The organism is Streptomyces sp. NPDC058308, assembly GCF_042880275.1.
Taxonomy (GTDB): domain Bacteria; phylum Actinomycetota; class Actinomycetes; order Streptomycetales; family Streptomycetaceae; genus Streptomyces.
This window is the reverse complement of record NZ_JBHVZA010000047.1, coordinates 1-43643: the sequence shown is the minus strand read 5'-3', so window position 1 is coordinate 43643 and position 43643 is coordinate 1. Positions and strand designations below refer to the sequence as shown.

General features: G+C 71.0%; 39 protein-coding genes, 1 pseudogene and 1 riboswitch. Of the genes and pseudogenes, 13 read left to right on the top strand and 27 right to left on the bottom strand.

The genetic code is table 11. The annotated features are described in order from the left end of the window. Positions 1 to 98: 98 nt before the first annotated feature. Genes ACFVYL_RS36045 through ACFVYL_RS36035 form a run of 3 tightly spaced genes read right to left on the bottom strand, consistent with a single transcriptional unit; the run spans position 99 to position 1865 of the window. Entirely contained in the window at positions 99 to 1268 is a 1170-nt protein-coding gene (locus ACFVYL_RS36045; protein ID WP_389723930.1) for a cysteine desulfurase family protein, read from the bottom strand. Positions 1269 to 1316: 48 nt separating this feature from the next. Beyond that, on the bottom strand, positions 1317 to 1652 hold the full coding sequence (locus ACFVYL_RS36040; RefSeq protein ID WP_389723927.1) for a hypothetical protein: 336 nt from the start codon (positions 1650 to 1652) through the stop codon (positions 1317 to 1319). Positions 1653 to 1712: 60 nt separating this feature from the next. Continuing rightward, positions 1713 to 1865, bottom strand: a complete 153-nt coding sequence (locus tag ACFVYL_RS36035; protein WP_355816389.1) for a hypothetical protein — start codon at positions 1863 to 1865, stop codon at positions 1713 to 1715. A 108-nt stretch (positions 1866 to 1973) separates the two neighbouring features. Here ACFVYL_RS36035 and ACFVYL_RS36030 point away from each other — a divergent pair, with 108 nt between their 5' ends. Beyond that, positions 1974 to 2606 carry a TetR family transcriptional regulator gene (locus ACFVYL_RS36030; protein WP_389723924.1) on the top strand — a complete coding sequence of 211 codons (633 nt, stop codon included), beginning with the start codon at positions 1974 to 1976 and terminating at the stop codon, positions 2604 to 2606. Between the two features lie 64 nt (positions 2607 to 2670). After that, positions 2671 to 3516 (top strand): alpha/beta fold hydrolase, encoded by an 846-nt coding sequence (locus ACFVYL_RS36025; protein ID WP_389723921.1) that lies wholly within the window; start codon positions 2671 to 2673, stop codon positions 3514 to 3516. Between the two features lie 13 nt (positions 3517 to 3529). On the opposite strand, the gene ACFVYL_RS36020 is transcribed toward ACFVYL_RS36025, so the two are convergent. The 11 genes from ACFVYL_RS36020 to ACFVYL_RS35970 all read right to left on the bottom strand — a co-directional run bounded on the left by ACFVYL_RS36020 (position 3530) and on the right by ACFVYL_RS35970 (position 15942). After that, positions 3530 to 4408, bottom strand: coding sequence for a thioesterase family protein (locus ACFVYL_RS36020; protein ID WP_389723918.1), 879 nt, complete (start codon positions 4406 to 4408; stop codon positions 3530 to 3532). Positions 4409 to 4501: 93 nt separating this feature from the next. Then, entirely contained in the window at positions 4502 to 5176 is a 675-nt protein-coding gene (locus tag ACFVYL_RS36015) for a trimeric intracellular cation channel family protein (protein ID WP_389723915.1), read from the bottom strand. A gap of 96 nt (positions 5177 to 5272) precedes the next feature. Then, entirely contained in the window at positions 5273 to 6664 is a 1392-nt protein-coding gene (locus tag ACFVYL_RS36010) for a M1 family metallopeptidase (protein ID WP_389723913.1), read from the bottom strand. A 121-nt stretch (positions 6665 to 6785) separates the two neighbouring features. Beyond that, positions 6786 to 7970: an ABC transporter ATP-binding protein gene (locus ACFVYL_RS36005; RefSeq protein ID WP_389723910.1), complete on the bottom strand. Its 1185-nt coding sequence runs from the start codon at positions 7968 to 7970 to the stop codon at positions 6786 to 6788. Positions 7971 to 8023: 53 nt separating this feature from the next. After that, positions 8024 to 9121 carry an ABC transporter ATP-binding protein gene (locus ACFVYL_RS36000; protein WP_389723907.1) on the bottom strand — a complete coding sequence of 366 codons (1098 nt, stop codon included), beginning with the start codon at positions 9119 to 9121 and terminating at the stop codon, positions 8024 to 8026. After that, positions 9118 to 10119: an ABC transporter permease gene (locus ACFVYL_RS35995; RefSeq protein ID WP_389723904.1), complete on the bottom strand. Its 1002-nt coding sequence runs from the start codon at positions 10117 to 10119 to the stop codon at positions 9118 to 9120. The genes ACFVYL_RS36000 and ACFVYL_RS35995 overlap by 4 nt, the downstream gene beginning before the upstream one ends. A 132-nt stretch (positions 10120 to 10251) precedes the next feature. Next, positions 10252 to 12006, bottom strand: a complete 1755-nt coding sequence (locus ACFVYL_RS35990) for an ABC transporter substrate-binding protein (RefSeq protein ID WP_389723902.1) — start codon at positions 12004 to 12006, stop codon at positions 10252 to 10254. A 102-nt stretch (positions 12007 to 12108) separates the two neighbouring features. Beyond that, positions 12109 to 13113: an ABC transporter permease gene (locus tag ACFVYL_RS35985; protein WP_389723900.1), complete on the bottom strand. Its 1005-nt coding sequence runs from the start codon at positions 13111 to 13113 to the stop codon at positions 12109 to 12111. A gap of 298 nt (positions 13114 to 13411) precedes the next feature. Then, positions 13412 to 14143 (bottom strand): enhanced serine sensitivity protein SseB C-terminal domain-containing protein, encoded by a 732-nt coding sequence (locus ACFVYL_RS35980; RefSeq protein ID WP_389723897.1) that lies wholly within the window; start codon positions 14141 to 14143, stop codon positions 13412 to 13414. A 255-nt stretch (positions 14144 to 14398) separates the two neighbouring features. Continuing rightward, a complete protein-coding gene (locus tag ACFVYL_RS35975; RefSeq protein ID WP_389723894.1) occupies positions 14399 to 15178 on the bottom strand; it encodes an enhanced serine sensitivity protein SseB in 780 nt (259 codons plus the stop codon). Between the two features lie 59 nt (positions 15179 to 15237). After that, positions 15238 to 15942: an AAA family ATPase gene (locus ACFVYL_RS35970; RefSeq protein WP_389723932.1), complete on the bottom strand. Its 705-nt coding sequence runs from the start codon at positions 15940 to 15942 to the stop codon at positions 15238 to 15240. A 147-nt stretch (positions 15943 to 16089) separates the two neighbouring features. Beyond that, positions 16090 to 16195, top strand: a riboswitch (glycine riboswitch). 149 nt (positions 16196 to 16344) lie between these two features. Here ACFVYL_RS35970 and gcvT point away from each other — a divergent pair. From gcvT to ACFVYL_RS35950, 4 genes are all read left to right on the top strand, one after another. Further along, on the top strand, positions 16345 to 17478 hold the full coding sequence (gene gcvT / locus ACFVYL_RS35965; RefSeq protein WP_389723892.1) for a glycine cleavage system aminomethyltransferase GcvT: 1134 nt from the start codon (positions 16345 to 16347) through the stop codon (positions 17476 to 17478). 112 nt (positions 17479 to 17590) lie between these two features. Further along, a complete protein-coding gene (gene gcvH, locus ACFVYL_RS35960) occupies positions 17591 to 17968 on the top strand; it encodes a glycine cleavage system protein GcvH (RefSeq protein ID WP_389723889.1) in 378 nt (125 codons plus the stop codon). Between the two features lie 23 nt (positions 17969 to 17991). Beyond that, entirely contained in the window at positions 17992 to 19254 is a 1263-nt protein-coding gene (gene glyA, locus ACFVYL_RS35955; protein WP_389723886.1) for a serine hydroxymethyltransferase, read from the top strand. Between the two features lie 182 nt (positions 19255 to 19436). Further along, positions 19437 to 20807 carry an L-serine ammonia-lyase gene (locus ACFVYL_RS35950; RefSeq protein ID WP_389723883.1) on the top strand — a complete coding sequence of 457 codons (1371 nt, stop codon included), beginning with the start codon at positions 19437 to 19439 and terminating at the stop codon, positions 20805 to 20807. An 8-nt stretch (positions 20808 to 20815) separates the two neighbouring features. On the opposite strand, the gene ACFVYL_RS35945 is transcribed toward ACFVYL_RS35950, so the two are convergent. Beyond that, entirely contained in the window at positions 20816 to 22402 is a 1587-nt protein-coding gene (locus ACFVYL_RS35945) for an alpha/beta hydrolase (protein ID WP_389723881.1), read from the bottom strand. Between the two features lie 254 nt (positions 22403 to 22656). Here ACFVYL_RS35945 and ACFVYL_RS35940 point away from each other — a divergent pair, with 254 nt between their 5' ends. Continuing rightward, positions 22657 to 22869: an EF-hand domain-containing protein gene (locus tag ACFVYL_RS35940; protein ID WP_389723878.1), complete on the top strand. Its 213-nt coding sequence runs from the start codon at positions 22657 to 22659 to the stop codon at positions 22867 to 22869. Between the two features lie 133 nt (positions 22870 to 23002). Here the strand turns inward: ACFVYL_RS35940 and ACFVYL_RS35935 are convergent, their stop codons facing one another. Further along, positions 23003 to 23815 carry an ABC transporter ATP-binding protein gene (locus ACFVYL_RS35935; protein WP_389723875.1) on the bottom strand — a complete coding sequence of 271 codons (813 nt, stop codon included), beginning with the start codon at positions 23813 to 23815 and terminating at the stop codon, positions 23003 to 23005. Further along, entirely contained in the window at positions 23812 to 25632 is a 1821-nt protein-coding gene (gene leuA, locus ACFVYL_RS35930) for a 2-isopropylmalate synthase (RefSeq protein WP_389723872.1), read from the bottom strand. The genes ACFVYL_RS35935 and leuA overlap by 4 nt, the downstream gene beginning before the upstream one ends. A 306-nt stretch (positions 25633 to 25938) precedes the next feature. On the opposite strand from leuA, the gene ACFVYL_RS35925 reads away from it, so the two are divergent. Next, positions 25939 to 26634, top strand: a complete 696-nt coding sequence (locus ACFVYL_RS35925) for a FadR/GntR family transcriptional regulator (protein ID WP_389723869.1) — start codon at positions 25939 to 25941, stop codon at positions 26632 to 26634. Between the two features lie 84 nt (positions 26635 to 26718). Here ACFVYL_RS35925 and ACFVYL_RS35920 read toward each other — a convergent pair whose 3' ends face one another. Next, positions 26719 to 27711, bottom strand: a complete 993-nt coding sequence (locus ACFVYL_RS35920; RefSeq protein ID WP_389723866.1) for an AraC family transcriptional regulator — start codon at positions 27709 to 27711, stop codon at positions 26719 to 26721. A gap of 124 nt (positions 27712 to 27835) precedes the next feature. Between ACFVYL_RS35920 and ACFVYL_RS35915 the strand changes: the two genes are divergently transcribed. Continuing rightward, positions 27836 to 28906 carry a zinc-dependent alcohol dehydrogenase family protein gene (locus ACFVYL_RS35915; RefSeq protein ID WP_389723862.1) on the top strand — a complete coding sequence of 357 codons (1071 nt, stop codon included), beginning with the start codon at positions 27836 to 27838 and terminating at the stop codon, positions 28904 to 28906. A gap of 15 nt (positions 28907 to 28921) precedes the next feature. On the opposite strand, the pseudogene ACFVYL_RS35910 reads toward ACFVYL_RS35915, so the two are convergent. Continuing rightward, positions 28922 to 29230 (bottom strand): annotated as a pseudogene (locus ACFVYL_RS35910) (hypothetical protein); the annotation flags it as partial. A gap of 23 nt (positions 29231 to 29253) precedes the next feature. Further along, positions 29254 to 29880 carry an SUKH-4 family immunity protein gene (locus ACFVYL_RS35905; protein WP_389723860.1) on the bottom strand — a complete coding sequence of 209 codons (627 nt, stop codon included), beginning with the start codon at positions 29878 to 29880 and terminating at the stop codon, positions 29254 to 29256. 247 nt (positions 29881 to 30127) lie between these two features. Here ACFVYL_RS35905 and ACFVYL_RS35900 point away from each other — a divergent pair, with 247 nt between their 5' ends. Continuing rightward, positions 30128 to 30784 (top strand): NADPH-dependent F420 reductase, encoded by a 657-nt coding sequence (locus ACFVYL_RS35900; RefSeq protein ID WP_389723858.1) that lies wholly within the window; start codon positions 30128 to 30130, stop codon positions 30782 to 30784. Between the two features lie 228 nt (positions 30785 to 31012). Here the strand turns inward: ACFVYL_RS35900 and ACFVYL_RS35895 are convergent, their stop codons facing one another. The 7 genes from ACFVYL_RS35895 to ACFVYL_RS35865 all read right to left on the bottom strand — a co-directional run bounded on the left by ACFVYL_RS35895 (position 31013) and on the right by ACFVYL_RS35865 (position 38481). After that, on the bottom strand, positions 31013 to 31564 hold the full coding sequence (locus tag ACFVYL_RS35895) for a glycoside hydrolase family 25 protein (protein WP_389723856.1): 552 nt from the start codon (positions 31562 to 31564) through the stop codon (positions 31013 to 31015). 92 nt (positions 31565 to 31656) lie between these two features. Further along, positions 31657 to 32925 carry a YncE family protein gene (locus ACFVYL_RS35890; RefSeq protein WP_389723853.1) on the bottom strand — a complete coding sequence of 423 codons (1269 nt, stop codon included), beginning with the start codon at positions 32923 to 32925 and terminating at the stop codon, positions 31657 to 31659. Further along, the gene (locus tag ACFVYL_RS35885) at positions 32925 to 33716 is read right to left on the bottom strand and encodes a polysaccharide deacetylase family protein (protein WP_389723850.1); all 792 of its coding nucleotides are present in this window, start codon (positions 33714 to 33716) and stop codon (positions 32925 to 32927) included. The genes ACFVYL_RS35890 and ACFVYL_RS35885 overlap by 1 nt, the downstream gene beginning before the upstream one ends. Positions 33717 to 34148: 432 nt before the next feature. Further along, complete coding sequence (locus tag ACFVYL_RS35880; RefSeq protein ID WP_389723847.1) at positions 34149 to 34802, bottom strand: ATP-binding protein; 654 nt, start codon at positions 34800 to 34802, stop codon at positions 34149 to 34151. 121 nt (positions 34803 to 34923) lie between these two features. Beyond that, the gene (locus tag ACFVYL_RS35875) at positions 34924 to 35691 is read right to left on the bottom strand and encodes an enoyl-CoA hydratase/isomerase family protein (RefSeq protein ID WP_389723845.1); all 768 of its coding nucleotides are present in this window, start codon (positions 35689 to 35691) and stop codon (positions 34924 to 34926) included. Between the two features lie 120 nt (positions 35692 to 35811). Then, on the bottom strand, positions 35812 to 37050 hold the full coding sequence (locus tag ACFVYL_RS35870; RefSeq protein ID WP_389723842.1) for an Ig-like domain-containing protein: 1239 nt from the start codon (positions 37048 to 37050) through the stop codon (positions 35812 to 35814). 219 nt (positions 37051 to 37269) lie between these two features. Beyond that, complete coding sequence (locus ACFVYL_RS35865) at positions 37270 to 38481, bottom strand: Ig-like domain-containing protein (protein WP_389723839.1); 1212 nt, start codon at positions 38479 to 38481, stop codon at positions 37270 to 37272. Positions 38482 to 38636: 155 nt separating this feature from the next. On the opposite strand from ACFVYL_RS35865, the gene glgX reads away from it, so the two are divergent. The 3 genes from glgX (at position 38637) to ACFVYL_RS35850 (ending at position 43471) form a co-directional block, all read left to right on the top strand. Further along, a complete protein-coding gene (gene glgX, locus ACFVYL_RS35860) occupies positions 38637 to 40952 on the top strand; it encodes a glycogen debranching protein GlgX (protein ID WP_389723836.1) in 2316 nt (771 codons plus the stop codon). A gap of 71 nt (positions 40953 to 41023) precedes the next feature. Beyond that, positions 41024 to 41986, top strand: a complete 963-nt coding sequence (locus ACFVYL_RS35855; protein ID WP_389723833.1) for a LysR substrate-binding domain-containing protein — start codon at positions 41024 to 41026, stop codon at positions 41984 to 41986. A 108-nt stretch (positions 41987 to 42094) separates the two neighbouring features. Then, positions 42095 to 43471 carry a carbohydrate-binding protein gene (locus ACFVYL_RS35850; RefSeq protein WP_389723830.1) on the top strand — a complete coding sequence of 459 codons (1377 nt, stop codon included), beginning with the start codon at positions 42095 to 42097 and terminating at the stop codon, positions 43469 to 43471. Positions 43472 to 43643: the final 172 nt, after the last annotated feature.

The following is a 43643-nucleotide window of genomic DNA, read 5'->3' as shown; positions in this document are numbered from 1 at the left end:
CCTGCACACCTACAACCACCACCGCTGCCACACCGCACTCGGAGGCAAGCCACCGATCACCCGTGTGAACAACGCTGCGGGTCAATACACCTAGGGCCCTAGCTCAGCCCCGCGGAGCGCGCCCGCTCGACCGCCGGGCCGATCGCCGCCACCACCGCGTCGACGTCCGCCTTCGTCGACGTATGGCCGAGCGAGAAGCGGAGGGTGCCGCGGGCCAGGTCGGGGTCGGTGCCGGTGGCGAGCAGGACGTGGCTGGGCTGGGCGATGCCTGCCGTGCACGCGGACCCGGTGGAGCACTCGATGCCCTGCGCGTCGAGGAGCAGCAGGAGCGAGTCGCCCTCGCAGCCGGGGAAGGTGAAGTGCGCGTTGGCGGGGAGCCGGCCCTCCGGGGCGGGGTCGCCGCCGAGGATCGCCTCGGGGACCGCCGCGCGGACGGCGGCCACCAGGTCGTCGCGGAGCGCGCCGATCTCGGTGGCGAACCGCTCGCGCTGCGCCGCGGCCCGCTCACCGGCGACGGCGAACGCGGCGACGGCGGGCACGTCCAGCGTCCCGGAGCGCACGTGCCGCTCCTGGCCGCCGCCGTGCAGCACGGGCACGGGGCTGTACTCGCGGCCGAGCAGCAGCGCCCCGATGCCGTACGGACCACCGATCTTGTGGCCGGAAACCGTCATCGCGGCAAGCCCTGAGGAGCCGAAGTCGACGGCGAGCTGGCCGTAGGCCTGGACGGCGTCGGCGTGCAGCGGGACGCCGAACTCCCGGGCGACGTCGGCCAGTTCGCGGATCGGCATGATCGTGCCGATCTCGTTGTTGGCCCACATGACGGTGGCCAGGGCGACGTCGTCGGGGTCGCGTTCGATCGCCTCGCGCAGCACGTCGGGGTGGACGCGGCCGTACCGGTCGACCGGCAGGTACTCGACGGTGGCGCCCTCGTGCTCACCGAGCCAGTGCACGGCGTCGAGGACGGCGTGGTGCTCGACGGGGCTGGCGAGCACGCGGGTGCGGGTGGGCCGTTCGGCGCGGCGCGCCCAGTACAGGCCCTTGACGGCGAGGTTGTCGGCCTCGGTGCCGCCGGAGGTGAAGACGGTCTCGCTGGGGCGCGCGCCGAGTGACTCGGCGAGCGTCTCGCGGGCCTCCTCGACGGTGCGTCGCGCCCGCCGCCCCGCCGCGTGCAGCGAGGAGGCGTTGCCGGTGACGGCGATCTGCGCGGTCATCGCCGCGATCGCCTCCGGGAGCATCGGAGTGGTCGCTGCGTGGTCGAGGTAGGCCATGGTGGGCACGATTCTACGAGCCGCGCGGCGCCCCATGCCCCGGTGGTATCAGCCTGCGAGACCCCAGGACACGGTGTTGTCCATCGAGACGAGCACGCCGAGCACGACGAGGTCGGCCACGCCGAGGCCGAGACCCAGCAGCGCGCGGCCCTTCCGGTCGGTGCCGCGCCACAGGGCGATGCCCGCGAGGACGATCGCGACGGGCCCGAGAAAGATGTTCAGGACGAGCAGTCCGAGCAGGCCGAGGACGAAGGAGGCGACGGCCATTCCGTTGGTGTCCCGGCGGCCCGTGGGGCGCTCCGGGGTGCGCTCGGCCGTGCTCCCGGCGGCCTCGGTGGTGTCGGCGGCGGTGCTGTCGGCGGTGCGTTCTGCGGTGAGTTCCATGGTGCGACTCCTGACAGGTGGAGGTGTCGTACGGAGCGGATCAGCGGCGCCCGACGGTGGTCAGCGGTGGCGCGCGTGGCGCTCGCGGAGAGCGAAGACCAGGAGCCACACGCCGATGACGACGGCGGCGATCAGGCTGACCGGAAGCGGGGCGTGTGCCACGGAACCCATGGCGACACCCAGTAGCAGAAGGGCGGCGACAAGGAAGAGCATGAGATCCCTCTCGTTCGGTGAACGCTTGTGGTTACAGTTGTTCACTGACTTAGAGAGTACTCCCTCTCCGGCTTTCAAAACTCGGAGAACAGTTGTTAACTGCATGGCATGAGTCACATCCTCGGCACCCGGCAGGCCCAGAAGCAGAAGACCCGGCAGGCCCTCCTCGACGCGGCGCTCCAGCTGCTCGAGGAGCAGAGCCTCAGCAGCCTGGGCCTGCGCGAGGTCACCCGCGCCGTGGGCGTCGCCCCCACCGCCTTCTACCGGCACTTCCGCGACACCGCCGATCTGGGCGTGACCCTGGTCGAGGAGACGCTCGGCAGCCTGCACACGACCCTCACCGCGATGCTGGCGTCCGAGACCGGCGACAGCGAGCAACGCATCGCGGGCACGGTCGAGTTGATAGCCGGGTACGTCCACGCGCACCCCGCCCACGTCCGCTTCATCGCCCGCGAGCGGCACGGCGGGGTCCGGGCGGTGCGGGACGCGATCGGCGCCCAGCTCGCCCTGTTCGCGCGGGAGGTGGCGCAGCAGTTCGCCCTGGAGGCGCCGACCTCGGAGTGGACCGAGGACGATCTGCTGATGCTGGCCGGAATGTACGTCGACCACATGGTGATGACCGCGTCGGCGTTCCTGGACGCGGGGCCCGGGACGGCGCAGGAGGCGTGGGTGGCCGATGTGGCCCGCAGGCAGCTGCGCCTGGTGGGCCTGGGCCGTCGGCACTGGCGGGACGAGGGCTGACACCGCACGGCGCACGGCGTCGGACACTCGACGCCGACCGTAAGGAGCTACTAGCATTACGGTCATGACAGTCGACGCCCGAGGGTCCTGGACCCTCGACCGGACCTTCGCCGGCCCCACCGGCACCGTGCGCTGGGCCTCCTTCGGTCCCGAAGACGCCCCGCCCGTCGTCCTCGTCCACGGCACGCCCTTCTCGTCGTACGTCTGGCGGGCCGTCGCCCGCACGCTCGCCGTCGAACACCGCGTGTACGTATGGGACCTGCCCGGGTACGGCGCCTCGGAGATGCGGGACGGACAGGACGTGTCGCTCGCCGCGCAGGGCCGGGTCCTCACCGAACTCCTCGCCCACTGGGGCCTGGACCGGCCCGCCGTCGTGGCCCACGACTTCGGCGGCTGCGTCGCGCTGCGGGCGCACCTGCTGCACGGCGCCGCGTACGAACGCCTCGCCCTCGTCGACCCGGTGGCGCTCGCCCCCTGGGGCTCCGACTCGTACCGGCTGCTCGGCGCGAACGCCGACGTCTTCAGCCGGCTGCCGCCCGCGCTGCACCGGGCCATGATCCGCGAGTACATCGCGTCGACGAGCCCGCGCGGACTGCATCCGGCCGTGCTGGACCGCCTCGCGGAGCCCTGGTGCACGCAGGAGGGGCAGGCCGCCTTCTACCGGCAGATCGCGCAGAACGACCAGCGGTACACCGATGAGATCCAGGGCCGCTACGGCGAACTGGAGCTGCCCGTCCTGATCTGCTGGGGCACGGAGGACCCCTGGATCCCCGTGGCCAAGGCCAAGGAACTCGCGGCCCTCGTGCCCGGCGCCGAGCTGCGTCTGATCGAGGGCGCCGGCCACCTCGTACAGGAGGACGCGCCCGCCGAACTCACCGGCGAGCTGGCCCGCTTCCTCGGCAGGGGCTAGCTCAGCCGCACCGCTAGCTCAGCCGCACCCGCGCCAGCTGGCGCGACTGGGCCACAAGGCGGTCCTCGCTGTCCCAGACCTCCGCGTCCTCCTCCAGGAAGCCGCCCGCGAGGTTCCGGGTGGTGATCGAGACGCGCAGCGGTCCCGGCGCCGGGCGGTGGCGGACGTGGACCGTCAGCTCCACGGTCGGGACCCAGCCGGTGAGGCCCATCTCGAAGGCGGTCGGCGGCAGCGCGTCGACGGCGAGCAGCAGGGAGAGCGGGTCCGCGTCGCGGCCGTCCGCGAGGCCGAACCAGCCCCGCATCTCCCCCTTGCCGGACGGCTGCCCGAGCGCCCAGCCGAGCGTGGCGGGGTCGAGCTTGAGGAAGAGCCGGTCAGCGATGGCCGAACTGCCGGGCACCGGGCGGTGGTCGGGAGCGTCCTGCGCGCCGAAGCACTGGTCGAGCGGCGGGAGGGCGGGCGGCGCGGCCGTGGTGCGGACGTCGTCGGGCAGCGCGTCGAGGTCCCCGTACGAGGCGAGGACGCGGATCCGCTCGACCTCGCGGCCCTCCTCGTCGTACTGGAAGAGGGAGGCCTGTCCGGTGGAGAGCGAGCGCCCCGCACGCACCACGTCCGTGCGGATCACGGCGGGGCCGGGGGCCGAGGCGGTGAGGTAGTGCGCGGAGACGGTGAAGGGGTCGGCGTGCGGAAGGGCGTCGGCGAGGGCGCGGCCGAGGACGGCGAGGAGATAGCCGCCGTTGACGGCGTTGATGATCGTCCACCCGGCGGAGAGCTCCGTGTCGTAGACGCCGGGTTCGCGCCGGGTGACCACGGTGTCGCGGTCGAACTCGCTGTCGCCGATGCGCGCGGCCGCCGCCGTTTCCGTCGATGCCGCCGTTGCTGCCGTTTCCATGCCAGCAACGTACAACAGGAAACTACTGAGCGGTAGCTTTTCTGTCGCTACCCCCTCTGCCTCCGCCCCTCTGCCGTCGCCCCTCTGCCGCCCTTAGGGCGTCTCCTCCACCTCGGCCTCCACCGCCGTGGAGCGGCGGTGCCAGGCGCGTGGCGCCCGCCAGTGGTAGTGCAGCGCCATCAGCCGCAGCACGAACGTCGTCACCACGGCGAGGCCGCTGGTGAAGGCCGTCAGCTCCTCGAAGCGGATGCACAGGGCGATCATCGTCGCGCCCACGATGGCGGGCACGGCGTACAGGTCACGGTCCCAGCGGACCAGCGACGGCACCTCGTTGGCGACGATGTCGCGGAGCACACCGCCGCCCACCGCGGTCATCAGGCCGAGGGCGGCCGACGCGGTGAGGCCGAGGCCGTAGTCGTACGCCTTGGTCGTGCCCGAGACGCAGAACAGCCCGAGCCCCATCGCGTCGAAGACGTTCACCGCGAGCTGCGTGCGCTCCACCTCCGGGTGGAGGAAGAAGACCAGCGCGGCCGCGAACAGCGGGGTGATGAAGTAGCCGAGGTCGGTGAAGGCGGCCGGCGGCACCGCCCCGATCACCAGGTCGCGGAAGAGCCCCCCGCCCAGCGCGGTGACCTCGGCGAGCACGGCGATGCCGAAGACGTCGAAGTTCTTGCGCACGGCGAGCAGCGCGCCGGAGATCGCGAAGACGAAGATCCCCACGATGTCGAGCGAGTGCTGGACGGAGGGGGTGAACAGATCCAGGAGCACGCGCCATTCTTACCCGCGCGCGCCGCGGGCCCGCCGCCGCCCTCACCCGGACTAGGGGCTTCGCCGACCAGGCCCCTGTCACCGGCTCCACGGGCCTTACGGAAGCGCCGGCTTCCCCTTCGTGAAGAGCCACGTGGCGAAGAGGCCGTCGAGCTGCTCGCCGGAGATCTTCTCGGCGAGGCCGATGAACTCGGCGGTGCTCGCGTTGCCGTACCGGTGCTGCTGCACCCAGGTCTTCAGGAGCTTGAAGAAGTCCTTGTCGCCGATGCGCTCCCGCAGGACCTGGAGGGTCATCGCGCCGCGCTGGTAGACGGCCGAGGCGAACATCGTGTCGCGCTGCGGGTCGCCGACCGTGATCTGCCAGAAGGCGGAGTCGGCGGGGCGGGAGCCATAGGCGGCGCGGAAGGCGTCGTGGGCGGACTGGGTCTTCTTGTGCTCGGACCACAGCCACTGGGAGTAGGTCGCGAAGCCCTCGTTGAGCCAGATGTCCTTCCACTTGCCGACCGAGACGGAGTCGCCGAACCACTGGTGGGCCAGCTCGTGGGCGATCGTCGACTCGCTCCGGACCGCGGAGTAGACCGGCTTGGTCTGGGTCTCCAGGGAGAAGCCGGCCTGCGGCATGTCGTCGACGATCGCGCCGGTCTCCTCGAAGGGGTACGGGCCGAACACCTCGGACCAGTGGTCGGTCACCTCGGCCGTGATGCCGTACACGTCGACGTTGCCCGTGGGGAGCGTCGGGTCGATCGCGACGTAGATCGGCGTGCCGCCCGGGGTCTTCCCGGTGCGCACGTCGAACTTCCCGATGGTGGCGGTCGCGAGGTAGGTCGCCATGGGCTTGGCCGAGCGCCAGTGCGCGACGCGCTGGCCGCCCTTGTCGTACGTCCCCACCAGACGGCCGTTGGAGACGGAGGTGAGGCCCTTGGGCGCCTTGATGCGGATGTCGAAGGCGGCCTTGTCGGAGGGGTGGTCGCTGGAGGGGAACCAGGTGGAGGCGGCGTTGGGCTCGCAGGCCACGAAGACGCCGTCGCCCGTCTTCATCCAGCCGTAGTCGGAGCCGAAGACGATGGGGCCGCTGAGCGCCTCGGGCACCCCGCCGTAGGTGACCGTCACCGTGAAGTTCTTGTTCTTGCGCAGGGCCTCGCGCGGCGTGATGCGGATCTCGTCGCCGGTGCGCGTGAACCGGGCGCGTCTGCCGTTCACCTCGATCCGGGTGACGTTGAGTTTCTGCAGGTCGAGGTCGAAGGACGACAGGTTCTCGGTGGCGCGCGCGGTGATCGTGGTGCGGCCGTCGAGGCGGTCGGTGTCGGGGTCGTAGGCGACGTCGAGACCGTAATGGCGTACGTCGAAGCCGCCGTTGCCGAGCTGGGGGAAGTACGGGTCGCCGACGCCGTCGGAGCCGGGGTGGGGCGCGGGGGCCGCGGCGATCAGACAGAAGGAGAGCGCCGCGGTCGCGAGCGCTCCCAGACGTGCCGAACGGGAGAGTGCCATGAGTCTTCCCTTCGAACGCGTTCCGATGGGGTGTCCGAGGAAGCGGACACGCAGACTCTGCACTCTCCCGTCAGGGCATGTACATGACCTAGGACGCGTACTTTGCCCGGGTCAACTTGCCTTATGACTCAGTCGACTTCTGACCCTCGTCCTTCGTCACGTCGCCCTTGGAAACGACAGGCTCCGGTTCCGCAGACGCCTTCGCGGCCGTCTCCTCCGCCTTCGGCACCACCGTCACCACCTCGATCGCCTCCTTGGCCACCGCGAGCAGCTTGGTGTCCTCGGGCGCCTGGTCGTCGGCGTTCTCCGGGTGGTGGCACGCCACCTGGTGTCCCGTGGCGAGCGCCGTCAGCGGCGGCTCCTTGGTCTTGCAGATCTCCGTCGCCTTCCAGCACCGCGTGTGGAAGCGGCAGCCGCTGGGCGGGTCGATCGGCGAGGGGACGTCACCCCGGAGCAGGATCCGCTCGCTCTTGACGCCGCGCCGCCTCGGGTCCGGCACCGGCACCGCGGAGAGCAGCGCCTTGGTGTACGGGTGCATCGGCGTGGAGTAGAGGTCCTTGCGGTCCGCCAGCTCCACGATCTTGCCGAGGTACATCACCGCGATGCGGTCCGAGACGTGCCGGATGACCGACAGGTCGTGCGCGATGATCACGTACGTGAGGCCGAGCTCGTCCTGGAGGTCGTCCAGGAGGTTGACCACCTGGGCCTGGATGGAGACGTCCAGGGCCGAGACGGGCTCGTCCGCCACCACGAGCTTCGGGCGCAGCGCCAGCGCCCGCGCGATGCCGATGCGCTGGCGCTGACCGCCGGAGAACTCGTGCGGATAGCGGTTGTAGTGCTCGGGGTTGAGCCCGACGCGCTCCAGCATCTCCTGCACGGTCTTCTTCACGCCGCCCTCGGGCTTGACGCCCTGGAGCTTGAAGGGCGCGCCGACGATCGTGCCGATGGTGTGCCGGGGGTTCAGCGACGAGTACGGGTCCTGGAAGATCATCTGGACGTCCCGGCGGAGCGGACGCATCCGGCCGGTGTTCAGGTGCGTGATGTCCGTGCCCTCGAACTCGACGCGGCCGCTGGTCGGTTCGAGCAGCCGCGTGATCAGCCGGCCCATCGTCGACTTGCCGCAGCCGGACTCACCGACCACGCCGAGCGTCTCACCGGGGCGTACGTCGAAGGAGAGCCCGTCGACCGCCTGCACCGCCGCCTCCTGGCGCTGGAGCAGCCCCTTCTTGATGGGGAAGTGCTTCACCAGGCCGTCGACCTTGAGCAGCGGCTCGGGCGAGCTCTTCGTCTGCGCCGGGATCGTCATCTCCTGGCCCTTCGCAGTGCCTTTGGGGTTCTTATGGTCCTTCGCGGCATCGTTCACAGCTTCGGCGCAATCTCTTCGGTCCAGATCCGGCCGCGCTCGTCCTGCGACATGTGGCAGGCGGAGTAGTGCCCGTCGCCCACCAGGCGCAGCTCGGGACGCTCGCTGCGGGTGATCTGGTCCTTGGGGATGTCCGCGTAGGGACAGCGCGGGTTGAAGGCGCAGCCGCTCGGCAGGTTGATCAGGCTGGGCGGGGAGCCCTTGACCGGGATGAGCCGCTCGGTCTCCTCGCGGTCGATGCGCGGCATCGAGCCCAGCAGGCCCCAGGTGTAGGGGTGCTGGGGTTCGTAGAAGACCTTCTCGGCGGTGCCGCGCTCGACGCACCGGCCGCCGTACATGACCAGGAGCTCGTCCGCCATCTCGGCGACCACGCCCAGGTCGTGCGTGATCATGATGACGGCGGAGCCGAACTCCTTCTGCAGATCCCGGATGAGGTCGAGGATCTGCGCCTGGACGGTCACGTCGAGGGCCGTCGTCGGCTCGTCCGCGATGAGCAGCTCGGGGTTGTTCACCAGGGCCATCGCGATCATCGCGCGCTGGCGCATGCCGCCGGAGAACTCGTGCGGGTAGGAGTCCACGCGCTTGTCGGGCTGCGGGATGCCGACCCGGTCGAGCATGTCGATGGCGCGCTTGCGGGCCGTCTTCTTGTCGACGTCGTTGTGGACCCGGTACGCCTCGGTGATCTGCTTGCCGATGGAGTAGTACGGGTGCAGCGCGGAGAGCGGATCCTGGAAGATCATCGCCATCTCGCGGCCGCGCAGCTTGCGCACCTCGTTGGGGTCGGCGGTGAGCAGCTCCTTGCCGTCCAGCCAGATCTCGCCGGAGATCTGCGCCTTGCGGGCGCCGTACTGGCCGGCGGTGTGCAGGCCGAGGATGCCGAGCGAGGTGACCGACTTGCCGGATCCCGACTCGCCCACGATGCCGAGGGTCTTGCCCTTCTCCAGCTGGAAGCTGAGCCCGTCGACGGACTTGACCACGCCGTCGTCGGTCGGGAAGTGCACCTTGAGGTCGCGCACCTCGAGGAAGGCGGAGGGAGCGGGCGAGTCCGCGACGGGCTCGCCCACCGCTGCTCCGCTCTTGGACAGTTCGGTCATCCCAGCCTCACTCGCGGGTCGATGACGGCGTACAGAAGGTCGACGACGAGGTTGGCCACGGCGATCGCGAGCGCCGCGCACAGGGTCACGCCGAGAATGACGGGCAGGTCCTTGCTGCTGATGGCCCTGACCGCTTCGAGGCCGAGCCCCGGCAGGTTGAACGTGGACTCGGTGAGCACGGCGCCGCCCATCAGGACACCGAGGTCCAGTCCGAAGACGGTGAGGATCGGCGTCATCGCGGAGCGCAGCGCGTGCTTGCGGATGACGGCGGCCTCGCCGAGACCCTTGGCGCGCGCGGTGCGGATGTAGTCCTCGCCGAGCACTTCGAGCATGGTGGCTCTGGTGAGGCGGGCGTACATCGCGGCGTTGAGGAAGGCGAGGACGATCCACGGCAGGATCAGCGTCTGGAGCCAGACGCCGGCCGAGTCGTCGGTACTGAGGCTGTCCGCGATCTTCACCCAGCCGAGGTTGTGGACGAAGATGCCCATCGCGATCATGCCGGTGAAGAAGACGGGGAGCGAGACGCCGCCGAGGGCGACGGTCATCGCGGAGCGGTCCCAGATGGAACCCCGCTTGAGGGCGGAGACCACACCGGTGGCGACACCCGCGGCGAGCCACAGGACGCAGGCGCCCGCGGCGAGCGCGCCGGTGACGGGCAGCGCGTCCTTGAGGGTCTCCCAGACGGGCGCCTCGGTGCGGAAGGAGTAGCCGAAGCAGGGCGCCGGGCAGTGTGTGACGTCACTGCCGTTGACGTAGTCACGCCCCATCGGGATGCCCTTGATGAACTCCCAGAACTGGACGAGCAGCGGGTCGTCGAGCCCCAGTTTGGTCCGGATGCCTTCGATCTGCTCGGCTCCGGTGGCCTTGCCGGCGAAGAGGACGGCGATGTCCTGTCCCGCCCACTTGGGCAGCATGAAGAAGACGGTGAAGGTCGCGAGCAGTACGACCAGCACCATGATGATTACGGCGATCAGGCGCCGGATGAGATAAGCAAGCACTGTGCGCGGCCCGGCGGTGGCCGGAGCCCCCTTGTGAGGAGCTCCGGCCACCGCCCGGGGCCATCACCTGCCCTTCGGACTGGCGGGATTCGGCGGCGGTGGAACGAACAACTACTGGCTCCCTTGCGGGAGTTACTTGACGACGCCGAGCGAGGCGTAGTCGTAACGGCCGTTGTAGCCGTCGGACATGTAGGCGTTGGTCAGCCGCGACCCGCGCCAGGTGATGTTCTTCTCGTAGAGGAAGGGCATCCAGTCGGCCTGGTCGAGGATCTTCTTGTCGAGTTCCTTGTAGACCTCGCCGGCCTTGGCCGGGTCGGTCTCTGCGATCGCCTTGTCGAAGAGCGCGTCGACCTTCTTGTCCTTGATCTGCGACTCGTTGTAGTTACCGGTCGGGTTCAGGAAGCGGCTGTCGAACAGCGGCTGCGCGTAGCCCTGGCCGGAGGGGAAGTCCGGGCCCCAGCCGCTCATCGTCATGCCGTAGCCGCGCTTCTTCACGACGGACGGCGAGCCGGTGATGCTGGAGGTGTCGGCGCCGTCGAGCGAGTCGACCTGGACCTTGATGCCGACCTTGCCGAGCGACTGCTGCAGCGCCTCGGCGGCGTCGACCTCACCCGGGTTGTTGCTGCGGGCGGTGAGCTTGGTCGTGAAGCCGCCCGGCTTGTTGCACTGCTTCAGCTCGTCCTTGGCCTTGGCGGCGTCCGGCTTGCCCTTGCGCGCAAGGACGCCGTACGGGTCGTACTTGCTGTGGCCCGGGATCGCCACGGGGAAGGTGCTGTTGGCGATGTCGCCGGCCGCGACCTTGCCGCCGCGGGTCTGCTGGATGCTGTCGTAGTCGGTCGCGTAGAACACGGCCTTGCGGCAGTGCACGTTGTCGAACGGCTTCGCGTTGTGGATGAGCGCGACGTAGCGCACGAAGGACGTGTGCATGTTGTCGACGTTGGCGCGGTGGTCGGTGACGGCGCTGACGCGGCCGGACTGGGTCATGCCCGTGCCGTTGAGGTCGACGTCGAAGTCACCTTCCATCAACTTCTTGTCGTTCTCCTCCTGGTTGGCGGAGAACGTCACGTCGATCTTGTCGGGCAGCGCCGCGCGGATCGGGTCCGAGGACTTCTTCCACTTGTCGTTGCGGACCAGCACGATCTTCTTGTTGGACTTGTACTGCTGGAACTTGTACGGGCCCGCGGAGAACGGCCGCTGGGTGTACTTGGCCTTGGTGTCCTTGGCCTCCTTCACCGGCGAACCGGTGGGCATGGCCAGGAACTGCTCGAAGTCACCGTTGCGCTTGGGCAGTTTGAAGATGATGGTCTGGTCGTCGGGGGTCTCGATCGCGTCGAGGCCGCCCTTGTCCTTGTAGGGGCCCTTGTACTTGCCCTTGGGGTCGAGCGTCTGGCGGATGTAGCCCGGACCACCGGTGATGGTGTCCGTCGCCCAGGTGCGCTCGATGCCGTACTTGATGTCCTTGGAGGTCAGCTTGGAGCCGTCCTCCCAGGTCAGACCGGCACGCAGCTTGTACGTGTAGGTCTTGCCGTCGTCCGAGATCTTCGCCGTGGAGGTGGCGAGGTCGGGGACCAGCTTCGTGCCCGCCTTGCCCGGCTTGGTGTCGTAGGTCACCAGCTGCCGGGTGTAGAAGCGCATGAAGTCCCACGTCATGCCGTAGTAGGCGCGCTGCGGGTCGGCGGAGTCCAGGTCCTGCTTGCCGACCATCTTCAGCGTGCCTCCCTTCTTCTTGGAAGGGCTGGCGACCTTGTTCAGCGCCGCGTTGTAACCGGCACCCTTGGAGTCGCTGTCGTCACCGTCACCGCCGCCGCACGCCGTGGTGGTCACCAGTGCCGCGACGACGAGGGCCGCACCGCTGGTGAGCCGTCGTTTCGAGGAAACTGTGGGCATTTTCTCGTAACCTCCGAGATTCGCGGTCCCTGGCCTTGAGCTGCCGGAGAACCATGGTTAAAGCCACCTGACATGCGGCAGGGGCAAGCCAGTCGGGACCTTCTAGCGCGTCCCCTTCGGGTCGAGCGCGTCCCGCAGCCCGTCGCCGAAGAGGTTGAAGGCCAGAACGGTGATGAAGATCGTGACGCCCGGGAAGACCATGAACATGGGGTCGTGCTCGTACGTCTTGAGTGCGTCGCGCAGCATGCCGCCCCACGAGGCCGTCGGCGGCTTGACGCCGGCGCCCAGGAAGCTGAGGGCCGCCTCCGTGAGGATGTTGGTCGGGATCATCAGCGTCGCGTAGACGGTGATGGGGGCGACCAGGTTGGGCAGCAGTTCACGGAACAGGATGTGGCGCTTGCCGCCGCCGAGGCTGCGGGCCGCCTCCACGTACTCGCGCTCACGGAGCGAAAGAGTCTGCCCCCTGACGATCCGTCCGACGTACGGCCAGCCGAAGAAGCCGATGACCATGACGAGGATCGCGACGCGCACGCTGGTGCCTTCGAGGCCGAGCAGGTCGTCGGGGAGCACGGAGACCAGCGAGATGATGAAGAGCAGCTGCGGGAAGGAGAGCAGCACGTCCATCACGCGGCTGATCAGCGCGTCGATCCAGCCGCCGAAGTACCCGGCGATGATCCCGAAGAGGGTGCCGAGCACCACGGCGACGATCGCCGCGAGGAACGCGACCAGGAGCGAGATCCGCGCGCCGAAGACGATCCGGCTGAAGACGTCGCGGCCCTTGTTGGGCTCGACCCCGAAGAGGAAGTCGCCGCTCACGCCGCCGAGATCGCCCTTGGGGAGACCGGTCAGCTCATCGAGCTTGTCCTGGTTGAAGTCGTTGGGCGGGTGCCCCAGCAGGTCCACGATCAGCGGCGCGAAGACGGCGACCAGCACCAGTACCAGCACCGTGATGCCGCCCGCCAGGGCGACCTTGTCCCGCTTCAGGCGGTTCCAGGCGATCTGCTTGAGGGACCGGCCCTCGACCTTTTTCACCCCTGCATCAACTGCGGGGGCGACGTCCTCGGTCGGGTCCGCGTCCGCAGGTGTGTCATGCAATGGTGCCGTCATCGTGGCAGGGACCCCTCTCAACCGGTGGTGACCGGCCCGCACTTGCCGCTGTAGCGACGTGATCAGTCCGTCGTACCCAGGGGCGAAGGCCCCTTGGAGCGGGAGTCTTCATCCACGTCGCGATCTGTTACCAGACTTGACGGGGAAAGGATGCGCAACCGTGATGCTGATCGAGGTGTTCCGTTATCCGGACGCCAGTGAACGAGGGGCGAACACGGGGCAGTTGGGGTGCAATGCTTCACGCGGGTCCATAGGGCCCCACCCGCATCACAACGGACATCACCTCCGTCGGCGCTGCTCAGTACGGCGCGGGGTAGCCGTAACCGCTCGCCGGCGCCGGGGCCGCCTGGGCCTCGCGGTCGTAGAACGGCCGGGTGTTGGCGCGCAGCCACATCGCGACCGGGTCGTCATCGTCGGCCATCGCGACCGTCGAGACGGGCAGGCCCTCCGGGACGGCCGGGATGGACTGCTGCATCATCGTCCGGATCGCGTCCACGGACGTCGGCGACGTGTCGTACACGTCGAGGCCGATGGCCAGATAGGGCGCACCGAGCGCGGGCTGCACCCAGGCGCGGCGCAGCGAGCGGACCATCGGGGTGCGGTGCGCGTTCTGCGTGAGCAGCGCGTAGAACTGGGGGATCTCGATGCTCGGCTCGGTGAGCCGCAGGGGGCCCGCGGGCAGCAGGTCCAGGCCCGTGGCCATGCGGCGCAGATCCAGCCAGGGGATGCCGACGCCGCCGCCGGGCGCGTGCGGGTTCAGCCAGAGGCCGTAGTGGTCGGGGTAGAGGGTGCGGGCGATGTCGAGACCGCGCACCACTTCATAGCTGCGGTTCCAGCCACTGGCGGAGAGCTCCTGGGCGGAGGTCACACAGGGGGCGTAGCCGATCCCCTCGACCTCCATGTTCCCGTACTGGGCGTCGGGCGAGCCGGCCTGACCGTGCCAGAGCAGCATCCACACCTGGTCGGCGGCGAGGGCGCGCAGCAGTGCCTCGTAGGCGTCGTAGCGCCCGGGGGTCACCTGGCGCAGCATCTGCTCGACCTGTCCCCCGGCGCCCGAGCCAGCTCGTGCAGGGGAGACCCCATCACCCGCGGCCGTGCCCGACGCACTCACCCGTAACCGCCCCTTCGCTTCGCACCCGAACCACCCGAGAGCCCCGTCGCCGGGCACGGACGTGCCCCGACCGGGTCATGGAACCAGCTTAAGCGGCGATCCTGGCACGGACTTGACGTACGACACCTCAGGTCCTGACGTACGACACCTCAGGTCCGCGGGGCTCGCCCGGGCTCAGGCCCCGCGGTGGTAGAAGGGCCGGACCCGCGCGCGCAGCCAGTCGCCCACCGGGTCCTGCGCCACGTCGAGGAGTACCAGGTTCACCGGCCAGGGGACCGGCACCTGGCCGAGGGCGCGGCCCAGAGCCTCCATGGGAAGGTCGCGGGCGTTGCCGTCCCAGGTGGACAGCTCGACGCCGACGAAGAGCGTCGGCTCGTCCGTCTCGACGGACGCCAGGCAGCGGCGGGCGGTGAGGACGACCCCGGCCGCCTCGAACTCCCGTCCCGCGGCGGCCAGGAAGTCCACCGGGTCGTGCTGCCAGTCCGGCTCGTAGAGCTTCACCCGCCCGCCGGTGGCGGGTCCGTCGAGCTCGGAGCGGCCGGCCCGGCAGAGCTCGGCGACGGCGGGCGGCGGCAGCGGGACGCCGACGGTGCCGTCCGGGTTCAGCGCGATGCCCAGCTGCGGCGGGAGGCCGCGGGCGAACTCCACGGCGGGCGCCACGGTGTGGCCCATCCGGTCCGCGGCCTCGCCCAGGGCCTGGCGGAACTGCTGTTCGGAGGTGAAGACGGGCACGTACGCCTGGCCCTCGATCTCCAGGGTCGGCAGGTCCAGGGTGCCGCTGTCGGGGCCGCCGCCGTTCGGCAGCGGGATCCAGACCTGGCTGCGGCCGAGGACCTCCACGATCCGGCCGCCCGCGGACGCGGGGGCGCCGAGAGAGGCCGCCAGGACCTCCTCCAGTTCGTTGCCCGGCCATCCACCGTAGGGATGGGCGTGTGCCTGCGCCGGAAAGTCCATCTGTCCAACCCCTGCTCGCGACCGCTCTGCCTGCGGCTCGAACCCTAACGCCGGGGCGCTCAGCGGTCGAAGGCGATCCCCCGCAGGACCTGCGCCGCCGCGCGGTCCAGGAGCACCGCCGAACCGCAGCCGCGCGGCAGGTCGCCGCGCTCGGCGGCGCCGACGAGCCGCCCGACCGTCCTGCGGTGGCGCGCGAAGGCGTACCGCGAGACGCCGCGGCCGCGCTCGTGCTGGCCTCGCAGCGCCGTCTGCACCGGCACGTCGAGGAGCAGGAGGTGCAGGGCCGCGCCGCGCCGGGCGGCCTCGCGGGCAAGCCAGCGGCGCACCCAGGGCTGGGTGCCGCAGTCGTGCACGACGAGGCTCACCCCCGCGCGCAGGGTGCGGCGCAGTCCCGCGTAGTGCGCGAGGCGGACCAGGGGGCGGTAGAGCGCGTACGGCAGCAGGCGCGGCATGCGGCGGGCCCAGCGGTCGCGGGTGTCCTGGGAGTCGATGCGCGGGCCGGTGACGGCCTGCCGCATCAGGGTCGATTTCCCGCCGCCGGGCAGCCCGGAGACGACGACCAGGTCGCCCTCGCCGAAGGTGAGGCGGTGCGGGCTGTGGCCGGCCCGTCGGCGGAAGTCGCGGACGACGGCCACGGGAAGCGGTCCGCAGCTCTCCGTGGCGGGGGCGGCGGGCTGCTTCGGCAGCGCCACCCCCGCGGTCGCCAGCCCGGTGGTCGTGGCGTGGACACTGGTCCTGCTGCGCACCGTGATCGGCCTCCCCATAGCGGTCACGTACTGCTTCCCCGGCAAGTGTAAAGAGAAGGTAATGCGGCACAAGCGTGTCCGGGCCGCGGGATCCGTGGCCGGTCACGGGTCCCCCTGGACAGAGTCGCGTGCAATGATGTGCCCGCCAACTCCATACCGGCCGTTTGAATCCGCGCGGGAGAGTCCCCGGAGCCAGCCAGTGCTGGGCCCGGGGCGCCGAAGGAGCAAGTCCCTCCCTTGAATCTCTCAGGCCCCGTACCGCGCGGGCGAGGCACATCTGAAAAGCGGGCCGCCCCGGCGGTCCCACCCAAGGTGCAAGCCGGGCGTCTCGGACACCGAGCCGCTCTCGGCGAACCTCTCAGGTTCCGATGACAGATGGGGAGGATCGACCTCGCCCGTCACGCCCTGGGAGTTCCCTTCATGAGCACTGCCCCCCGTCTGACCGCCCTCGACGCCGTGCATCGCCGCCTCGGCGCGACCATGACCGATTTCGCGGGCTGGGACATGCCGCTGCGGTACGCCAGCGAGCGCGACGAGCACAACGCCGTGCGCACCAAGGCCGGTCTCTTCGACCTCTCCCACATGGGCGAGATCACCGTCACCGGACCCGAGGCCGCCGACTTCCTGAACTACGCGCTGGTCGGCAACATCGGCTCGGTCGGCGTCGGCCGCGCCCGCTACACGATGATCGTCGCCGAGGACGGCGGCATCCTGGACGACCTGATCGTCTACCGCCTCGGTGCGGCCGGTGCCCCCGAGTACATGGTCGTCGCCAACGCCTCCAACGCGCAGGTCGTGCTCGACGCGCTGACCGCCCGCGCCGACGGCTTCGACGCCGAGGTCCGCGACGACCGGGACGCGTACGCCCTGCTCGCCGTCCAGGGCCCGGAGTCCCCCGGCATCCTGAAGTCGCTCACGGACGCCGACCTGGACGGGCTCAAGTACTACGCGGGCCTGCCCGGCACCGTCGCGGGCGTCCCCGCCCTCATCGCCCGCACGGGCTACACCGGCGAGGACGGCTTCGAGCTCTTCGTCTCCCCCGGTGACGCGGAGAAGCTGTGGGGCGCGCTGATGGAGGCGGGCACGCCCGTCGGCCTGGTCCCGGCCGGCCTCTCCTGCCGCGACACGCTGCGCCTGGAGGCGGGCATGCCGCTGTACGGGCACGAGCTGACCGCCGAGCTGACGCCGTTCGACGCCGGACTCGGCCGGGTGGTCAAGTTCGAGAAGACGTCGCAGTCGGAGGGCTTCGTGGGCCGCGCCGCCCTCGCGGCCGCCGCCGAGCGCGCCGAGGCCGCCCCGCCGCGCAGGCTCGTCGGCCTGATCGCCGAGGGCCGCCGCGTCCCGCGCGCGGGCTTCCCCGTGGTCCTGGACGGCAAGGTCATCGGCCAGGTCACCTCGGGCGCCCCGTCCCCGACGCTGGGCAAGCCGATCGCGATGGCGTACGTCGACGCGGAGCACGCGGCGCCGGGCACGCCGGGCGTGGGCGTGGACATCCGCGGCAGCCACGAGCCGTACGAGGTCGTGGCCCTGCCGTTCTACAAGCGACAGAAGTGACGCTCGTAGCGTTGTCCCCCGCGTGGGACCCGGCGCCCGGGGCCCCGGAAGTGATCCCACGCACATCAGTCCCGTTCCGCAGCACCCACCCGCGTACAGGAGAATTCAGGTCATGAGCAACCCCCAGCAGCTGCGTTACAGCAAGGAGCACGAGTGGCTGTCGGCCACTGAGGACGGCGTGGCGATCGTCGGCATCACGGAGCACGCGGCCAACGCGCTCGGTGACGTCGTCTTCGCCCAGCTCCCCGAGGCCGGTGACACGGTGACCGCGGGCGAGTCCTGCGGCGAGCTGGAGTCGACCAAGTCGGTCAGCGACCTCTACTCCCCCGTGGACGGCGAGGTCGTCGCCGCCAACCAGGACGTCGTCGAGGACCCCTCGCTGGTCAACTCCGCCCCGTTCGAGGGCGGTTGGCTGTTCAAGGTGCGCATCTCGGGCGAGCCGGACGACCTGATGACCGCCGACGAGTACACCGCATTCACCGCCGGCTGACCCATACCGATAGGGATCGTGTGATGTCGCTTCTGAACACCCCTCTCCACGAGCTGGACCCGGACGTCGCCGCCGCCGTCGACGCCGAGCTCCACCGCCAGCAGTCCACCCTGGAAATGATCGCCTCGGAGAACTTCGCTCCGGTCGCCGTCATGGAGGCCCAGGGCACCGTCCTGACCAACAAGTACGCCGAGGGCTACCCCGGCCGCCGCTACTACGGCGGCTGCGAGCACGTGGACGTGACCGAGCGACTCGCGATCGACCGGGTCAAGGACCTGTTCGGCGCCGAGTACGCCAACGTCCAGCCGCACTCCGGCGCCTCCGCCAACCAGGCCGCCCTCTTCGCGATCGCCCAGCCCGGCGACACGATCCTCGGCCTGGACCTGGCGCACGGCGGCCACCTCACCCACGGCATGCGCCTGAACTTCTCCGGCAAGCAGTTCAACGTGGTCGCCTACCACGTGGACGAGGCCGGTCTGGTCGACATGGCCGAGGTCGAGCGCCTGGCCAAGGAGAACAGCCCCAAGGTGATCATCGCGGGCTGGTCCGCCTACCCGCGCCAGCTGGACTTCGCCGAGTTCCGCCGGATCGCCGACGAGGTCGGCGCGTACCTGTGGGTCGACATGGCGCACTTCGCCGGGCTCGTCGCCGCCGGTCTGCACCCGAACCCGGTGCCGTACGCGGACGTGGTCACCTCCACCACGCACAAGACGCTCGGCGGCCCGCGCGGCGGCATCATCCTGGCCCGCAACAAGGACTTCGCGAAGAAGCTGAACTCCGCGGTCTTCCCCGGCTTCCAGGGCGGCCCGCTGGAGCACGTGATCGCCGCGAAGGCCGTCTCCTTCAAGGTCGCCGCGTCGGACGACTTCAAGGAGCGCCAGCAGCGCACCCTGGACGGCGCCCGCATCCTGGCCGAGCGCCTGGTGCAGGACGACGCCAAGGCCGCCGGCGTCGGCGTGGCCTCCGGCGGCACGGACGTGCACCTGGTCCTGGTGGACCTGCGCGACTCCGAGCTCGACGGGCAGCAGGCCGAGGACCGCCTCCACGAGGTCGGCATCACGGTCAACCGCAACGCGGTCCCGAACGACCCGCGCCCCCCGATGGTCACCTCGGGCCTGCGGATCGGCACCCCGGCGCTCGCCACGCGCGGCTTCCAGGAGGAGGACTTCCGCGAGGTCGCCGACATCATCGCCGAGGCCCTCAAGCCGGGCTTCGACGCGGCCGCGCTCAAGACCCGCGTGACGGCTCTGGCCGACAAGCACCCCCTGTACGCCGGTCTGAAGTAATTTCGTACGCTTTTGTTCGTACGTACGAAACGCCGGGGCACCCTGCACACTGGAGAGTGAGCAGGGTGCCCCGCACCCTGTACCGGGTACCGCGCTTCGCGCTCCCGTAATTCCTGCACCGCCTTGTACTTCTGCATCACCCGGCAGACAACGGCGTCTACCAACCACCATTGGAGTTTTCCGTGGCCATCTCGGTCTTCGACCTGTTCTCGATCGGCATCGGCCCGTCCAGCTCCCACACGGTCGGTCCGATGCGCGCTGCCCGCATGTTCGCAGGGCGCCTCAAGAACGAGGGCCTGATGGCCCACACCGCGGCGATACGGGCCGAGCTGTACGGCTCGCTCGGCGCCACCGGCCACGGCCACGGCACCCCGAAGGCCGTCCTGCTGGGCCTGGAGGGCGAGTCGCCCCGCACGGTGAACGTGGAGAGCGCCGACGGCCGCGTCGAGGAGATCAGGAGCAGCGGCCGCATCAACCTCCTCGGTGTGCACGAGATCGACTTCGACTTCGACGAGGATCTGATCCTGCACCGCCGCAAGGCCCTGCCCTACCACGCCAACGGCATGACGATCTTCGCGTACGACCGTGAGGGCGCCCTCGTCCTGGAGAAGACGTACTACTCCGTAGGCGGCGGTTTCGTGGTCGACGAGGACGCTGTGGCGGGCGAGAACCCGATCGTGCCGGACGACACCGTCCTCAAGCACCCCTTCCGCACCGGCGACGAGCTGCTCCGCCGCACGGAGGAGACCGGCCTGTCCATCTCCGCGCTGATGCTGGAGAACGAGAAGGCCTGGCGCACGGAGGAGGAGATCCGGGAGGGGCTCCTGGAGATCTGGCGCGTCATGCAGGCCTGCGTCTCGCGCGGCATGTCCCGCGAGGGCATCCTGCCCGGCGGCCTCAAGGTCCGCCGCCGCGCCGCGAACTCCGCCCGCCAGCTGCGCGCCGAGGGCGACCCGCAGGCCCGCTCCATGGAGTGGATCACCCTCTACGCGATGGCCGTGAACGAGGAGAACGCGGCGGGCGGCCGCGTCGTGACCGCCCCGACGAACGGCGCCGCGGGCATCATCCCGGCCGTCCTGCACTACTACATGAACTTCGTGCCCGGCGCGGACGAGGACGGCGTCGTCCGCTTCCTCCTCGCGGCCGGCGCGATCGGCATGCTCTTCAAGGAGAACGCCTCCATCTCCGGCGCCGAGGTCGGCTGCCAGGGCGAGGTCGGCTCCGCCTGCTCGATGGCGGCGGGCGCGCTCGCCGAGGTCATGGGCGGCTCCCCCTCCAAGGTCGAGAACGCCGCCGAGATCGGCATGGAGCACAACCTCGGCCTGACCTGCGACCCGGTCGGCGGCCTCGTCCAGATCCCGTGCATCGAGCGCAACGGCATGGCGGCGGTCAAGGCCGTCACCGCCGCGAAGATGGCGATGCGCGGCGACGGCTCCCACAAGGTCTCCCTCGACAAGGTCATCAAGACGATGAAGGAAACGGGCGCCGACATGAGCGTCAAGTACAAGGAGACTGCGCGGGGCGGGCTCGCGGTGAACATCATCGAGTGCTGAGCCACGACCTAGCAGCTCTTGCCCGGGCGGACGTGCTTCAGGTGGATGAGGTAGCGGTCGACGGCGTGCGTGACGCAGGTGTTGCCGCGGCCGTACGCGGTGTGGCCGATGCCGTCGTGCGTCAGGAGCATGCCGCCCGGGAACTGCCCGGCGAGGCTCTCCGCCTCCTCGTAGGGGGTGGCGGGGTCGCCGGTGGTGCCGACCACCAGGACCGGCGGCACGCCGGGCGCGGCGACCCGGTGCGGGCGCCGGTCGCTGTTTCTTCCTGTGGGCCAGTTCTTGCAGGTCAGCTCGTCGACGACGCTTGACGTGCCGTACGGGCCCGCGGCCTTGTCGGCGGGGCCCAGGGCCTTCCAGTAGGGGCCCGCGGTGTGCGGGTGCGGTACGTCGAGGCAGTCGACGGCGATGATCGCGTCGTCGTCGTTCCCGGTGGCGGCGCGGGCGCGTACCCCTCGGTGGGAGTCCGTGTCCTGGTCCCCCGACTCCGCCAGGCGGGACAGCTCCGTCGCGTCGCCGTCGTACGCCGCGCCCAGCGCCTGTGACAGCTCCTCCCAGTCGTCCTCCGGGCTGTACATCGCGCCGGTGACGACGTCGAGCAGCGTCCTGGCGTCGACGTCGTACGCGTCCTCGTCGCTCACCGGCAGCGGCTCGCGCGCCGCCCGCTCGTACAGCTCCTCGATCAGCGCCGATATCTCCGCCGGGTCCGCGCCGGGGCAGCTGTCGCCCGCGATGTCGGCGCAGGACTCCGCGTACTCCTCGACCGCCCTGCGGAATCCCGTGCCCTGGCTCAGCGCGCGCTGCCGCCAGTCCAGGGAGGGGTCGACCGCGCCGTCGAGGGCGAGCGCCCGGACGCGGTGCGGGAACTGTTCGGCGTACGCGGTGCCGAGGCTCGTGCCGTACGACCAGCCGAGGTAGGTGAGCTTCCGGTCGGCGAGGGCGGCCCGCAGGACGTCCAGGTCGCGGGCCGCGTCCTCGGTGCCCACGTGGGGCAGGACGCCGCGGCTGCCCCGGGCGCAGGCGGCGGCCTGGTCGTCGGCGTCGGCCAGGGCGCGGGCCCGGTCCGCGGCGGTGCGCGGCGCTATCGGCTCGGGGCCGTCGTCGTCCTCCTCGTCAGTCTCCGCGCACGTGACGGCGGGGACGCTGCCGCCCACGCCCCGCGGGTCGAAGGAGACGATGTCGAAGCGGGCGCGCACAGCACCGCTGAACACCTCGCCGCCGTCCGACTTCAGATCGCTCACGCCGGAGGCGCCCGGGCCACCGGGGTTGTAGACGAGCGAGCCGACGCGGTCGTCCGGGTCGGCGGTCGCCGCCTTCGCCACGGGCAGCACGAAGGTCCTGCCGTTCTCCGGGTGGGCGTAGTCCATGGGGACGGTGAGGCGCGCGCAGCGCAGGTCGCCGCACTTCTTCCAGGCCAGCTTCTGCCCGTAGAACCGCTGGAGTTCGGGGCGCTCGGCGGCGTCCGGGGAGGGGCCGCCCGGTGCGGTGCAGCCGGTGAGGGAGACGGCGGTGAGGGAGACAGCGGTGAGGGTGGCCAGGGCGAGGACGAGGGGGCGGGTGCGGGGGCGGGCGCGTCGGTGCGGGTCGGTGGGGTTCAACGGGGCGCTCCCAGGATCGGTCCGGGCCGGCGTGCCCGGGTCGTACCGAGGCGGCGGACCTCGCCTCGCACTGGGAGACGTGCGCGGCACCCGGCCCGCTCCGCCGTCCCGCGAAAACCCACGGTGGCGCAGCTCACCCCACGCGCCACGAGCGGGACCAAAGCGCTGGCCACGGGTGCGTACTCCTGTCACCGCGTGCCGGAGCGGCCGCTACCCTAACCCCGTCAGTAGTGCACCAAGAAGGGGTGGATCCGGTGGCGGACATCGAGGAAGCGCGCAAGGCGTTCGAGCAGTTCGACGCGGACGGCGACGGCTTCATCACGGCGGCCGAGTGGAAGAGCGCCATGGCCAGGATGGGCGACTTCTACCAGACCGAGGCGGTGGCCGAAGCCGTGATCGGCACGAAGGACACCGACGCGGACAAGCGTCTCTCCTTCGACGAGTTCTGGGCGAGCCTGAACAAGTAGTCGGCGGTCCGGCGGCGGAGCCGGACGAGGAAGGGGCCCGGAGCGGGTGACGCTCCGGGCCCCTTCCTCTTTGTCTCTGTTCTCGTCTATCTCTGTTCTCGTCTATCTCTGTTCTCGGTCTGTTCTCGCCGGGTCAGCGGCGGGTGCGGACGCTCCAGCGGCCGTCCCTGCGCTCCAGGCGCACGGGATGGTCGAAGCACTTGCCGACCTGGTCGCCGGTCAGTACGTCGTCGACGGCTCCGGAGGCGAGTGCGCGGCCGTCGCGCAGGAGCAGCGCGTGCGTGGTGCCGGTGGGCAGCTCCTCCAGGTGGTGGGTGACCAGGACGGTGGCGAGTTCCGGGTGGGCCTCGCGCAGGGTGTCCAGGCTGTCGAGGAGGCTCTCGCGCCCGGCGAGGTCGAGGCCGGTGGCCGGTTCGTCGAGCAGGACCAGGCGGGGACTCGGCATCAGGGAGCGCGCGATCAGCGTGCGGCCGCGCTCGCCCTGGGACAGCGTGGGCCAGCGCGCGTCCGCCCGGTGCGCGAGGCCAAGGAGGGCGATCAGCCGGTCGGCCCGCTCCTCCTGCTCGGGAGTGGCGCGCCTGCGCGGTACCTGCTCGATGCTGTTGGTGAGCCCGGTGAGGACGACCTGGCGGACCGGCAGCGGCGAGCGCAGCGGGTGGCGCGGGTTCACATGGCCGACGTGGGCCCGCAGCTCGCGCAGGTCGACGCTGCCGAGCCGGCGGCCGAGCACCTCGACCGTGCCGTGCGTGGGGTGGGTGACGGCGCCGCAGAGGCTGAGCAGGGTCGACTTGCCCGCGCCGTTCGCGCCGAGCAGCGCCCAGTGCTCGCCGGGGCGGACGGTGAAGGTGACGTCTTCGAGGATGGGGCGCCCGGCCCGGACGACGGTGACACGGTCGGCGTGCAGGACGGGTGCGGCGCGGCTGCCGTCCGGCGGTGCGCAGGTCATCGGGCAGCTCCGGCCCGGTTCACGGCGGTGGCTCCGGCCCGGTTCACGGCGGCGAGCACCGCCTGTACGGAGGCGGTCAGGACGGAGGTGTCCAGGCCCGCGCCCCAGCAGTCGACGTCGCCGACCAGGCACCGCACGTACGCGACGGCCTCGCTGCCCCCGCCCTCCGCCACGGCGTGCTCGGCGTAGTCGAGGATGTTGACGGTGATCCCGGCGGCGGCGAGGGCGTCGACGAAGGCGGACAGCGGCCCGTTGCCCGCTCCCTCGAAGTCCCCTGCCCTGTCCCCCACTTGGAGCGTGCAGACGAAACGGTGCGCGCCGTCCGGGGCCCGGTCGGTGGTCCAGGAGCTCAGCGCCACGTCGCCGCCCCGCCCCGGCACGACGTACGTCGCCCGGAACAGCTCGTACAGCTCCTCCGCCGTCGCCTCCCGGCCGCTGTCGTCGGTGGCCTCCTGCACCACGCGTGAGAAGTCGGGCCGCATGGCTCGCGGCAGGTCGAGGCCGTGCCGGGTCTGCAGCAGGTACGCCATGCCGCCCTTGCCCGACTGAGAGTTGACACGGATGACGGCCTCGTAGGTGCGGCCGATGTCCGCCGGGTCGACCGGCAGGTACGGCACGTCCCAGGGTGCCTCGCGCTCCGGGACGCCCAACTCGGCGGCGCGGCGGGCGTGGTGGGCGAAGCCCTTGCTGATGGCGTCCTGGTGCGTGCCGGAGAACGCGGTGTGCACGAGGTCGCCCGCGTAGGGGTGGCGGGGGTGCACGGGCAGCTGGTTGCAGTGCTCGACGACCTCGCGCACGGCGTCGATGTCGGAGAAGTCGACCATGGGGTCGACGCCTTGGGCGAACAGGTTGAGGGCGAGGGTCACCAGGTCGACGTTGCCCGTCCGCTCGCCGTTGCCGAACAGGCAGCCCTCGACGCGCTGGGCGCCCGCGAGGACGGCCAGCTCGGCGCAGGCGACGCCGGTGCCGCGGTCGTTGTGGGGGTGGACGGAGAGGATGACGGAGTCGCGGCGGGCGAGATTCCGGTGCATGTACTCGATCTGGTCGGCGTACACGTTCGGGGTCGCGATCTCGACGGTCGCCGGCAGGTTGTGCGTCACGGGGCGGTCGGGGCTCGCGTCCCACAGCTCGGTAAGGCCGTCACAGACCTCCAGGACGTAGTCGGGCTCGGTGAGGTTGAACGTCTCCGGCGCGAACTGGAACCGGATGTCGGCGTGCGGCCGCTTGTCGGCGAGCCGCGCCATGTGCGCGGCGGCCTCCTCGACCACGCCGCACACCTCTGCGCGCGAACGGCCGAGCACGGTGTCGCGCCAGACGGGCGAGGTCGGAATGTAGAGGTGGACGACGGCGCGCGGCAGCCCGTCGATGGACTCGAAGGTACGGTCGATCAGTTCGGGCTTGGCGGGCGTGAACACGACGATGGTCACGTCGTCGGGCAGCCCACCGCTCGCGGCCCGCCCGGCGAGGTGCCGCACGAAGTCGAAGTCGGTCCTGCTGGCCGACGGGTAGCCGACCTCGATCTCCTTGAACCCCATCGAGACCAGCAGATCGAAGAAACGCCGCTTGCGGTCGGTGTCCATGGGCTCGGCGAGCGCCTGATTGCCGTCGCGCAGGTCGACGGGGACCCACAGCGGTGCGTGCTCGATCCGCGCACTCGGCCAACTCCGCTCCAGGGCGGGGACGTCGACCCGGTTCTGGTAGGGGCGGTAGCGGTGGTAGGGCATGGGACTGGGGCGCTGCGGATTCCAGTCGTACGCGGGGGTGTTCGTGGGGGTGTTCGCGAGGGTATTAACGCGGGTGTTCGCGGGGGCGTCCATGGTGAGATCTGCTCCTGAGCGGGCTCGGTCGGAAGACCGGCAGCACGACAACCCGCGGCGGGGTGCCGGTCGCTTCAGGCCCCGCCGCGGCAGCCGAGAAGAAGGAGACCGCGGAAGATCATGTGGATACACTAGCGATACGTCAGGTCCTCTGACAAGTACTCCTCAGACAACTGGTCCTCAGGTAGCCGGTCCTCAGGTAGCCGGTCCTCAGGCAGCCGGTCCTCAGACACGCACTCCTCAGACAAGCTGCGGGGGCAGGGAGCCCCGGCCCTCCCCCACACCCCATGCCCCGAAAGGCCCCCGATGCCGCCGCTAGGCTCCGTCCGCCCCAGCCCTCTCGTCGAGCAGGCCGCCGCCCGGCTGCGCGAGCAGATCACCGGTGGCCAGTGGCCCGTCGGGACCAAACTGCCCGGTGAGACGACCCTCGCCAAGGAACTCGGCGTGGGACGTTCCACGCTGCGCGAGGCGCTGCGCGCACTCGCCGGTGCCGGGCTCGTACGGTCGCGGCAGGGCGCAGGCGTCTTCGTCATCGCCACGGAACCGGTCGCGGACTGGCCGACCCGGCTGCGGCGGGCCGCCGTCACCGACGTCTACGAGGTGCGGATGCTCGTCGAGGTGCAGGCCGCCCGCCTCGCGGCGCTGCGCCGCACCGATGAGGACATCGAGGCGATGCGCGCCGCGCTGGCCGGCCGCAGGGTGGCGGCCGCCGAGGACGACGCGGCGTTCGTGGACGCCGACATCGCGCTGCACGCGGCCGTCGTGGCCGCGGCACGGAACCCCGTACTCACCGATCTGTTCGCCGAGTTCATGCCCGCACTCCGGCAGGGCCTGATCGACCTGCTCGAACTCATCGACGTACGCGCCGAGGAAGCCGACCACGGCGATACCGCCCACGCCGAACTGGTACGCGCCGTCGAGGCGAAGGACGCGGAGGGGGCGGCGCGGGTGGCACAGTCCGAACTCCAGGCGACATTGCGCCTGTTGCAGAAGCAGACCTGATCCCGTACCGCGTCTCCCGGGCCCCGTACGCCCCTGGACGCCCCCGTACTACGTCAACTCGGCGGGAGACCGCGCCCTCACCCCTCACCCCGCCGCGCGCAACTTCCGGTACTGGCCCGGTGCCATCCCGAACTCCCGCTTGAACGCCTTGGCGAAGGCAAACTCCGAGGTATAACCGGCCCGTTCGGCCACCGCGCGCAGCGGAACACCGTCCGGCTCGCGCAGTCTCCCCGCCGCCGTGGTCATCCGCCACCACGTGAGATAAGCGAGCGGCGGCGTCCCCACGGTCTCCGTGAACCGGCGCGCGAAGGGCGCCCGCGACAGGCTGCCGAGCGCGCCGAGTTCACTCACGGTCCAGGGGTGCGCGGGGTCGCTGTGAATGGCGCGGAGCGCGGCCGCGACCGCCGGGTGGGCGAGTGCGGCCGCCCAGCCGGAGTGATCGCCTGTGCTGCCGCGCACCCCCAGCCACCAGGTGCGCAGGATCAGCAGGAGCAGTGTGTCGAGGAACGACGTGACGATGGTGTCGGTGCCGGGCTGCGGGTCGTTCAGTTCGGCGACGAGCAGGCCGAGCACCGCGCGCAGCGGGTCGCCCGCTCCGTCGGCGGCCGTCAGGTGGATCAGGCCGGGCAGTTCGGTGAGCAGCGGGTGCGGGCGGTTCTCGTCGAGGAGGTACGCGCCGCAGATCATCACGGTGGACGGCCCCCCGGCGTCCACCGCCCCTGCCCCTGCCCCCGGCTCGGGCTCGGCCTGCGCGGACGACGCGGTCGGTACGGGCGCGAGCCCGGATCCGTCGACCCGCAGCGTGACCTCCCGCACCGCGGCGCCCGGTTCGCTCACCAACTCGTAAGCGCCCCGGTGGGTGAGGAAGGCGATGTCGCCGGGCCCCAGCCGCACCGGCTCCGCGTCGCCGCCGCCCTTCTCGGCCAGGACCAGCCAGGCATGCCCTTCGAGCACGGCGTGGAACCCGGCGCCGCCCGCCCCGGTGAACCGCACGCCCCACGGCGCCTGCCTCCGCGTCAGGGAAGAGTGGGGCCGCCCGACACGCATGGCGGCGACGGCATCGCTGAGTACGTCCATGACGGCACCGTAACCCGCCGCCACCGGCGCGGATCGGGGAGCGCCCGGGCCGCGAGACGAACGGACATCGACGCGGGATCAACGGGCATGGGCCGCCCCCGAAAGCCCGCCTAGCGTCATTGCCATGACGACGAACACCGCAACCCCGAACACTGCAACTCCGAACACCGCGGCCCTGAACACCGAGGCTCCGAACACCGCAACCCCGAACACCGCACGCACCGTCCTCTTCGACGAGACCGGCGGCCCCGACGTCCTGCGCGTCGAAGAGGTCCCGCTGCCCGCCCCCGGGCCCGGCGAAGTCCTCGTCCGCGTCGAGGCGTTGGGCCTCAACCGCGCCGAAGCCCTGTTCCGCGCGGGTGCGTACTACTACCAGCCCGCCCTGCCCGGCTCTCGGCTCGGTTACGAGGCCGCAGGCACCGTCGAGGCGGTCGGCCCCGGCGTGAGCGCCCACTCCCCCGGCGACGCCGTGCTGACCGGCCCCGGCATCGAGATGAGCGCCCAGGGCGTCTACGCGGACCGCGTCGTCCTGCCCGCCACCGCCGTCGTGGCGCGCCCCGCCGGGCTCGACGCGGTGACGGGGGCGGCGACGTGGCTGACGTACTCCACGGCGTACGGCGGAATGCTGGAAACCGGCGGCCTGCGGCCGGGCGACCACGTGGTGGTCACCGCGGCGTCCAGCGGGGTCGGCGTCGCCGCGCTGCAGACCGCGGCGCGGATCGGCGCGGTCCCGATCGCGGTCACCCGCACCGGCGAGAAGCGGCGGCAACTCCTCGACAACGGAGCCGCTCTGGTCGTCGCCTCGGACACGGACGACGTCGTGAAGGAGGTCCGGCGCTTCACCGGCGACAAGGGAGCCGAGCTGATCTTCGACGCGGTGGGCGGCCCCGGCCTCGCGGAGCTCGCCCGGTCGGCGACCACCACGGGGACAGTGGTCGTCTACGGTTCCCTGGACCGTCGCCTCATGGCCGTACCGCTCAACTGGCCCATGACCGTGCACGGTTACGCCAACACGCACCTGTCGTCCACTCCGGAGGGCCTGCGCCGCATCAACGCGTTCATCGCGTCGGGACTGCGGGACGGCACGTTCCGCCCCGTGGTCGGCGAGGTCTTCGAGGGGCTGGAGAGCATCAGGGACGCGCACCGGCTGATGGAGTCCAACGAGCACGTGGGAAAGATCGTGGTACGGCTGTGACGCGGAGCGGAGCGCTCACGCGCCGATCAGGAGCTCCAGCGTGCCGATCACGCGGTTCGAGAAACCCCACTCGTTGTCGTACCGGGCGACGACCTTCACGTGGCGGCCGTCGACGCGGGTGAGGGCCGAGTCGAAGATCGGCGAGGCGGGGTTGCCCGTGATGTCGGACGACACGAGCGGGTCGTCCGAGTATTCGCCGCCCTGTGGGTTCTGCTCCTGTGGATTCTGCTCCTGCGTGTACGCATGCACCGTCGTCATGAACGCGTGCTCGATGCCCGCGAGTTCGTCGAGCACCTTGGCCGGCGGGGCGAACGCGTGTGCGGTGGGTGGGCGGCGTCGCCCGCCGGTCACCCATGGAGCGAGCGGCCGCCCGGGGTAGCGGCCGTGAACCGCTGGCCCGCGGCGATCTCCTCGCCCACGACCGACCAGACGGTCTCGTCGTCCTGGAAGGGGAGCGGGTCGATGGCGCTCGTCTCCTGGCGGATGCGCTCGACCTCGCGGTCAAGGCGCTCGAAGTCGGCCTCCTCGTCGTCCTCTTCGCCGCTGAAGGTGAACTCCTCCAGCAGGCGCTGGAACCGGAGGGCGACCTGGATGAGGGAGGAGACGTCGGTGTGGAGTTCCCGCGCCGTCTCCTCGTCGGGATCGAAGGCGAACACCTTGCCGGAAGCGGGGTCGAGGGCGAGGTGGGCGTTGAGCAGCCAGCCGATGACGGGCCATTCCCCGGCACCTGCCGCGGCCTCCTCGAAGGCCTCGAAGGCCTCGACGTGGACGACCTCCCGGACGAGGGGCAGCCTGCCGTCGTCCTCGTCGGGCTCGCGCAGAAAGAGCGTTCCGGCCGGGGCGCCGACGGACCGGAGGAGGCGGGCGCCCTCGGTGTCCGCGGCACCGGGCGGGAACGAGGTGGCGGGAAGGGTCGCGAGCCGGTCCTCGCCGAAGAGGGCGGCGAGTCCGCAGCGGGTGACGTCGAAAAGCACTACCGGGGCTCCGAACTGGGTGGCGGCACAGGCGCCGTGGGACTCATGGGGCTCGTGGGGCTCGTGGGACTCGTGACTGGCTGGTGCGGCTCTTGGGGCTCGCGACGGGCGGAAGCAGCCGCCATTATGCCGAGATCCTTTTCGAGTCGAGCCCCTGGGCGGAATGCCCCGGCTCCTGGACGGAATACCCCAGGCAATCCGGAGGTTGCCTCCGATACCACTGGGGATCTCCGGAAGGACAGTCATCATGAAGATCGGCATCATCGGAGCGGGCAACATCGGCGGCAACCTCACCCGGCGGCTCACCGCGCTCGGTCACGACGTGGCCGTCGCCAACTCCCGCGGCCCGCACACCCTGACCGCGCTCGCCGAGGAGACCGGGGCCACGCCCGTCCCCGTCGAGGAGGCCGCCCGGGGCGCGGAGGTCGTCGTCGTGGCGATCCCGCTCAAGGCCATCCCCGACCTGCCCGCGGGCTTCCTCGACGGCGCCGCCGAGGGCGTCGCGGTCATCGACACCGGCAACTACTATCCGCAGCGCGACGGCAGGATCGCCGGGATCGAGGAAGGTCTCACCGAGAGCCGCTGGACGGAGCGGCAGATCGGCCACCCCGTGATCAAGGCCTTCAACGGCACCTACGCCCAGGACATCCTCGACGCGCCGCGCCCCCAGGGAGACCCCGGCCGCCTGACCCTGCCGGTGTCCGGCGACGACGAGGTGGCCAAGAAGACCGTACGGGACCTCATCGACCAGCTCGGCTTCGACACCGTGGACAACGGCGGCCAGGACGAGTCCTGGCGCCAGCAGCCCGGCACCCCCGTCTACGGAAACAGGGGCGCCGTCGAGGAGATCCGCGAGGCCCTGGCGGCGGCGTCGCCGGAGCGCACGGCCGAATTCCGCGCCTGACACCCGCTCGGCCGCCGCCCCCGCTCAGCCACCTCGCCCCGCCAGAAGGACCCTAGGTCCTGTCGTCAAACTCCCGTCTGCCTCGCGACGCCTGGCACGCACGCTCGCCGCGTTGTCGGGCTCATCCCGGTACGCCCAGTACCGGGACGACCCTCCGCCTTGCGATCGCACGCACCAGACGCCGCGAGGCCGCCCTCCGGGCGAACGACGCGAGTTCGACGACAGGACCTAGGACGTCGCCCACTCCCGCAGCTCGTCCTCGCTGTCGAAGGCGGCCACGTCCTTGTCCAGCGGCGACGACGTGTACTGATGGATCGTCCACTCCGCCTGGATGCGCGGCTTGCCCGCGCTCACGTAGTCGGCGATCCACAGCCCGTCGCCCGCGTACGAAGTGGTGTCGTGGTTGAGCCAGAAATCGCGGCTGCAGTACAGCAGTACGCGATTGTGGGGGCGCAGCCGCTTCACCTCCCGGATGAAGCGGTCCTTCTCCCCGTTGCTCGCGCGCGTGTGGTCCCCGGTCCACTCCCAGTCCACCGCCAGCAGCTCCCCCGCCTTCTCGGGTGCTTTGCTCACGAAGTACGCGGCCTGGGCCGTGATGTTCCCCGGCCACAGGAAGTGGTAGAAGCCGGCGACGCATCCGGCGTCGCGGGCGCGCTTCGTCTGGGCGGACAGTTTCGGGTTGACGTACGAACGACCCTCCGTCGCCTTGATGATGACGAAGGAGAGGCCGTCCGTGTCGAAAGTCGACTGGTGCGAGCTGACGTCGATGCCACGGATCACGGGCGCCTCCAGGGTGGGGGGAGAAGGCAGGTTCCTGAACTGCCCGTTTGGTGCCCGTTGTCAGGTGCGGCCAACCGTCAACCGTCAATGGTTCAACGGAAGATCCCCGTGTGCCCGAGCGAGTAGCGGCCCGGCTGGGGGTAGACCGCGAGGCCGTGCGGTCCGCTGCCCACCGGGATGCGGGCCAGCTGGACGCCGGTGCGGGTGTCGATGGCGTACACCTCGGAGTCGTAACGTCCGGAGAGCCAGAGGGTGTTGCCGTCCGAGGAGACGCCGCCCATGTCGGGGCTGCCGCCCTGGGGGAGCTTCCATTTCTTGGTGAGCTTGTTCTTGGGGAAGTCGAAGACGGAGATGGTGCCCTCGCCGCGGTTGGAGATGTACATCTCCTTGGAGTCGCGGCTCACGTAGAGGCCGTGGCAGCCCTTGCCGGTGGGCAGCAGCTTCGGCTTCGTGAACTTCTTTCCGTCGAGGACCCACATGCCGTGCGCCATCATGTCGGCGATGTAGAAGGTCTTGCCGTCCGGGGACATCTTCACGTCCTGCGGCATGGCGCCCTTGAAGGGGATCTTCTGCTGGCCGACGACCTCCATCTTCTCCGTGTCGACCTTGAGGAGCTCGCCGGAGAACTCGCAGGACACGATGAAGTAGCGGCCGTCCATGGAGAAGTCGGCGTGGTTGACGCCCGCGCAGGTCACCGGGACGGTCTTGACGCGGTTCATGGTCTTCGGGTCGCGGAAGACGAGCTCGCGGTCCATGGAGGCCATCACGATGGCGTGCTTGCCGTTCGGTGTGAAGTAGAGGTTGTACGGGTCGGAGACCTCGACGGTGCGGCCGGTCTTGCCGGTGACGGGGTCGATGGCGGTGAGACTGTCGCCGAGGTCGTTGTTGACCCAGAGCGTCTTCATGTCCCAGGAGGGGACGACGTGCTGGGGCTGGTTGCCGACCTTGACGGTCTTGACGACCTCGTACTTGTCGGGGTCGATGATCGACACCGTGTTGGAGTTGGTGTTGGGCACGTAGATACGGTTGAGGAACTTCTTCGCCACGGGCTGGAGGGCGTTCGGCCGGTCGGCGGCGTACGCGTCCTTGGGGTCGAGGACGGGCGGCATGCCGGGCAGACCGGGTGCCGTCTTCGGCTTGGCGGGCTTGCGCACGCCTTCGGTGCCGAGCGCTTCGTCGGCGCGCTGGTCCGTCCCGCAGCCGGCGAGGACGGCGAGCACGGCACCGGCGGCGAGGACGGCGGCGGTGCGCTTGGAGAGGCTGTGCAGCGGAGCCTCCCGCCGGGTGGGGCGCGGTCCCGGGCCGAGGCCGGGGCCGGGGGCGACGGTGGGGCTCGGGGTGGGTTCCGGGTTCAGGGACATCAGGTCAGCAGCTCCGTGGTCGTGACCGCGCGCAGGCCGCGGCGTTCCAGTTCTTTCAGGACGGCGGGGAGGGCTGCGACCGTGTCCGCGTACCCGAAGTGGAGGCTCACCACGGATCCGGGGCGGATCTCGGCGGCGATCTTGCGGGTGACGGCCGGGGCGCCCGGCGAGGTGAAGTCGAGGGAGTCGACGTCGTACGAGAGGACGTGCGGGTAGCCCGCCCGGCGGGCGAGGCGTTCGACGAGGGGCGTCGCCGTCCGGGTGCGCGAGGGGCGGAACCAGGTGCCGATGGAGCCGGTGAGGCGGCGCAGGCGGTCCGCGCAGCCGGCGATCTCGGCGGTGGCCTCGGCTTCGGACATGGCGTTGATGTCCCGGTGGTGGTGGGTGTGGTTGCCCAGGTCGTGGCCGCCGTCGAGGATGCGGCGCGCCAGGTCGGGGTGGGCGTCGAGCCAGCTGCCGACGGCGAGGACGGTGACCTTGGCGCCCGCCTTCTCCGCCTCGGTGAGCAGCGACTTCGCGATGGCCGGGTCGCCCTGGCCGTGGAAGGTGAGGGCGACCCGGGGGCGGGTGCGGGGGCCGTGGTCGATCTGGGCGGGGCGGCCGGGGAAGCGACGCGGGGCGGGGGCGGCGGCCAGGGCGGGGCGGGGGGCCTCGCCCGGGGGGCCGGGGGACCTGGATGCGGACGGGCGGGCGGGGGCGGGGCCGGTCGCGGCGCACCCGGTGGTGAGCGCGCCCGCGGCGAGAAGGCCGACGCCCGCGCGCAGGGCTCTGCGGCGGTCGGTCTCGATCACCCGTCCATTTAATGGGAAAAGAATGTAAAAAATGCTGATTGCCCGCTTCAGGGGCGTTACGGGTCGGAGCCCCGGGTCCTCCCTCGCCCTGGAGGGGCCTTCGGTATCACCCCTCACAGCCGCCGCTTAACCAGCGTTTACCAGGCAGGTGTCCCATCTCACCAAGGATTCACCTCTAAACTGTCACTTTTTGCCCGTGATGTACACATATGGGCTTTTGGATCGCCGACAGGCGTCTGCCATAGTCGGGGACACGACCCCCATTGACCCGGGCTCAGGTCGTCATCAGCGGCTGTGGATCACACCCCAAACATCCACGGCCCTTCACGAAGGCCCCCTTCGCGCCGACCACGGCCGCCGGGGGCTTTCGCGTACCGGCGCCCCCCTCAGGGACTGTCTTTCTCAGGGCCTGTCTTTCTCGGAGCCTGTCTTTCAGCGGTCGGCGACCCGCATCTCGAACCACGTCGTCTTGCCGCGCGGCAGCAGGTCGACGCCCCACCGGTCGGAGAGCTTGTCGACGAGGAACAGGCCGCGGCCGCTCAGGTCCATCTCACGGACGGGCATCAGACAGGGCAGCCCGCGCGAGGGATCGCGGACCTCCACGCGGATCCAGCCCCGCCGCCGCTGCATGCGCAGGCCGAAGACGCGGGCGCCGGTGTGCCGGACGGCGTTCCCGACGAGTTCGGAGACGAGGAGGACGACGTCCTCGGTGAGTTTCGGGGAGAGGCCCCAGTGGCGCAGGACGACGACCTGGGCGAGGCGGCGCGCGATGGCGGCGGACTCCGGGCGCGACGGCAGCGGAACCTCCGCGTCCGTCGGATTGCCGAACAACTCGAGCGCCTTGAGCGCGTGTTCGTCCTCCACCGCCGGCGACCAGCGTGCCGCGGTCGCACTGCCCTGCCGCCGCGGCCGTTCGTAACCCTCCAGCCCCGCCATGCCACCATCATGGCCGCCCAGGGCGCCCTCCGGGGCCGTTCCGGCGGAATAAGCCCCCCGGAACCATCCATTCCGGGGGGCCGTCTTGACATATGCCACTGGCAGTCCAGAGCTCTGAATCCGGCGATGACCTGCGGTGACTACCCGCATGTGCGTGATCACACACCGCCCGGCCAGTCAGGCTCAAGGTTCTGTCAGGGCGTTCATAATCCGCTCCTTCGAGGGACGTGCCCACTGACGCACGTTCAACTGGGCGCCCTCAATGGCCCGTTCAGACGAACTTGGCCTTGCCAGGACCCTCCTCGACGAAGCTCCGCATGCCCCGCTGGCGGTCCTCGGTCGCGAACAGACCCGCGAACCACGTGCGTTCGATGGCGAGGCCCGTGTCGATGTCGGTCTCCAGGCCCGCGTCGATGGACTCCTTGGCGGCGCGCAGCGCGATGGCCGGACCCTGCGCGAGGCGCGCGGCCCACGCGTGCGCCTGCTCGTACACCTCGGCGGCGGGCACGACGCGGTCCACCAGGCCGATGGTGAGCGCCTCATCCGCCTTCACATGGCGGCCGGTGAAGATGAGGTCCTTGGCCTTGGACGGGCCGACGAGGCGGGCCAGGCGCTGGGTGCCGCCCGCGCCGGGAATGACGCCGAGCAGGATCTCCGGCTGGCCGAGCTTGGCGTTGTCCGCGGCGATGCGGAAGTCGGCGCAGAGCGCGAGCTCACAACCGCCGCCCAGCGCATAGCCGTTGACGGCGGCGACGACCGGCTTGGGGATGCGGGCCACGGCCGTGAACGACTCCTGCAGGGCGCCGGAGCGCACGACCATGGCCGCGTGGTCCATGGCCTGCATCTCCTTGATGTCCGCGCCCGCCGCGAACACCTTCTCGCCGCCGTGGATCACCACGGCGCGTACGTCGTCGCGCCGCGTCGCCTCTTCGGCGAGCTCCTTGAGGCGGTCCTGGGTGGCGATGTCCAGGGCGTTCATCGGGGGACGGTCGAGTCGGATCGTGCCGACGCCTTCGGCGACTTCGAGGTGTGCAGTCATGAGAGGCACGTTAGCGGGGGTTAACGGGGAAGGGCCCGGTGCACTTGGTCACAGTGCGCCGGGCCCTTCCCAGATGGGCCGTCGTGAGGCCGGGGGCCGTGGCTGGGCCGGGGGCCGTGGCTAGGCCTTCCACTTCTCCCACGACATGTTCCAGCCGTTGTAGCCGTTCTCCGGCTGGATCTTCTTGTCGGCGGAGTTCTTCACGACGACCAGGTCGCCGATCATCGAGTTCTCGAAGAACCAGCCGGCGGGCGTCTTCTTGCTGTAGCCGCCGCGCACGTCACTCAGGCCTATGCAGCCGTGGCTGGCGTTGGTGTTGCCGAAGGCGCCGCCCGACCAGTAGTTGCCGTGGATGAAGGTGCCGGAGGTGGAAAGCCGCATCGCGTGCGGGACGTCCTTGATGTCGTACTCGCCGCCGAAGCCGACGGTCTCGCCGTTCATCCGGGTCACCTGCAGCTTCTCGCTGATGACCATCTCGCCGTTGTACGTGGTGGTGCCGGGGGCGCCCGCGGTGATCGGGATCTTCTTGATCTGCTTGCCGTCGCGGACGACCTTCATCTGGTGCGTCTTGGCGTCGACGGTGGAGACCTGGCTGCGGCCGATCGTGAAGTTCAGGGTCTTGACCTGCTTGCCGTAGACGCCCGGGCGGCCCTCGACGCCGTCGAGGTTGAGCTTCACGGTGACCTTCGTGCCGGCCTTCCAGTACTTCTCCGGGCGGAAGTCCAGGCGGTCGTTGCCGAACCAGTGCCCCTCGACGGGCACGGACGGCTCGGTCTTGATCTCGATGGCCTTCTCGACGGCGGCCGGGTCGGTGATGCCGCGCGTGAAGTTCACCGAGAACGGCATTCCGACGCCGACCTTCGAACCGTCCTCCGGGTTGAACTGGCCTATGAAGGTGTTCTTCGGAGTCAGCGTCGTGAAGGCGGTGTCCTTGGCCGAGGCGCGGCCGTCGGAGTCCTTCGCCACCGCGTGGACCTTGTACTTCGTGGCGGCCGCGAGGTGGTGGGCGGGCTTCCAACTGGCGCCGTCCGCAGCGATCCTGCCCGGAACCGGGTTGCCCTTGCCGTCCTTGACCTCGACCTCGGAGAGCTTGCCCTTGGTGGCGCCTATCCTCAGGGCGCCGCTGGTGGCCACGGAGTCCGCGCCGTCCTTGGGGGCTATCGTCACGACGGCCGCGGAGGCGGCGTTCTTGCCCGCCTCGCCCTTGCCGTCACCGCCGGAGTCCGAGTCGCCCCCGCCGCATGCCGCGACGAACAGGAGCGCCGCCCCCGACGCCACCGCCGTCAGTCCTCTGGCGCCCCGCCGCCGCACGCGAATCCGCGCACCAACCGACGTCCCCGATATCGGTCGCCCGTTCAAGATGTTGTCTCCCCTCGCACGGCCTGATCCAGGCCCGCACCCCAGTGCACCTGCGCGTTTCGGACACGCGCAAGCGTTAGATAACCACACGGTTCCGGGCGATGACTCCCCGCCAATGTCACCGTTCCGTTCCAACTGCCGTGGGGGTACGGGCAGACCATGATCACTTGATGGTCCCCGGCCGGTCACCGGGGGATCACCTCACGATCACCCGGGGGATCAGCCGTTGTTCACCCAGTTCTTCCACCCCATGTTCCAGCCCCCGAGGCCGTTGTCAGGAGCGACTTTCTTGTCATTGCTGTTGACCACTTCGACGACGTCCCCGATGAGGCTCCGGTCGAAGAACCAGCCCGCGGGCGTCTTCGAGCTGCCGCCCTTCACGTCGCGCAGCCCCACACAGCCATGGCTGACATTGGTGTTGCCAGGGGCGTCCGGGGACCAGTAGTTGCCGTGCAGGAAGGTGCCGGAGGTCGTCAGGCGCATCGCGTGCGGCACGTCGGGGATGTCGTACTCGCCGCCGAAGCCGACGGTGCGGCTGTTCATGCGGGTCACCTCCAGCATCTCCGTCACCACCATCTTCCCGTTGTACGTGGTGGTCTTGGGGGCGCCCGCGGTGATCGGGACCGTGGCGAGGACCTCGCCGTCGCGGCGTACTTCCATGGTGTGCTCGGCCGCGTCGACCAGGGAGGTCTGGCTGCGGCCGACCGTGAACGCGAAGCTCTTGTCCTGCAGGCCGTACACCCCGGGGGCGGCCTGGACGTCGCGCAGCCGCAGGCCGACGGTGACCTCGGTGCCGGGCTTCCAGTACTTCTCGGGGCGGAAGTCGACGCGGGTCTTGCCGAACCAGTGCGGGCGGATGTCGACCGCCGGGTGCGCGGTGACGTGGATGGCGCGCTGCACCGCCTCGCGGTTCTCGACCTCCCGGTTGAACTCCAGGGAGACGATCATCCCGGTGCCGACCGTGGAGCGGTTCTCCGGCGTGACGTACGCGGTGAAGCGCTCGTCGGGGACGTACGTACGGAAGGTGGTGTGCCGGGCCGTGCGGCGGCCGTGGCCGTCCAGGGCGACGGCGTCGACCTTGTACGTGGCGGCGAGGGCCAGCGGCCCGTCGTCGAGGGGCCGCCAGGTGGTGCCGTCCTCGTCGATGCGGCCCGGCACGTCGAACTTCTGCGCGTCCTGCGTCCGGACGACCTTCACCGACTCCAGGCGGCCGCCGGGGACCTTGACCTCGATGCGTTCGTCCGCCTTGATCCCCTTGCTGTCGTCACCGGGCGTCACCCGGATCGCGTCCGCGGGCGAGCGCGGTTTCCCCATGATTCCGTCGAGCCCGTCGGCGGAGCAGCCGGACGCCCCGGCCAGCAGGCCCGCCCATGTCACCGCCGCGGCCAGCGCGGCCCCTGCGCGCCGTGCGCGCCTCGCAACCTGTCTCACGTGGGTCCCAACGACCGTCCCCCTGCCGGGGAAACGTGAGTGCGGCGCGCACGGTGGGCAGAACTAGTGGGGAGGACGACGTAGGGGGAGCCGCGGCCGGGACGCCGCACGCCCTTCTTCGCGCGTCGGCCGACGGAGCCGCGGGAGGCGAGTAGGTGTCGAGCGCACCCGAACCAGGGGCAGTGCAGGAAGCGCGGACGATGGGGCGCGGCACGGCCGAGCGGCCCGCCCCCACAGTGAACGGGAGCAGGACCGGGCGGGGCACCCCGCCCCGCGCCGCGCCGACGCGACCGGTCTGGCCGGGGGCGCCGACCCCGCTCGGCGCCCGGTTCCGGGTGGGGCCCGACGGGGTCGCGGGCACCAACTTCGCGCTCTGGGCGGGCGGCGCGGAGGCGGTGGAGCTCTGTCTGTTCGACACCGACGGGGTCAGGGCCGTCGAGACGCGCTGCCGGCTGACCGAGCTGACGCACGGGATCTGGCACGGCTTCGTGCCGGACGTGCGCCCCGGCCAGCGGTACGGCTACCGCGTGCACGGCCGCTGGGACCCCTGGACCGGCGCCCGCTGGAACCCGGCGAAGCTGCTCCTCGATCCCTATGCGCGCGCGGTGGACGGCGGCCCGGGCAACGACTACGGCCGGCTGCCCGCCGAGGTGTACGGCCACGTGCGCGACTGGCCCCAGCAGCACGTGGCCGACACGGTCCGCGACGAGCGGGACTCGGCGCCGTACGTGCCCAAGGGCGTGGTCGTGCACGATGACGCGCCGGACGACGAGTGGACGGACGACCGGCGGCCCAAGACGCCCTGGGCGGACTCGGTCATCTACGAACTGCACGTGCGCGGCTTCACCAAGCTGCATCCGGGGATACCGGATGAACTGCGCGGCACGTACGCGGGGTTGGCGCACCCGGCCGCGCTAGACCACCTCGTGCGCCTAGGGGTGACGGCGGTGGAGCTGCTTCCGGTGCATCAGTTCGCGCACGAGGACCATCTGCTGCGCCGGGGCCTGCGCAACTACTGGGGCTACAACTCGATCGGCTACTTCGCCCCGCACGCGGCGTACTCGGCGTCGGGCACCACGGGCCAGCAGGTCGGCGAGTTCAAGCGGATGGTGCGGGCGCTGCACGAGGCCGGGATCGAGGTCATCCTCGACGTGGTCTACAACCACACGGCGGAGGCCGGGGAGCTCGGCCCGATGCTGTCCCTGAAGGGCATCGACAACCGCGGCTACTACCGGCTGCGGCAGGGCGAGGCACGGCGGTACGCGGACTACACGGGCTGCGGGAACACCTTGCAGGTCGTCCAGCCGCACGTGCTGCGCCTCATCACGGACTCCCTGCGGTACTGGGTGTCGGAGATGGGCGTGGACGGCTTCCGTTTCGACCTGGCGGCGGCGCTCGCGCGCTCCTTCCACGACGTCGACATGCTCTCGCCGTTCCTCGCGGTGATCGCGCAGGACCCGGTCCTGCGGCGCGTGAAGCTGATCGCCGAGCCGTGGGACGTGGGGTCGGGGGGCTATCAGGTGGGGGCCTTCCCGCCGCTGTGGACGGAGTGGAACGACCGGTACCGGGGTGCGGTGCGGGACTTCTGGCGGGGCGCGCTGCCGGACGTACGCGATCTGGGGTACCGGCTCTCGGGGTCGAGCGACCTGTACGCGTGGGGCGGGCGCAGGCCGTACGCGTCGGTGAACTTCGTGACGGCGCACGACGGTTTCACCCTGCGGGACCTGGTCAGTTACGAGCGGAAGCACAACGAGGCCAACGGGGAGGGCAACCGGGACGGCTCCGACGACAACCGGGCCTGGAACTGCGGCGCCGAGGGCGAGACGGACGACGAGGACGTCACCGCGCTGCGGCGCAGGCAGCTGCGCAACCTGATGACGACGCTGCTGCTCTCCACCGGCGTGCCGATGCTGGTCGCGGGCGACGAGATGGGCCGTACGCAGCGCGGCTCCAACAACGCCTACTGCCAGGACAACGAGATCAGCTGGGTCGACTGGGGGCTCAGGGACGAGCCGGGGTGGCGGGAGCTGTACGCGCTCACCGCCCGGCTCATCGAGCTGCGGCACCGCCATCCGGTGCTGCGCAGCCGGGCGTTCTTCTCCGGCCGTGCGCACTCCGCGGACGGGCTGCGGGACCTGGCGTGGTTCACGGCGGGCGGCGCCGAGATGACGGAGGCCGACTGGTACGCGCCGACGGCGACGCTCGGCATGTATCTGTCGGGGCGCGACATACCCGGCCGCGACGCCCGGGGCGCGCCGGTCGTCGACGACAGCTTCCTCGCGGTCCTGCACGCGGCGGCGGAGCCGACGGCGTTCGTGCTGCCGGGGCCGCCGTGGGCCGAGGCGTACGAGGTCGTCGTGGACACCTCGGTGGAGGAGCAGGACGTGCCGCCCGGGGCCGTGCACCGGGCGGGGGACGAGCTGACGGTGGCGGGGAGGTCGGTGGTGCTGCTGCGGGTCGCCGGCGGCTGACGACCGCGATGATCAGTTCTGGTCCGGACCAGAGTCTTGCCCCGGCCCGGAGGGCGCACCAAGCTCACTTCATGGACCTGGAGTTGCGGCACCTGAAGACGATCCGGGCGATCGCCGACGCGGGCAGCCTGACCAAGGCCGCCACCACGCTCGGGCTCGCCCAGCCCGCGCTGAGCGCGCAGCTGAAGAGAATCGAGCGCACCCTGGGCGGCGAGCTCTTCGAGCGGGGCCGGCACGGCGTGCGGGCCACCCCGCTGGGCGAGTTCGTGCTGGCCCGCGCCAGGGTGGTACTGCCCGCGGTCACCGGGCTGCGGGAGGAGGCGCAGCGGTTCGCGCGGGCCTGGGAGGGCGGCGCGGGGTTCCGGCTCGGCGGCATCCACGGGCCGCTGCTCGGCGCCCTGGTGGACCGGCTCGCCGCCGCCTACCCCGGGGTGACCGTGACGACCCACACCTCCTGGTCCGAGCGGGAGATCGCGGCCCGTACGGCGGCGGGCCGCCTGGACTTCGCGCTGGTGGGCACCTGCGGGGCGAGCGCGCCGCCCGAGGACGAGCTCCTGGTCTGGCGCGAGGTGGCCCGCGACCCCGTCTTCGTCATGCTGCCCACCGGCCATCCGCTGGCCGCCCGGCAGGAGATCGAACTGGCGCTGCTCGCGGACGCGGCGTGGACGGACGTGCCGGGCGACGGCTGTTTCGCGGACTGCTTCTCGGCGGCGTGCGCGCGTGCGGGGTTCACGCCGTCGCGCGTGTACGAGACGGATGTCGCGTCGTGCGTCCATCTGGTGCAGGTGGGGCGGGCGGTGGGGCTGTGCCGGGCGACGTTCCCGCCGACGCCGGGTCTGGTGACCCGGCCGCTGGCGGGGGCGCCGCTGTACTGGCGGCACCTGCTCGGCTGGCATCCGGCGGCGCCGGCCCATGACACCGCGGCCGCCGTCTTCGCGCACACCCGCGCCGCGCACGCCGAGGCGGCGGCGCGCAGCGAGAGCTATACGGCGTGGCTCTCCGCGCCGTCTCCGTCGCCGGGCCGGTGTCCATAACGCCGGTACGGGGGGTCTGCTGACAGCTACTGGCGGACAGTTGAGGCTTCTACGGTGTGGGCGTTCCCCTCATCTCCCCGCTTCCCCGGTACATCGAGGAGACCTCAGATGCTCCCCACCCATCACAGACGTGTCACCGCGGCGTGTGCCGCGGTGGCCGCGGCCGGGGCACTGGTCCTCGCCGGTCTGCCCGGCTCCGCCTCCGCCCAGGCCGACCCCGCCGCCTCCGCCTCCCCGTCCCTCTCCCCCGCCGAGAGCGCCGCCGTCGCCGCGACCTCTCCGGACGTCCTGCGGGCCATGCGGCGCGACCTCGGCCTCACGACGGCGCAGGCCGAGGCCCGTCTGGTCAACGAGGCCGAGGCCGGCGCCGTCGCGGGGTCCCTGCGGAGCGCGCTCGGCCGCGACTTCGCGGGCGCCTGGGTGCGCGGCGCCACCTCCGCGACGCTCACCGTGGCGACGACCGACGCCGCCGACGTCCCGGCGATCGAGGCGCGGGGCGCACGGGCCGCGGTGGTCGACCACTCCGCCGACCAACTGGACGCGGCCAAGGCGCGGTTGGACCGGGCGGCCCGCAAGGCGAAGACGCGTGACGCACCGGTCTGGTACGTCGACGTGCGCACCAACGCGGTCGTGGTGCGGGCCGTGCACGCCTCGGCGGCGGCGTCCCTCGTCTCCGCGGCGGGCGTGGACACCTCCCTCGTACGCGTCGTACGGACCACGGAACGGCCGCGGCCGCTCTACGACCTGGTGGGCGGCGACGCGTACTACATGGGGGGCCGCTGCTCCATCGGCTTCCCGATCACCAAGGGCGGTCAGCAGGGGTTCGCCACGGCGGGCCACTGCGGGCGCGCGGGCACCGCGACCAGCGGCTACAACCAGGTGGCCCAGGGCACGTTCCAGGCATCCATCTTCCCCGGCAGGGACATGGCCTGGGTCGCCACCAACTCCCAGTGGACCGCCACCCCGTACGTGAAGGGCCAGGGCGGGCAGCGGGTCGGCGTCGAGGGCTCCACACAGTCCCCGGTGGGTGCGTCGATCTGCCGCTCCGGCTCCACTACGGGGTGGCACTGCGGCACGATCTCGCAGCACAACACCAGCGTCACCTACCCCGAGGGCACCATCAGCGGCGTGACGCGGACGACCGTCTGCGCGGAGCCCGGCGACTCCGGCGGCTCCTTCATATCCGGGAGCCAGGCGCAGGGCGTCACCTCGGGCGGCTCGGGCAACTGCTCCAGCGGCGGCACGACGTTCCACCAGCCGATCAATCCGCTGCTCCAGCAGTACGGGCTGACGCTGAAGACCACGGGTGGCGGTGACCCCGGCCCCGGTGATCCCGAGCCGGGAGGCACGTGGGCGGCGGGCAAGGTCTACGCCCCGGGCGACACGGTGACCTACGGCGGCTCCACGTATCGCTGCCTGCAGGGGCACCAGGCGCAGCCCGGCTGGGAGCCGCCGAGCACGCCCGCGTTGTGGGAAGCGGTCTGATCGGTTGTCCGTCGGCTGCGGGCCGTGTGTGGCTGGGCGCGCAGTTCCCCGCGCCCCTGGCGGGGCGGGGAGCCCGCCCCCTAGGCCCTGTCGTCAAACTCGCGTCGTTCGCCCGGAGGGCGGCCTCGCGGCGTCTGGTGCGTGCGATCGCAAGGCGGAGGGTCATCCCGGT

Excerpts from the sequence above, each read along its gene's own strand:
- ACFVYL_RS36045 (WP_389723930.1), bottom strand. The coding sequence starts at position 1,268 with ATGGCCTACCTCGACCACGCAGCGACCACTCCGATGCTCCCGGAGGCG.
- ACFVYL_RS36040 (WP_389723927.1), bottom strand. The coding sequence starts at position 1,652 with ATGGAACTCACCGCAGAACGCACCGCCGACAGCACCGCCGCCGACACC.
- ACFVYL_RS36035 (WP_355816389.1), bottom strand. The coding sequence starts at position 1,865 with ATGCTCTTCCTTGTCGCCGCCCTTCTGCTACTGGGTGTCGCCATGGGT.
- ACFVYL_RS36030 (WP_389723924.1), top strand. The coding sequence starts at position 1,974 with ATGAGTCACATCCTCGGCACCCGGCAGGCCCAGAAGCAGAAGACCCGG.
- ACFVYL_RS36025 (WP_389723921.1), top strand. The coding sequence starts at position 2,671 with ATGACAGTCGACGCCCGAGGGTCCTGGACCCTCGACCGGACCTTCGCC.
- ACFVYL_RS36020 (WP_389723918.1), bottom strand. The coding sequence starts at position 4,408 with ATGGAAACGGCAGCAACGGCGGCATCGACGGAAACGGCGGCGGCCGCG.
- ACFVYL_RS36010 (WP_389723913.1), bottom strand. The coding sequence starts at position 6,664 with ATGGCACTCTCCCGTTCGGCACGTCTGGGAGCGCTCGCGACCGCGGCG.
- ACFVYL_RS36005 (WP_389723910.1), bottom strand. The coding sequence starts at position 7,970 with ATGACGATCCCGGCGCAGACGAAGAGCTCGCCCGAGCCGCTGCTCAAG.
- ACFVYL_RS36000 (WP_389723907.1), bottom strand. The coding sequence starts at position 9,121 with ATGACCGAACTGTCCAAGAGCGGAGCAGCGGTGGGCGAGCCCGTCGCG.
- ACFVYL_RS35990 (WP_389723902.1), bottom strand. The coding sequence starts at position 12,006 with ATGCCCACAGTTTCCTCGAAACGACGGCTCACCAGCGGTGCGGCCCTC.
- ACFVYL_RS35985 (WP_389723900.1), bottom strand. The coding sequence starts at position 13,113 with ATGACGGCACCATTGCATGACACACCTGCGGACGCGGACCCGACCGAG.
- ACFVYL_RS35980 (WP_389723897.1), bottom strand. The coding sequence starts at position 14,143 with ATGCTGCGCCAGGTGACCCCCGGGCGCTACGACGCCTACGAGGCACTG.
- ACFVYL_RS35975 (WP_389723894.1), bottom strand. The coding sequence starts at position 15,178 with ATGGACTTTCCGGCGCAGGCACACGCCCATCCCTACGGTGGATGGCCG.
- ACFVYL_RS35970 (WP_389723932.1), bottom strand. The coding sequence starts at position 15,942 with ATGGGGAGGCCGATCACGGTGCGCAGCAGGACCAGTGTCCACGCCACG.
- gcvT (WP_389723892.1), top strand. The coding sequence starts at position 16,345 with ATGAGCACTGCCCCCCGTCTGACCGCCCTCGACGCCGTGCATCGCCGC.
- gcvH (WP_389723889.1), top strand. The coding sequence starts at position 17,591 with ATGAGCAACCCCCAGCAGCTGCGTTACAGCAAGGAGCACGAGTGGCTG.
- glyA (WP_389723886.1), top strand. The coding sequence starts at position 17,992 with ATGTCGCTTCTGAACACCCCTCTCCACGAGCTGGACCCGGACGTCGCC.
- ACFVYL_RS35935 (WP_389723875.1), bottom strand. The coding sequence starts at position 23,815 with ATGACCTGCGCACCGCCGGACGGCAGCCGCGCCGCACCCGTCCTGCAC.
- leuA (WP_389723872.1), bottom strand. The coding sequence starts at position 25,632 with ATGGACGCCCCCGCGAACACCCGCGTTAATACCCTCGCGAACACCCCC.
- ACFVYL_RS35925 (WP_389723869.1), top strand. The coding sequence starts at position 25,939 with ATGCCGCCGCTAGGCTCCGTCCGCCCCAGCCCTCTCGTCGAGCAGGCC.
- ACFVYL_RS35920 (WP_389723866.1), bottom strand. The coding sequence starts at position 27,711 with ATGGACGTACTCAGCGATGCCGTCGCCGCCATGCGTGTCGGGCGGCCC.
- ACFVYL_RS35915 (WP_389723862.1), top strand. The coding sequence starts at position 27,836 with ATGACGACGAACACCGCAACCCCGAACACTGCAACTCCGAACACCGCG.
- ACFVYL_RS35900 (WP_389723858.1), top strand. The coding sequence starts at position 30,128 with ATGAAGATCGGCATCATCGGAGCGGGCAACATCGGCGGCAACCTCACC.
- ACFVYL_RS35890 (WP_389723853.1), bottom strand. The coding sequence starts at position 32,925 with ATGTCCCTGAACCCGGAACCCACCCCGAGCCCCACCGTCGCCCCCGGC.
- ACFVYL_RS35880 (WP_389723847.1), bottom strand. The coding sequence starts at position 34,802 with ATGCGGGTAGTCACCGCAGGTCATCGCCGGATTCAGAGCTCTGGACTG.
- ACFVYL_RS35875 (WP_389723845.1), bottom strand. The coding sequence starts at position 35,691 with ATGACTGCACACCTCGAAGTCGCCGAAGGCGTCGGCACGATCCGACTC.
- ACFVYL_RS35855 (WP_389723833.1), top strand. The coding sequence starts at position 41,024 with ATGGACCTGGAGTTGCGGCACCTGAAGACGATCCGGGCGATCGCCGAC.
- ACFVYL_RS35850 (WP_389723830.1), top strand. The coding sequence starts at position 42,095 with ATGCTCCCCACCCATCACAGACGTGTCACCGCGGCGTGTGCCGCGGTG.